Below are 54,356 nucleotides of genomic sequence, written 5' to 3'. Positions count from 1 at the left end.
CGCCCTCAAGATCGATGTGGGATCGACTGGCCGGGGCGGCCACCGGAATGGCCGCCCCCTCACCCGTGGGATGGGCTTTTCCGCGCCCTACCCGGCCTGTTTCACCCGCATGTACCACTCGACCAGCCGGCGGACCTGCCGCTCGGTGTAGCCGCGGGCCACCATCCGGTCGACGAACTCGCCGTGCTTCTTCTCGGTCTCGCCGTCCTTCTTCGAGCCGAAGGAGATCACCGGCAGGAGTTCCTCGACCTGGGAGAACATCCGCCGCTCGATGACCTCGCGCAACTTCTCGTAACTCGTCCACGATGGATTTCGTCCACCGTGCTGCGCCCTGGAGCGCAGGGCGAACTTCACCACCTCATTCCGAAAATCCTTCGGGTTGGCGATGCCCGCCGGCTTCTCGATCTTGGTGAGTTCCTGGTTCAGCAATTCGCGATTGAGGAGCTGGCCGGTCTCGGAATCCTTGAAGTCCTGGTCCTCGATCCAGGCGTCGGCGTAGTCGATGTAGCGGTCGAACAGGTTCTGGCCGTAATCGTGGTAGGATTCGAGGTAGGCTTTCTGGATCTCATGGCCGATGAACTCCGCGTAGCGCGGGGCCAGTTCCGTCTTGATGAACTCCAGGTAGCGCTTCTCGGTCTCGGGCGGCAGCTGTTCGCGCCGCAGGGCCTGCTCCAGCACGTACATGAGGTGGACCGGATCGGCCGAAACCTCCGTGGTGTCGTGGTTGAAGGTCGCCGCCATCACCTTGAAGGCGAAGCGGGTGGAGATCCCATCCATGCCCTCGTCGACGCCGGCGGCGTCCTTGTATTCCTGCATCGAGCGGGCGCGGGGATCGACCTCGCGCAAGGATTCGCCGTCGTAGACGCGCATCTTCGAAAAGGCGTTGGAATTGGCGTGCTCGCGCAGGCGCGAGAGCACCGAGAAGCGGGCCAGCATCTCCAGCGTGCCGGGCGCGCAGGACGCGTCGGACAGTTCGGAGCCCGAGACCAGCTTCTCGTAGATGCGCTGTTCTTCGGTCACCCGCAGGCAGTACGGCACCTTGATCACGTAGATGCGGTCGATGAAGGCTTCGTTGTTCTTGTTGGTCTTGAAGGTCTGCCACTCGGACTCGTTCGAGTGGGCCAGGATCACGCCCGTGAAGGGAATCGCGCCGATGTTCTCGGTGCCGACGTAGTTGCCCTCCTGCGTCGCGGTGAGCAGGGGGTGCAGCATTTTGATCGGCGCCTTGAACATCTCGACGAATTCGAGGACGCCCTGGTTCGCCCGGTTGAGGCCGCCCGAGTAGGAATAGGCGTCGGGGTCCGCCTGCGAGAGGGTTTCCAGGCGCCGGATGTCGACCTTGCCGACGAGGCTGGAGATGTCCTGGTTGTTCTCGTCGCCCGGCTCGGTCTTGGCGATGGCGATCTGGCGCAGGCGCGAGGGCCGGACCTTGATCACCTTGAACTTCGAGATGTCGCCGTTGAACTCGTCGAGGCGCTTCAGGGCCCAGGGGCTCATCAGCCCCGTGAGGCGCCGCCGTGGGATGCCGTAGCGCTCCTGAATCTCGGTCCCCATCGTCTCGGGGTCGAACAGTCCGAGGGGGCTCTCGAAGACCGGCGAGACCTCGTTGCCGGCCTTGAGCACGTAGATGGGGTGTGTCTCCATCAGGGCCTTGAGGCGCTCGGCCAGGGAGGACTTGCCGCCGCCGACCGGGCCGAGCAGGTAGAGGATCTGTTTGCGCTCCTCCAGCCCCTGCGCCGCGTGGCGGAAGAACGAGACGATGCGCTCGATCGTCTCCTCCATGCCGTAGAATTCGGCGAAGGCGGGGTAGATCCGGATGGTACGGTTCATGAACACGCGCCCCAGGCGCGGGTCCTTCGCGGTGTCCACGAATTCGGGTTTGCCGATCGCCTCGAGGATGCGCTCTGCGGCGGAGGCGTACATCAACGGTTCGTCGCGGCAGGCCTCGAGATATTCGGAGAGGCTCATCTCCGTATCGCGACGCGCCTCGTAGCCACGGGCGAAGCTCTGGAACAGGTCGTTCGTCGACGGCATAGGCTTTCCGATCCCCTCACGACAGCGACAGCTTCATCCTGTCTCGGCTTGGATGCAACTGACAGGCCCAGTTTTGTCGCAGCGCGATGCGGACGAAATTTGGGCGTGTGATGCGTGCCACAGTGCAACACCCGGCGCCGGCAGCCCTCCCCGTGCAGCCCTCCCCTTGCCGCCCCTTCCGCCGCCGGTCCGGTTCGCGACCTCGGGGCGGAAGGGGCTCGGCGTCCGGGCCTCAGAGGTCGGTGGCGCCGGACTTCGCCGCATCCGGCTTGGCGTCCGGCTTGCCCGCGCCGACCGTGATCTTGATGGTCTGGGTCTGGACGTTGCCGTCGGAATCCTTGACGTCCACCGTCACCTCGTCGCTGCCGGTGAAGCCGTCCTTGCTCTGGTAGAACACCGCCTGCACTGCCGCGTCCTTGTTGGGGCAGCGGAACTTGGCCGGGGTCTTGAGCTTGCCGACCTTGGTGATGAGCGAGCCGTTCTTCGGGGCGCCGTTCACCCGGATTTCGGGCATCGGGCCCGTCGAGCAGTCCTTCTTCAGGTTCGGCACGATGACGAGGCGCACGCTCTTGCCGCTGGCGGCGGTCTCGCTGCGCGTGACCGTGGTCTGGGCCAGGGCCGGCCCCGTGAGGAGGAGGCCGGCGGCGAGGAGGGTGGCGGAACGGGCGAGCAACATGCGGGACGAACTCCGATGACATCGGGCGGCCCGCACCGGAGGGGGCGGACGTGGCCCGTGTCCGGCGGATGTGGGGATGGGGCATGCGCCCGTCGAGTGGTCAGGCCCCGCCGAAGCGCGGTCCGGTGGCGCTCAGCCTTCGGCGGCCGGCTCCGGCGGCACCCGCAGGCGCGCGATGGCGGCCGCGCAGGCCCGCAGGTCGTCGAGGGCGTCCTCCAGCACGACCCGCGATTCCGCCGAGAGGCTCGGTGCGTCCCCCTCGGGCCGGGCTTCGGTCACGCTCTCCGCATCCTGTGCGCAGGGGGCGGCCACCTCGACCTCGCCGCGCCCCACCGACTGCACGAAGCGCAGGCCGCGCTCGCGCAGCACGCGCTGGGCGCCCTTGATCGTGTAGCCCTGCCCGTGCAGCAGGCGCCGGATGCCCTTCAGAAGGTCGACGTCCTCGGGTCGGTAATAGCGGCGCCCGCCGGCGCGCTTGACGGGGCGGATCTGGCTGAAGCGCGTCTCCCAGAAGCGCAGGACGTGCTGGGGCACGTCGAGTTCGTCGGCGGCTTCCTTGATGGTGCGAAAGGCACCCGCGCTCTTTTCCGGCACGTCCCGCGCCGGCGCCGCCCCTGGGCCCGGGTCGGGCGTCACCGCGTCGGTCCGGATCGCGAGGGACATCGGGCGCCTCAATCGTCGTCGTGTTCGGCGGCGCCGTTCAGGCCGTTGATCCGCGCCTTCAGCACGTTCGAGGGCTTGAAGACCATGACCTGGCGCGGTTCGATCGCGACCTCGACGCCGGTCTTCGGATTGCGCCCGACCCGGCGGCCCTTGCTGCGCACCACGAAGGACCCGAACGAGGACAGCTTCACCGTCTCGCCGCTGGCGAGACAGGCGCAGATCTCGGAGAGCACGGTCTCGACGAGGGCGGAGGACTCGGTCCGCGACAGGCCGACCTGCTGGTAGACGGCCTCGCTCAAATCGGCGCGTGTGACCGTCTTTCCCGTCATGCGACATTCCCCAAGGCGATTCGAGTTTTCTTAGTATCTCTATGATCGCGCACGCTAATCGGCGTTCAGGTCGGGGTCAACACTGCGTAGGCATTACCGAGGGGATCACCCCCGTCGATCGGCCTCCCCAAGCCGGCAGGGTCTACCAGCGGATCAGTGCCGCGCCCCAGGTGAATCCCCCGCCGATCGCCTCGATCATGACGAGGTCGCCGGCCCGGATGCGCCCGTCCTTGCAGGCGACGTCGAGGGCGAGGGGAATCGAGGCCGCCGAGGTATTGCCGTGCCGGTCCACGGTGAGCACCACCTTCTCGCGGGCGATGCCGAGCTTGTCGGCCGACGCCTCGATGATCCGGCGGTTGGCCTGGTGTGGTACGAACCAGGCGAGGTCGTCGGCCGTGGTGCCGGAGGCCCGGAAAGTCTCGTCGATCACGTCGGTCACGGAGCCGACCGCGAAGCGGAACACCTCCTTGCCGGTCATGCGCAGGTGGCCCGTGGTCCCGGTCGAGCCTGGACCGCCGTCGACGTAGAGCTTGTCGCGGTGGCGCCCGTCAGAGCGCAGGCTCGCGGTGAGCACGCCGCGGTCGGCGCTCGTGCCCGCCCCGTCCTGCGCCTCCAGCACGATGGCGCCGGCGCCGTCGCCGAACAGCACGCAGGTGGTGCGGTCCTCCCAATCGAGGATCCGCGAGAAAGTCTCGGCACCGATGACGAGGGCGCGTTTCGCGCTCCCCGTGCTCAGGAATTTGTCGGCGGTGGTAACGGCGTAGACGAAGCCGGCGCAGACCGCCTGCACGTCGAAGGCGAAGCCCCCGCGCATGCCGAGTGCCGCCTGGATCTCGGTGGCGGTGGAGGGAAAGGTGTGGTCCGGCGTCGAGGTCGCGCAGATGATCAGGTCGATGTCGTCGGCGGTGAGGCCCGCCGCGTCGAGGGCGGCCCGGGCGGCGCGGGTGCCCAGCACTGAGGTGGTCTCGCTGGCGTCGGCGAGGTAGCGCTGGCGGATGCCGGTGCGCTGCACGATCCAGTCGTCGGAGGTGTCGACGGTGCGGCTGAGCTCATCGTTCGTCACGCAGCGGGCCGGCAGGGCCGAGCCGCAGCCGACCACCACCGAGCGCAGCACCGGATGGGAGAGGACCGTCATCTGGAAAAGACCGTCATGGGGCCGTCCTTCTTTCGTCCCGCCCCACTCACGACGAGGCGGTCGCCGGCGTCAGGTCGAGCATGTCGCGGATGGTCCGCATGAGGTCGTGACGGGCCATGTCGTGGGCGAGGTCGACGGCCGCCGCGAAACCGTGCGCGTCCTCCGAGCCGTGGCTCTTGATCACGATACCCTCGAGGCCGAGGAACACCCCCCCGTTGGCCCGGCTCGGGTTCATCTTCTCCCGCAGCGCCTTGAAGGCGTGACGGGCGAAGAAGTAGCCGATCTTGGCCGAGAGCGTCCGGCTCATGGCGGCGCGCAGGTAGCTGCCGATCTGCTTGGCCGTCCCCTCCGCGGTCTTCAGGGCGATGTTGCCGGTGAACCCTTCCGTGACCACGACGTCCACCGTGCCCTTGCCGAGGTCGTTGCCCTCGACGAACCCGTGATAGGCGAGGTTCGGCAGGTCGGTCTCCCGCAGGGTCCGGGCGGCTTCCTTCACCGCCTCGTTGCCCTTCATCTCCTCGGTGCCGACGTTGAGGAGGCCCACGGTCGGCCGGTCGAGGTCGAACACGATCCGCGCCATGGCTGCGCCCATCACCGCCATCTCGACGAGGTGCTCGGCATCGGTGCCAATGGTGGCGCCGACGTCCAGCACCACGCTCTCCCCCCGCACGGTGGGCCAGAGGCACGCGATGGCTGGGCGCTCGATGCCCGCCAGGGTCTTGAGGCAGATCTTCGACATCGCCATCAGGGCGCCGGTGTTGCCCGCCGAGACCGCCGCGTCCGCCTCGCCGTCCTTCACCGCCTGGATGGCGCGCCACATTGAGGACTTGCCGCGCCCGGAGCGCACCGCCTGGCTCGGCTTGTCGTCCATGGCGATCGCCACCGTGGTGTGGCGGATCTCGACGGCGCCCTTCAGGCGCGGCTCCGCCGCCACCAGGGGCGCCAAGATGGCCTCGTCCCCGAACATCAGGAACGTCATCTCGGGATGGCGCTCGCGGGCGATGGCGGCGCCCGGCACCACCGTCGTGGGGCCGTGGTCGCCGCCCATGGCGTCGAGCGAGATGCACACTCTCTGGGACATGTCGGGTGGCCGGTGGCCTCTGGTCGCGGGTGGGGACGGCCCTCCCTGAAAGGGCCGAAGATGGGCGGGGGCGCGAGGAACCGCCGGCCCCGTGCCCGGCGCGGCGGAAAATAACGATTGAGGCCGGTCGGGCAAACGAAATCTGAGCCCGTCCGCGAAAGCCTGCGCCGGCCCGGTCCCGACGGCGTCAGTCGTTGGCCGGCTTCAGGGCGCCGAGGGCGGCGAGCGGCGGCTCGTCTGTGTCCTCCACGTGCGGCGCGAAGGTGACCCCCGGTTTGCGCGGATAGGGATCGAGGCCCAGCGCCAGGAATTCGGCCGTGATGGAGCCGAAGTCGATCTTGCCGCCGATGATCGGATCGGGGACGTCGGCATCCTCCGCATCTGTGCCCTGGAGCCGGTCGGTATCCGTGAACAGCAGGTCCACGGGCTCGGAGACCGGCCCGTCGAAGGGGTCGAGGCTCACCGTGCAGACCTGCGTCACCGTCGCCGTCACGGTGCCGCGTACCCGGAAGGCCGAGGGCGGGCCGCTGGTCTCGTAGGTGCCCACGAGATCGCGGATGGCCGGAATCGCGAAGTCTCGCGCGAGTGCTGCGCATTCCTCGGGGCTCGCGGTCACGGTCAGGTGTCCGTCGCTGCGCCGGAGCCGGTCGACGCTGACGATCCGCGAGAGGGGACCGGTCTCATCCAGGCGGGTCATGGTGTCGTCCGTGTCGGTGTTGCGCCGGGCTCGTCGAGCGGTGCGAAGAAGGCTTTGGATTCGGGGAGGAAGGCTTCGGGGTCCGGAAAGCGCGGGCCTTCCCCGATGAGGTCGTCGAGGTCGGCCCGCGCCAGCGCATCGGCGGCCGCCAGGACGTAGTCGGTCAGATGCGCGGCGGCCTCGGGTGCTGCGAGCCCGAGGACGTTGCGGGCGAGCGCCGCCCGGAGCGCCGTCGCATCTCCGGCATCGAGGGCCGCGTCGTAGCCCTCGGCGCGGCCGTAGAACGCGGCCCCAAGCTTCTTCATGCGTTTGGGCACGCCGAAATCGCCGATGCCGGATTCGCGCAAGGACGAATCGAGCTGCAGGAACACCGAATTCACGAGGTCCTGCGCCACGTCCGCCGCCGGCTCCGGCAGACCGTTCAGGCGCCGCAGCACCAGGATGACGTGCAGGATCAGGCATTCGAAGCGCCCCTCCAGCGTGTCGGGCACCCCGAGCCCGGTATAGAGGCCGGGCCGGCGCGCGGCCGAGTTGACGCGCAGGTGCAGCGTCTCGATCAGCCGTTCGCGGGGGCCGAGTCGGCCCCAGGCGCGCAGGCGTGCCACGAGATCGCCGATCACGCGCCGCCTCCCCGCGTCGCGGTGGAGGGAGGGATGTCGGTCGGCGGCTGTGGCCGGGCTTGCCTTGTCAAAACCATAACCCCGCGTTACGGCAGCGAACGGTCAAGGTGCAACCTCCATCGGGATTCTTCGAAGGCCTCGGTGCCGGGGTGGGGATCGGGGCCATGCACGCGTTCAGTTCCTCGCAAGCTCAAGGGTGGCCGATGTCGCGCCGTCTCGTCTCGTCGCTCGCTCGCCTCGCCGTCCTCGGCGTGATCGGAGCCGGTGTGTCCGGCTGCATCGGCGAGGACATCCGCCACGGCTACCAGATCGACCAGGCGGCGCTGGCCACGGTGAAGCCCGGCATGAGCGCCGAGCAGGTGCTGCAGATCTTGGGCACGCCCTCCACCGTCTCCACGGTCGGCAACAAGTCCTGGTACTACATCAGCCAGAACACGCGCCGCACGGTCCTGTTCCTCGGCGAGCAGGTCGAGGACCAGAAGGTCACCGCCGTCTACTTCACCTCCGCCTTCAAGGTCGAGCGGGTCGCGCTCTACGGCCTCCAGGACGGCAAGGTGTTCGACTTCATCGAGCGCACCACCCCGACCAGCGGCGCCGACCGCGCCTTCCTCAGCCAGCTCTTCCGCGGCCTGACCAAGTACGAGCCGTTCGGCAGCGGGTCCGGCACCAGCATCGTTCCGGGCGCCAATCGCGGCCTGTAAGCCGGCGGACCCGTCCGGGTCGCCCGGCGCACAGGGCCCCCTTTCATGAAGCGCGCGGCGGGCCGGGGATGCCGCTGCGCGACGCGGCGCGAGCCCCGTCGCTCAAGTCTGTGCAGGATGCTCGTCGATGCCGTCGCGCGATGGATTCCTGATCGAGGGCGGTGAGACCGGAGCGCTCCTGCGCGCCTTCGACTGGTCCGCCTCGCCCCTCGGCCAGCCGGCGGACTGGCCCCAGGCCCTGAAGACCCTGGTCGGCGTCATGCTCGGCTCGCAGCAGCCGATGCTGATCGTCTGGGGGCCCGACTACGTCACCCTCTACAACGACGGTTATGCCGCCATGTGCGGGGCGCGCCACCCCGCCGCCCTCGGCGGTTCCTTCCGCCACCTCTGGCACGACATCTGGGACCAGGTGGAGCCGATCCTGGCCCGGGCCTATGCGGGCGAGGCGACGCATATGGACGGCATCGCCTTCATCATGCACCGCAACGGCTACCCGGAGGAGACGTACTTCTCCTTCGGCTACACGCCGGTCCGCGACGATGGCGGCCGGGTCGCCGGCATGTTCTGCGCCTGCGCCGAGACCACGGGGCGGCTCCAGGCCGAGCGCGAGGCCAGTGCCGAGCGCCGCCGCCTGGAGCAGCTCTTCGCCCAGGCCCCGAGCTTCATGGCGGTCCTGCGCGGGCCGCAGCATCGCTTCGAACTCGCCAACCCGGCCTACATGCGCCTCGTCGGCGACCGGCCGGTGATCGGCCGGACGGTGGCCGAGGCCCTGCCGGACGCAGTCGCGCAAGGATATCTCGACCTCCTCGACACCGTCTATCGCAGCGGCGAGGCCTTCACAGCCACGGCCTCGCCGCTCACTCTTCAGGTGGAGGCTGGCCGCCCGGAGAGCCAGCGCTATCTCGACTTCGTCTACCAGCCGATCTTCGGCGACGACGGCACCGTCACGGGCATCTTCGTGGAGGGGGTCGACGTCACCGACCGGGCGCTGGCCGAGATCGCGCTGCGCCGGAACGAGGCGGAGCTGCGCTTCCTCAACGCCGACCTCGAACGCCAGGTCATCCTGCGCTCGCACGAGCGCGGTCTGACCTGGCAGGTCAGCCCCGACCTCCTCGGCGTGTTCCACCCGGACGGCTACTTCGAGCGCCTGAACCCGGCCTGGGAGATCGTTCTCGGCTGGACGGAATCGGAGATCGCGGGCCGTTCCGTGCTCGAACTGATCCATCCCGACGATGCGGGCCGGAGCCGTCAGGCCATCGACGCGCTGCGCGCGAACATGCCGGTGTTCCGTTTCGAGAACCGCTACCGCACCCGCGACGGCCGTTATCGCTGGATCTCCTGGACGGCCGTGCCGGAGGGCGGGCGCGCCTATTGCAGCGGGCGCGACATCACCGAGGACAAGGCGCGGGAGGCCGCCCTCGACCAGGCTCAGGAGGCGCTGCGGCAGGCGCAGAAGATGGAGGCCGTGGGCCAGCTCACCGGCGGCGTCGCGCACGACTTCAACAACTTGCTCACCGTGATCAAGTCCTCAACCGATCTCCTGAAGCGGCCGGGCCTGCCCGAGGAACGGCGCGCGCGCTACGTCGACGCGATCGCCGACACCGTGGCACGCGCAGCCAAGCTCACGGGCCAACTTCTCGCCTTTGCCCGCCGCCAGGCCCTCAAGCCCGAGACCTTCAACGCCATCACCAGCGTCACGGCGATCAGCGAGATGGTGGGGACTCTCACGGGCGCCCGCATTGAGATCGTGCTGGAGGTTCCCGACGCCCCCGCCTACGTCCACGCCGACCCGAGCCAGTTCGACACGGCCCTCGTCAACATGGCGGTGAACGCGCGCGACGCCATGGATGGCCACGGGCGGCTGACGATCCGTGTCCGGACGGTAGAGGGCATTCCGCCCCTCGGCATCGGCATGGGCGCCTTCGTGGCGGTGTCGCTCACCGATACGGGCGGCGGCATCGCGCCGGATGCGCTGCACCGGATCTTCGAGCCGTTCTACACCACCAAGGGCGTCGGCCAGGGCACGGGCCTCGGCCTCAGCCAGGTTTTCGGGTTCGCCAAGCAATCGGGCGGGGAGGTCCTTGCGGAGAGCGTGCCGGGCCGGGGCGCCACTTTTACTCTCTACCTGCCGCGCATCGCGGACGCGGTTCCGGCCGAGGCGGCGCCGGAGGAGGCCGAGCCGCTCACGGACGGGCACGGCACCTGCGTGCTGGTGGTGGAGGACAACCCGGAGGTCGGCGGCTTCGCCACCCAAACCCTGGCGGAGCTCGGCTACCACACGGTCTGGGCCACCAATGCGGCCGATGCCCTGCTCCAGATCGAGAAGATTCCCTACCGGTTCGAGGTGGTGTTCTCGGACGTGGTCATGCCGGGCATGAACGGGATCGAGCTCGCCAAGGAGATCGCCAAGCGCCGCCCCGACCTGCCGGTGGTTCTGGCCTCCGGCTACAGCCATGTGTTGGCCGAGGAGGGCAGCCACGGCTTCGAATTGCTGCACAAGCCCTATTCGGTGGAGCAGCTCTCGCGGGTCCTGCGCCGGGCGGTGGCCCGGAGCCGCCGCGAGCGCCTGCGTTCCTGAGGGCCTAGCGGGCCCCGGCGCTGCTGCGGTCCAGGCGGGCGAGCAGGCTCGCGAAGTGCTCCGTCACCGCCTCCTCGGGCTGGGCCGCGTAGGTCGCCTGGAGACCGCCCGCGAGGCTCGCCACCAGCGGATGGGACCGCACGACGCGCAGCGACCGGCGTGCGGCCACGCCACGGTCCGGTAAGCCTACGGCGCTGGCGGCGCTCGACGAAAGCAACTTGTCCATGGCAGGGACCCCTCGAACCCGGCTCGGCCGACGTCGGAGGTCAACGTGCCGCCGGCGGGGCCGATCCGGCAAGACGTCACGGGGTGTCCGCGCGCGGTTCCTCGCGGGCTGTGGCACCATCGCCACGGGGCGCCAGGGTCTTCGCGATCTCCCCGGGTGCCCGGAACAGCCAAGCGGGTCGGCCTGCCGCCAGGGCGTCCGCGCGCGTGTAACCCCAGGCCACGGCAGCGAAATCGCAGCCCGCCTCTGTCGCCGCCGCGTGGTCACGGAGTTCGTCTCCGACATAGAGCACCTCGGACGGCGCGAGTCCGGCCCCCCGGATCAAAGCGCGCAGGCGCTTGCCCTTGGCGAACAGCGAAGCCCCGCAGGCATAGGTGTCGAAGCGTCCGGCCGACACCGGACCGAGGGCTTGGCGGATGTTGGCTTCGCGGTTCGAACTCAGGATCGCGAGCCGCAGGCCAGCGGCGTCGAGATCCGCCAGCATCGCGGGGATGCCGGGAAAGGGCGGGATCCCGGCGATATCCCGCGTCGCCAGCCGGTGCATGTGCCGGGTGATGAAGGGCAGCTTCCAGGCCGGGATGCCGAGGTGGCGGACGATCCCGCGGGCATCCATCCCGCGCAGGGCGTGCGTCTCGTGCGCGGCGATGCGGCGGAAGCGGTAGCGGTCCGCCACGTCGTTGATGACGGAAGTGAACCAGGGAAAACTGTCGGCCAGGGTGCCGTCGAAGTCGAAGGCGACGAGCCGATACCGGGGGTGGATCAAGAGCCGAGGTTGTCCACGGGCACGACGAGGCGCATCACCAAGCCGTCCGGCGCCCAGTCCTGCTCCAGGGCGCCGTCGAGCTGGCCGGCCACGCTGCGCTGGGCCAGCACCGTGCCGAAGCCCTGCCGGGTCGGCGGTCCGGTGACGGTCGGGCCGCCGCGCTCGGCCCAGGTCAGGGTGTAGGTCGACCCTTCCCGGCGACCGGTCAGCAGCACGCTGCCGGCCTCCGTGGAGAGGCCGCCATACTTCATCGCGTTGGTGGCTTGTTCATGCATGATCAGGGCGAGGGCCGTCGCGGTGCGCTCGCCCACGGCGACGTCGTCACCATCGATCACGATGCGCTCGCGGCCATCCTGGGTGTAGGCGGCCATGATCAGCCGCATCAGGCCGAACAGCGTCTGGCCCTTCACCGCCGGCGCGCTCGCGGGCGAATGCGGCCGCACGTATTCGTGGGCCTGCGCCAGGGCCCCGAGGCGCTCGCGGAAGGCGGTGACGAAGGGGCGGGCCGCCGGGTCGGTGCGTGCCGAAAGCCCGGCGATGCCGCCCACCACCGCGAAGATGTTCTTGATGCGGTGGGACAGCTCCTTGATCAGGAGATCGCGTGCCTCCTCCGCGCGTTTGCGCTCGCGCAGGTCGCGGGTCACCGTGGCGTAGCCCACGAAGGCGCCATCCGCGTCGCGCACCGGGAAGATGTTGTAAAGGACCGCGATCCCCTCACCCGTCGCGAAGTGGCGGAAGGCGAGTTCCCCCTCCCACCAGCCCTGCCGCTCCACCGCCGGCAGCACCGTGCCGGTGACCACCGCCTGGCTCTCGGGCATGAAGTAATCGGTGACGTGGGTGCCGGCGACCGCCGCGATGTCGGGTAGCCCGACGAGGCGGCGCCCGGCCTCGTTGATGTGCTGGACGAAGCCTGCCCGGTCGGCCATGCCGATGAAGTCCTGGGATTGCTCGACGATGGCGGCAAGCTTGCGCGCCTCGCCCTCGGCGCGCTTCAAATCCTCGATATCCGTGCAGGTGCCGAACCAGCGCTCGATCCGCCCGTCCGCATCGTAGAGCGGCATCGCGCGGCCCAGCGTCCAGCGATAGGTGCCGGAATGGTGGCGCAGGCGGTACTCCACCTCGTAGGGCTCGCCGGTGGCGAGGCTGTGCCGCCAGCGCGTCCAGGCCCGCTCCTGATCCTCGGGATGGAACATGCCGTTCCAGCCCTCGCCGTCCGTCGAGCCGTACGGGACCCCGGTGAACGCGTACCAGCGGTCGTTGTAGAAATCGTGGTAGCCGTCCGGCAGCGTGGTCCAGACCATCTGGGGCATGGCCGCTGTCATCACGCGGAAGCGCCGCTCGCTCGCCGCCAGATCCGCCTCGCGCGCATCGACCTCGCCTCGGGTCCGGGTCAACTCGATCAGCGTCGAGACCTGACGGGCGAGCGCCTCCAGGGTCTCGGTCTGAACGGCGGTCAGCCCGTCGGGGCGCGCGTCCCGGTCGAGGACACAGAGGGTCCCGAGGGGCATCCCGGAGGGGGCGCGGACGATGGCCCCGGCGTAGAAGCGCAGGCGCCGATCGCCGGTCACGAGAGGGTTGTCGCGCGTGCGCGGATCTTGGATCAGGTCCGGGATGACGAGGAGCTCTCCGGCCTCGATCGCGTGCGCGCAGATCGACATCCGGCGAGGGGTCTCGGGCAATTCGAACCCGACGCGGGCCCGGAACCATTGACGGTCTCGCTCGACCAGACTCACCAGGGCGATCGGAGCCCCGCAGACCAGGGCGGCAATGCGCGTCAGGTCGTCGTAGCGGGTCTCGTTCCCGTCCGACTCAAGGTCGAGGCTGCCGAGCTCCGCCAACCGCTCCGCCTCGGTCCATCCAGTAGTCGAGACTGAGCAGGTGAAGGTCGAAGGCAAACGTCGTCATCCTCGTCGGTCGTTACACATAGGTGCTCTCCGGCGCCTGGGGTAGCGCTCGAACGCGCAATCGTGACCTATGATGAATACCGCCGCCGCATCCGTGTGCATGGGGCCGCCCTCCGATGCCGGTGCACCGGAGGGCGGCCGGTCTTCAGGCCGTCCTCAGGCCGCCTTGGCCGTGTCGAGGGTGGGATAATCGACGTAGCCCTCGGGGCCCTGGCTGTACCAAGTCTTCGCCTCGTCCTTGTTCAGGGGGGCGTGCTTGGCGAGGCGCTCGGGCAGGTCCGGGTTGGCGATGAACGGGCGTCCGAACGCGATGGCGTCGGCCTGACCCGCGTCCAAGGCCGCCTGAGCCCGGGGACCGTCGTAATCCGAGTTGAGGATCAGGGGACCGTCGAACGCGGCCTTCATCGTCGGAGCGACCGGCGGATGGTTGGCGGTGCCGAAGGTGCCGTTCGGGCCCGGTTCGCGCAGCTCGAGGAAGGCGATGCCGATCTTCGAGAGGGCGGCCGCCGCGGCACCGAACAGGGCGTCGGGGTTCGAATCGTCGACGCCCTGGATGGCCCCGTTCGGCGACAGGCGCACGCCCGTGCGGTCCCGGCCGACGGCGTCGGCGACCGTCCGGGTCACCTCCGCGAGCAGGCGGATGCGGTTCTCGATGGAGCCGCCATAGGCGTCGGTCCGGAAATTCGAGCCGTCGCGCAGGAACTGGTCGATGAGGTAGCCGTTCGCCGCGTGAATCTGCACGCCGTCGAACCCGGCCGCGATGGCGTTGCGGGCGGCGCGATCATAATCGGCCAGCAGGCGTGGGATCTCGTCGACGGAGAGTGCCCGGGCTTCCGCGTAGGGCTTCTTGCCCGCGTAGGTGTGGGCGGCGTCCGGCGCCGTGGTGGCCGAGGCCGAGACCGGCTTCTCGCCGCCGAGGAAGTCGGGGTGGACGATGCGGCCCATGTGCCAGAGCTGGCAGACGATCTTGCCGCCTGCCTCGTGCACGGCCTGGACGATCGGCTTCCAGGCCTCGACCTGCTCGTCCGACCAGATGCCAGGCGCGAAGGGCCATCCCAGGCCCTCCTGCGAAATGCCGGTGGCCTCCGTCAGGATGAGGCCGGCGCCGGCACGCTGGCGGTAATACTCCACCATGATCGGGGTCGGCACGTGCTGGGCGGTGGCGCGGCCCCGGGTGAGCGGCGCCATGAAGACGCGGTTCTTGGCGTCGATCGCGCCGATGCGGATCGGGTCGGACAGGCTGGGCATGCGGGAGACTCGCGTTGTTTCAAGGACAAACGGACGGCGCAGGGCACTTGGGCCGGCCCGTCAACGCTGTCATTTGGGGACGTCGCGAATCGAGGCCAGACGGCAGGGCGGCCCGCCCACGCAAGCTTGTGCGAGGGCGCACGTATCGATTCCCGATGCCGGAACCCTCGCCGCCGTCAGCGGCTCGCCGAACTCGATGCGGGCGTTGTCTCGACGCGCGCCCGGGTCGGTCGCGAACGGATCGGGCCGGAATGCCGTCTCCGGGCTCCGTGCCGTCAGGCGCCGGCCGAGAGCTGCGCCTCGAAATCGGACAGGACGGACGATCGCGCGAGCTTGTGGTAATAGTCGAACGACCATCCGGTCTCGACATCGACGCCTCGACCGTCTCGCAACCCGGAGATGAACGCGTTGAAGCGCGTACGTTCCTCGGCCACCAGCTTCATCGTGGTGGCCCTGACGTAGTCCGGTGGAATGTTGCGGCTCTTCATGGCCGCCACCCCGTCCCGCACGGCGCGGGGATCGTCGTCCACGATCAGCGTCGTCTCGGGATGGAAGAACGTATCGCGTCCCCCGCGGCTGCGGGTGGAGACGACCGGCAGGCCGGCCAGGAGATACTCGATGCTCGCATACATCGCGCCTTCGAGCTTCGAGAGGCAGAGGCCCACATGCGCCGAGGCCATGGCCTCGTTGACCGCGACGTGGCTCATCAGAACGATGCCATCATCGACGACGTCGTTCAGAATGGCGTGTCCGCGCGGCATCGTACGGACGAAGTTCTGGAGTTGCTGATGCTTGAGCTGTGCGGGCCAGTGGCTGAACATCTTCGTCACGTAGGCGCAGCTTGGCACGAGCCGGGCCAGATCATGCCGTTTGAAGGGCGCGAGCTGCGCGTTGTAGATCGCATCGAACCTTCGTTCGTGACCCGGCAGCGGGTGATACATGGTCTCGTTGACGAACATGTTCTGTGGCGCGAATTGCACCGCGACCCCGAGACGACGGAGAATCTGTTCCTCGTCCCGGGTATTCGCCATCATGATCATGCGCGCATGCGGATACTGCTTTTGAAATCGGCGATGCTGCACGGCGAGGGACAGGGCAAAGATCCGGCGCTCGAGACTCATGGTGATCGGAACCAGGAACACCAGGGGTTTGTCGGCGAACCGGCGCGCGAAGTAATGGGCTGCGCCGAATGGCCAAGGCTGCGGCTGACAGCAGAAGATGATCGGATCGCGACTGAGCACATGTCCCATGACCGGCGTGCCGGGCTGCCAGTTCTGGTAGGGCCGCGTGAACAGGCCGCGCAGCCCGGCCAAGTCCTTCATGACGGGCACGCCGAACAGAAACGGGTACCTCAGAAACTGCAGGTTCAACATCGTGGGGCAGCTCGTTGCACCGTCAAAGGGCGTCGGGTTGATGCCGCAGCATAGAATTCGCGGATGTAGACGGTCGTCGAATTTCCGTCCAGCGGAACGTGATCGCGCCGTCTTCCTGAGATAATATTGGAATCGCCGGCTATTTCCGCCAGTATTGAATTCCGCTGCACGCTACTTTCTATGGTGCCATGGATAGAAAGCGACCATGATGATGGCGATCAGCGCCGTCAGCATCAGAACGTTGCCCTGCACCAGCGCATAGGTGAAAAGGCCCACCGAAACGACGGTGATCCCTACCATCAGCGCGAGCACGAACATGTTCATCGGCTCAGGGGTTCCTTGCCCGTTGAAGACGAGACGGTCGCGGTGTGACGGTTGAACGAGACTGCATAGGGCAAAACCGCGCCCGCCGCTCCATGCTGGCTTTCCGTCTGGCCTTCCACGGCATCGGCCTTTCCGGAGGATCGATCCGCCACATCGAATCTCCGGTGATCGGACATCTCGGGAGTCCGGGAGGCTGTCTATCACGCAGGCGTCGGGCCGCGCCATGCCACGGTGAAGCGCGAGCAGCCCTGTCCGACTTATGCTGGGCCGAGATCCAGACCGCACGCGCGGTCGTCTGACGGACCGCAGAGTGATCGCGCCGAGCCACTCCGAACGAGATCGGCGGCATCCTCGAAAAATCTGATAAAACGATGTTCCGCGCGCCTCCAGGGCGGCGATGATCGAAGCCCCGATGGGGCAGGCTTCGAATGGTCGGAGCGAGAGGATTCGAACCTCCGACCCCTAGTCCCCCAGACTAGTGCGCTAACCGGGCTGCGCTACGCTCCGACGCCCCTAAAGGCAGGCGGGTCTTAGCTTTTGGCCCCCGGCGACGCAACCCCCTCGGCAGGCTCGCCGCCAAAAATCGGCAGGGGTCTCGGCGGCGGCGTGGCGGCCCGGGTCGTCGGACGACCGCGCGTCCGCCTGTATTCGGGTAGGACTTGCCTGGTATCGGTGCGGTCGCCGATCACTCGTGCGCGACGGGGTGGACCGGTATCCGCCCCGCGCTGCGGAGGAGGACGCGGCGTCGGCAAGCGCGCGTGCGGGGCGGATCTCGGGCCCCCGTGGTCCGGGACTCGCATTCCAGAGCCGCATACGAGCCGTGCGCAATCCGACCTCGGATTTGGCCATCGTGTCGGAGGATGAAAGACCCCGGTCGCGCGTTGCCCTGTCTGAGCACCGGAGACAACCCTGAGAGGAACGAACATGGATGTCAGCCTCGTCGCGATGAACAATGAGGCCAACCGCATCGCCTCGGAGCGCCTGCTCGAGCAGCTGCGCGACGAGGGTCTGCACTATCGGCTGTGGGTCACCGGAACGCCCGCGGGCGACACCCTGCACATGCGGGTCGACCGGCTCTGTCCCCGGATGCGCGAACGGATCGGAAAGGTGATGCGTGGGCGCGGGCTGAGGCTCGACATCACCGGGGCGTGACGCGCCGCTGCGTCCTCGATCGTCCGGCGGTGCACTCGTGAGGCAGGCCGAGGGGTCGCACGCATTCCCTAGGCGCGTTTTTCGAAACGATGTGTTTCCATCGTTTCCATTTTCGCGGGACGCCGGAGATCGCATCTTCCTGACATCGCGGCACGGTCGAGACGACGCGGAGCCGCCGGCCAGGAGAGCGTCCCATGTCCCAGAACGGCATCCATCACGTCACCGCCTTTTCCGGTGCCGCCGCCCGCAACCTCGACTTCTATACGGATACCCTCGGGCTTCGGCTCGTGAAGAAGACCGTGAACTTCGACGATCCGGGCACCTATCACCTCTATTACGGTGACGAGACCGGGCGTCCCGGCACGATCCTGACGTTCTTCCCGATCACGCACGCGGCCCCCGGCCGGGTCGGAATCGGCGAGACGCAGGAGACGGCCTTCCGCGTGCCGCGTTCGTCCATCGGCTGGTGGACGCATCGATTCGTCGAGAAGGGCATCACCCACGAGGCCCCGGCGCGCGCCTTCGGTGAGCCGATTCTGCGCTTCCGGGACCCGGACGGCTTGATGCTCGCGCTCATCGGGGTCGAGGCTCCCGGGGACGATCTCGCCTGGACGGGGGGCGCGATTCCGGCCGAGCATGCGATCCGGGGTTTCCACGGCGTCACCCTGCTGGTGCGCGAGGCCGGCCCAACGGCCGCGATCCTCACGGACGTGTTCGGCTTCGCCGAGGCCGGGCGCGAGGGCGTCGCGACCCGCTATGCCAGCGGTGCCGAGGCCGGTGGCTTCGTCACCCTGCGGGCCGTCGGCGAATTCCTGCCCGGCCGGCAGGGGGCCGGCTCGGTCCATCACATCGCCTTCCGGGCGGCGGACGATGCCGCGCAGAGTGCGATGGTGGCCAAGCTCACGGGCACGCACGGGCTCGGCGTCACCGAGCAGCGCGACCGCCAGTACTTCCGCTCGGTCTACTTCCGTGAGCCCGGCGGCGTGCTGTTCGAGATCGCCACCGATGTCCCGGGCTTCGGCGTGGACGAGCCGGTAGATGCCCTCGGCCGCGCGTTGAAGCTGCCGGCCTTCCTCGAACCGCACCGGGCGCAGATCGAGGCGCGCCTGCCCCAGGTCGCATAATCCTGACGCCGTCCGAAAAATCTGGGGCCCACGCCGAACGGCATGGGCCCCGCCTTCGCCTTCACGAGACCGCCGTGACCGACACAGCCATGACCGACACCGCCCTCGGCTTCATCCATCGCTTCGTGCCAGCCACCGCGGCCGCGGCGCCGCCCCTGCTGCTGCTCCACGGTACCGGCGGCGACGAGAACGATCTCCTCTCCCTCGGGCGGACGCTGGCGCCCGGCACTGCCCTCCTCGCCCCGCGCGGCCCCGTGCTGGAGAACGGCATGCCGCGCTTCTTCCGCCGCCTCGCCGAGGGCGTGTTCGACGAGGCCGACATTCGGCGGCGCGCGGCCGACCTCGCCGACTTCGTCGCGCGGGCACGGGCGGCTTACGGCCTCGTCGCACCGGTGGCGGTCGGGTTCTCGAACGGCGCCAACATCGCCGCGGCCCTGCTGCTGCTGCACCCGGACGTCCTCGCCGGCGCCGTGCTGCTGCGGCCGATGCTGCCCTTGACCGAGTCCGCGCCCGTCGATCTCGCGGGCCGGAAGGTCCTCATGCTGTCGGGTGCCGCCGACCCGATCGTGCCGGCCGCCAACGCCGCCGCCCTGGCGCAGCGTCTGCGTGACGGCGGCGCCCGGGTCAGCCACGAGACCCTGCCCACGGGCCACGGCCTGTCGCAGGCAGACGTGGCGCGGGCGAGTGCCTGGCTCGCCGCCTGAGGCTCTTCGCCGGGGATCGCGCCGGGCCTTCGGGCGGAGATTCGGGGCCCTGCGACGTTTTGTGACGATGACCGCTCTCGCGTCGTGGTCACGGCCGCCGTTCCTATGGTCGGTCCGTCGCCTCCGCGCTGCCGATGGCCGACGCCCTCGCCCACGGTCCGGAGGACGCGCGGATCATCCAGGTCTATGGCGGCTACGCTCCCTACGCCCATCGCTGCTGGCCGAACTGAGCCGCGTTCCCGCGCGCGACTACCGTGCCGCGCGCCGCCTCGCCCGGCGCGCGTCCGCCAGCGTGTAGACGAGCGCGCCCGCGACCATCAGGGCGAGGACGTACCAGGTGATCGCGTAGACGAGGTGGTTGTCGGGAAACGCCACGATGGTCAGGCCGCCCACCGGCCAGCCGCCGGGATTGGGCGTCGCGTCGGCATCGATGAAGTAGGGGGCCGCGCGGGTGAGGCCGCGCGCCTCGGCGATGGCGGCGACGTCGCGCGAGTACCAGCGCCCGCCGGCCGGATCGTTCTTGCGCAGGAAGCCGCCGCCGGGTTCGCTCAGGCGCAGGAGGCCCGTGACCGTGGTCGGCCCCGTGCCGCCGGGCTCCGGGCGGCTCGTCGGATCGCGCCGGTCCGCCGGCACGAAGCCGCGATTGATCAGCAGGGCGGTGCCGTCCGCGCGTTCCAGGGGCGTCATCACCCAGAAGCCGCCGCCGAGGTCGGTCACGGCCTGGACCAGGGTCTCGCGATCGTGGCGCAGGCGCCCCGTGGCCCGGACCCGCCGGTAGGCATCGGCCCCCGGGGTCAGGCCGGCCCATTCGGCCGGTCCCGGTGCCTCGGCCGGATCGGCGTGGATGCGGGCCTCCACCTGCGCGATCAGCGCGTGCTTCCAGGCCCGGCGCTGCACCTGCCACGTTCCGAGGGCGGTGAGGCCGGCCACCAGGGCCAGCCCGACGATGCCCAGGATGACGAGTCCGGCGCCCGAGGGGCGCCGGGCCGTTCCGCCCGCGCGCATCAGCGCGTGTGCATGTGCATCGGCATCATGTTGGTGTTGAGGTGGTACATGACCCAGAGCGAGCCCGTCAGGGTGATGATCACCAGGGTCAGGGTGAAGATCAGGGCCAGGATGGTCCAGCCACCCTCCGACTTCGTGTTCATGTGCAGGAAGTAGATCATGTGGACCACGATCTGCACCACCGCGAAGCCCATGATCACGAGGCCGGTCAGGCGGTCGTTGCCCAGGACGTCGCCCATCACCAGGATGAACGGGATCGCCGTCAGGATCACCGACAGGACGAAGCCCGTCATGTAGCCCTTGAACGAGCCGTGGGACTCGCCGTGGTCGCCATGCGCCGCGTCGTGCGCGTGCGCATCGTGTCCGGACGCGGGCCCTGCGTTCGACGCGGCGCTCATTGCAGGACTCCCATCAGGTACACGAAGGTGAAGACGCCGATCCAGATCACGTCGAGGAAGTGCCAGAACATGCTGAGGCAGAGGAGCCGGCGCTTGTTCTCGGGCACCAGCCCGCGCCGGTGCACCTGCACCATCAGGGTCACCAGCCAGACGATGCCGAGGGTGACGTGCAGGCCGTGGGTGCCGACCAGAGTGAAGAAGGCGGAGAGGAAGGCACTGCGCTGGGGCGTCGCCCCCTCGTGGATGAGGTGCTGGAACTCGTAGAGTTCCAGGCCCACGAAGGCGATGCCGAACAGGCCGGTGACGGCGAGCCAGAGCTGGCAGCGGGCGAGGTAGCCCCGCTCCATCTCCAGCATCGCGAAGCCGTAGGTGATGGAGGAGAAGAGCAGCATCGAGGTGTTCAACGCCACCAGCGGCAGGTCGAACAGGTCCTTAGGCGACGGCCCGGCCGCGTAGTTGCGCCCCACCACCGCGTAGGTGGCGAACAGGGCCGCGAAGATGAGGCAGTCGCTCATCAGGTAGAGCCAGAAGCCGAGCATCGTGCTCCCTTCCGGGTGATGCTCGCCCTTGGCGTCGTAGAAGGCCGTGGAGTCGACCGGGTTCTTCCCGGCCGCTCCGACGGCGTTCATGGCGATGGAGTGGGATGCCATGGTCTCAGACGCGCTCCGCCATCAGGGCTGTCCGCTGGCCTTCCGTCCGGATGACCTCGTCGGCCGGGATGTAGAAGTCGCGGTTGTAGTTGAAGGTGTGGCCGATGGAGACCACCGCAATCGCGAGGAAGCTGAAGGCGGCGAGCCACCAGATGTACCAGATCATCGCGAACGAGAAGATGATGCTCAGGATCCCGAGGATCAGGCCCGTGGCGGTGTTCTTCGGCATGTGGATCGCCTTGAACCCGGTCAGCGGACGGCTGTAGCCGCGCTTCTTCATGTCCCACCACGCGTCGTGGTCGTGGATCACGGGCGTGAAGGCGAAGTTGTAGTCCGGCGGGGGCGACGAGGTCGCCCATTCCAGCGTCCGGCCGCCCCAGGGGTCGCCAGTGGTGTCGCGCAGCTGGTCGCGCCGGATGAAGCTGATCACGAGGGTCATCGCGAACGAGGCGATGCCGCACAGGATCAGCAGGGCGCCGAAGGCCGCGATCACGAACCAGATCTGGAGCGACGGGTCGTCGAAGTGCTGGACGCGGCGGGTCACGCCCATCAGGCCGAGCACGTAGAGCGGTGCGAAGGCGAACCAGAAGCCGAAGAGCCAGAACCAGAACGAGACCTTGCCCCAGAACTCGTCGAGCTTGAAGCCGAAGGCCTTGGGGAACCAGTAGGTGATGCCGGCGAGCATGCCGAACAGCACGCCGCCGATGATCACGTTGTGGAAGTGGGCGATCAGGAAGAGCGAGTTGTGCAGCACGAAATCGGCCGGGGGCACGGCGAGGAGCACGCCGGTCATGCCGCCGATGGTGAAGGTCACCATGAAGCCGACCGTCCAGAGCATCGGCACCTCGAAGCGGATGCGGCCCTTGTACATGGTGAACAGCCAGTTGAAGATCTTGGCGCCCGTGGGGATCGAGATGATCATCGTCGTGATGCCGAAGAACGAGTTCACGGATGCGCCCGAGCCCATCGTGAAGAAGTGGTGCAGCCAGACGAGGTAGGACAGGATCGTGATCACGACGGTGGCGTAGACCATTGAGGCGTAGCCGAAGAGGCGCTTGCTGGAGAAGGTCGAGACGATCTCGGAGAACACGCCGAAGGCCGGCAGGATCAGGATGTAGACCTCCGGGTGACCCCAGATCCAGATGAGGTTCACGTACATCATCGGGTTGCCGCCGAGGTCGTTCGAGAAGAAGTGCGTGCCGACGTAGCGGTCGAGGGACAGCAGCGCGAGAACGGCCGTGAGGATGGGGAAGGCGGCGACGATGAGGATGTTGGTGCAGAGCGCGGTCCAGGTGAAGACCGGCATCTTCATCATGGTCATGCCCGGGGCCCGCATCTTCACGATGGTGGCGATGAGATTGATGCCCGAGAGCAGGGTCCCGATGCCGGCGATCTGCAGGGCCCAGATGTAGTAGTCGACGCCGACGCCTGGGCTCATGGCGGGTCCCGAAAGCGGCGGATAGGCGAGCCAGCCGGTGCGGGCGAACTCGCCCACGAACAGCGAGGCCATCACCGTCACGGCGCCCGAAACCGTCATCCAGAAGCTGAAGTTGTTGAGGAACGGGAAGGCCACGTCGCGGGCCCCGATCTGGAGCGGCACGACGAAGTTCATCAGGCCCGTGACCAGCGGCATCGCCACGAAGAAGATCATGATCACGCCATGCGCCGTGAAGATCTGATCGTAGTGGTGCGGCGGCAGGTAGCCCTCGACGTCGCCGAAGGCCATGGCCTGCTGGGCGCGCATCATCAGCGCGTCGGCAAAGCCCCGCAGCAGCATGACCAGCGCCAGAACGATGTACATGATGCCGATCTTCTTGTGATCGACGGAGGTGAACCAGTCACGCCAGAGGGTGCCCCAGAGGCGGAAATAGGTGAGCGCGCCGAGCACCGCGACGCCGCCGAGACCGACCATCGCGAAGGTGACGAGGAGGATCGGCTCATGAAGCGGCACGGCATCGAGCGTCAGGCGCCCGAACAGGAGCTTCTGGAGATCCGGATTGGAGAACATGGGGCCTGCTCTTGAGAGGAGTTTGCTCGTGAGAGGAGTCTGTGACGCGGGCGGCGTGAGCGTCCGCGTTATCTGTTCAGCTGGCCGGGCGCGATCGAATCGGAGCCCTTGGAGTCCTTGCCGTCGCCGGCCGGACCACCATGGCCCTGGTGACCGCCATGGTCGTGGCCCGAATGCTCCGGGGCCGAGCCCGGCTTCACTGCGGGGGTATTGGCTTTCGGCTTCATGCCCTCGGGCTGCTCGGGGCTGCGCGATTCGCGGCCCGAGCCGCCGACCGTGGCGGCCGGCGCCTCCACGCCTTCCTCGGCGTAGCGGTTGTCGTATTCGAGGCGCTGGCGGTTGCCGTGGCTCTCCTTGCCGGCGCCGCCCATGGCGTCGATGTGCATCATCTCGTTCATGCACATCTTGCCGGGGATGACGCACATGTTGAGAACGGCGCCGTAGAGGCCGTCCTCCACCGAGGAGAAGTACCGCACCGGCTCGCGCTCGCTCGGCTTCTCGAGCTCGATGTACGATTGCCGGCTGAGGGGCTTACCCTCGGCCTTCACCTTGGCGACCCAACTGTCGAAGCCGGCCTGGTCGAGGCCGTGGAATTTGAAGTTCATCCGCGAGAAGCCGGAGCCGCTGTAATTGGCCGAGAGGCCCTCGTAGATACCGGCTTTGTTGATCACGGCGTGCAGCTTCGTCTCCATGCCGGCCATGGCGTAGATCTGCCCGGCCAGCGCGGGGATGAAGAACGAGTTCATGACGGTGGCGGAGGTGATCTTGAACGAGATCGGAACGTCGACCGGCGCCGCCAATTCGTTGACCGTGGCGATGCCCTGATCTGGGTAGAAGAACAGCCATTTCCAATCGAGTGCGACGACCTCGACCGTCAGGGGCTTCACGCCCGCGGCCAAGGGACGCTCGGCGTCGAGGCGACTCAGGGGGCGGTAGGGATCTAGGGTGTGGGTGCTGATCCAGGTCAGCGCGCCGAGCGCGATGACGATCACCAGCGGGGCCGACCAGATCAGCACTTCGAGCTGCGTCGAGTGGTGCCAGTCCGGGTCGTATTCGGCCTCCTTGTTGGCGGCGCGGTAGCGCCAGGCGAACAGGAGCGTGAAGGCGATGACCGGGATGATGATGAGGAGCATCAGGCCCGTGGAGGCCAGGATCAGGTCGCGCTGCCGGGCGGCGATGTCGCCGGAGGGCTGCATCAGGACCATGTTGCAGCCCGAGAGCAGGCCGAACAGCGGAAGGAGCACGAGGTTACGAAGGAATTTGACGGGCATGGACTCGTCTGGCGCGATCTCGGTGGGGTCGCCTCCCCTCCCGGTCCCATCGGTCCCGGGTGGGAGACGCCGCGTCTCACTGCGCTGCATCGCATCAAAATGACAAGCGAAATGCGTCGCGTCTGAACAGCGCTGTGATCATAGCGCGTCGGGATTGCATTTCGGGAAGGGTCCCATTTCGCTATAGGCTAGGGCCGCCGCATTCTGTTAGGTGGTTCGTCTGGGACCCGGTCGCGCTGCGCTTTGCCGCAGACGAATCGCGCGCCATAGGCGTTCCTCACGATCTAATGGGGCATTGCGCGGAGGTTGCCGCGCCTGATTCGGCCCCGAACGGATGCAGCGAGCACGGTTCCTTCGATGAGCGCAGAATACGCAGTGCCTTCCTCGTCGTCGCTGGAGCGCGACGCCCACGAGGTCTCCAGCGACCACCGCGTCGCCCCGGGCGAGATCGCGATCGGCGTGGTGATCGGGCGGGCGGCCGAGTACTTCGACTTCTTCGTCTACGGGATCGCCTCGGTCCTGATCTTCCCCGGCGTGTTCTTCCCGTTCGCCGATTCCCTGACCGGAACGCTCTACGCCTTCGCGATCTTCGCGCTGGCCTTCGTCGCCCGGCCGATCGGCTCCGTCCTGTTCATGGAGATCGACCGGCGGCACGGACGCGGCGTCAAGCTGACGATCGCGCTGTTCCTGCTCGGTGGCTCGACCATGGCGATCAGCTTCCTGCCGAACTACAACCACCTCGGCGCCGCCGCGATCTGGCTGCTCGCGGCCTTCCGCATCGGTCAGGGTGTCGCGCTCGGCGGCGCCTGGGACGGCCTCGCATCGCTCCTGGCCCTCAACGCGCCCGAGAAGCAGCGTGGCTGGTACGCGATGATCCCGCAGCTCGGCGCCCCCGTCGGCTTCATCCTCGCCAGCGCCCTGTTCGCGTTCTTCCTCGCCAACCTCTCCACCGAGGACTTCCTCGACTGGGGCTGGCGCTACCCGTTCTTCGTGGCCTTCGCGATCAACGTGGTCGCCCTGTTCGCCCGCCTGCGCCTCGTGGCCACCGAGGAGTTCTCCCGCATGCTGGAGATGCAGGAACTCGAGCCGACCCCGGTCCTCGAAGTGCTGCGCTCGCATGGCCGCTTCGTGCTGATCGGCGCGGTGGTGCCCCTGGCGAGCTTCGCTCTGTTCCACCTCGTCACCGTCTTCCCGATCAGCTGGATTCACCTGTTCACGAAGCGCAGCGCGGGTGAGTTCCTGCTGGTGCAATGCGCGGGCGCGTTCCTGGCGGCGGGCACCATCGTGGTCTCCGGCCTGATGGCCGACCGAATCGGCCGGCGCACCCAGGTCGGCGTCGCGGCGGCCCTGATCCTGCTGTTCGCGGTGGCCAGCATCATCGCCCCGATCGTGTTCGGCGACAGCGAACTCGGACAGACGATCTACGTCCTGGGCGGTTTCGCCCTTCTGGGACTCTCATACGGGCAGACCTCCGGCGCCGTTACCGCCAATCTCGGTTCGCGCTACCGCTACACCGGTGCGGCGCTGACCTCGGATCTGGCCTGGCTCATCGGTGCTGGCTTCGCGCCACTGGTGGCGCTCAGCGTGTCGAGCCGGTTCGGCTTGTCCTGGGTCGGCGTATACCTGCTGTCCGGCGCCGTCGCGACCCTGTGCGCCCTGGGTTTCAACCGCCGCGAGACGGCACGCCTGTAACGAACCCTTTGAGCCGGCGAGCGATGCTCCCGGCCTGAGCGCGATCCCATCGGCCCGAAAGGCCGGCGGCGTTCGGCCGAACGCTGGACCGACAGCAGCTACGAAAAACCCGCCTCGGCCGAAGCCGGGCGGGTGAAGGTGTGCGTCACTGTTCCTGGGAAGGAACGAACGTATTCTTTCACGTGGTATGCCAGGATTGAAAGCCCCGATACCCCTCCCGAGCGACAGGTCGGCCGGATCGAAACAAAAACCCGCCGCGGCCGAAGCCGGGCGGGACAAGGATCGCTTTGGGAGGAAAGCGTAGTTCGGTTCTACGCCAGCGTCCGGGCGACGCCAGCCACAGCTTTGCAGTTCTGGTATGCCAAGAATGCGGAGCACGATCGGAGGCATGGTTTCGATCGAATGCGGTGGCTCGTTCGGCATGGAGCGACGTAACGAGCCTTTGCGTCGGTTGGCCCCACCACCGTCTTCGCATCAGGCCGCGTCGAGAACGAGCCTGGGCTGGAGATTCAGCGCCGCCGCCGCCGGCATCGGCCGGCCGAGGTGATAGCCCTGCAGGAACGGGCATCCCATCTCCGTGAGGGTCCGCAGGTCGGCCTCGCTCTCGATGCCCTCTGCGACCACCTCGAGGTCGAGGGCGCGGCCCAGGCTGAGGACGGCCTGGATCATGCCGCGCTGATCCTCGGATTCGCTCAGGCCCGTCACCAGGCTGCGGTCGATCTTGACGCGCCGTGTCCCCAGGCGGCGCAGGGACGCGAGCGAGGAGTAGCCGGTCCCGAAATCGTCGAGGGCGATGCGGATGCCCGCTTCCGTGAGTGCGGCGAGCTTGCTCTGGACGGCCTTGATGTCGAGGGCCGTCTCCTCGGTGATCTCGATCTCGAGCCGAGGCGGTGGAAGGCCGAGAGCCTGGAGGCGCTGGAGGACGATCTCGTCGACCGGGATCTGCGCCATTTCGCGCGGCGACACGTTCAGCGCCACGCTCACGTCGTCCCGGCCCTCCCGGGCCAGGGCGACCATCAGGTCGCAGGCCCGTTCGAGGATGAAGCGCAACAGGGATTCCGTCAGGCCCGACAGCGCAGCGGCCGTCAGGATCTCGGGCGGCGCGATCCAGCCGTGGGCGGGGTGGCGCCAGCGCAGGAGTGCCTCGAAGCACGCGACCCGCTGGTCGCTCCGCCGGTAGATCGGCTGGAACCACACCTCCAGGTTCCCGTCCGTGAGAGCCTGGGGCAGGTCGCGCTTGCTGTCGCGGCGGATCGTGGCGCGCGCGCGCAGCGCCTCGTCGAAGGTGTGGTAGCGGTTGCGACCGGACGCCTTGGCGACGTAGAGGGCCTCGTCGGCGCAGCTCAGCATCTGGGTCAGGGTGGTGCTCGTCAGGGAGCAGACGCCGATGCTCAGGCCGAGCCGTCCGGCATCGAACGTCTCGAAGCGATCCGCCACGGCCTGGATCAGGCGATGGGCCAGATCCGCGGGCGCGACCGCTCCGCCCGTCAGGGGATAGAGAATCGCGAATTCGTCCCCGCCGAAACGCGCCGTCAGGCAGTTTGGGGGCAGCACATCCTCGATGCGCCGCGCCACCTCGATCAAGACCCCGTCGCCGCGCTTGTGTCCGTAGAGGTCGTTGACCGACTTGAATCCATCGAGGTCCAGGAGCAGCAGGCAGCATTCGGTGTCGCCGCCGACGATCGCCTCCGCCTTCCGTTCGAAGCCGGCTCGGTTGAGCAATCCCGTGAGACCATCGTGCATGGCCCGGTGGCTCATCTGGTCGGCCAGTTCCTGGGCGCCGGCATGGGCCCGCTCGCTCGCCAGGGCCAGGGCGCGGGCCTCGTGCTTCAGTCCGCTCGATTCGCGAAAACTGCGCTCCGTCTTCGCCGCACTTCGAACGAGGGCGAATAGGTAAAGCAGGACCGTCGCAGCCAGGCACAGGCTCTCGAACTCGCCCTGAGCGACGAGGCAGCCCGCCACGGACAACAGCGGGGGCACGATGAAGCAGGTTGGGATACGGGCGTAGGCGATCCCATGCGTCACCGCCCCCGCGGTGATGCCACAGGTCACCGTCAGGTAGAACATCGCATGGGTCGAGCGATAGCCGTCGCAGAGGACGGGCAGGCAGGCCCAGACCAAGCCGGACAGGAAGGCGATGATGCAGGCGAGACGCAGGTGCTCGTCGATCGACCGTTCCGCCGCCTGCGCCATCTCCGGTGGCATCCCCTCGGACAGGGACAGCCCGAGGCAGGGGGCGCGGCAAAGGGCGATGCGAAGGAAGTTGACGCTCGTCGAGGCCGCGAACCAGGTCGCCCCGAGCATGCCCATACCGGTATGGACAGCGACCAGGGTCGCCGTGAGGCCGAGAAGCATATTGATGGGGATTGCGTTCAGGACGCTGGATCGAACGGCTTCCAGCTGATCCCGGCGAATTTGCTTGCCGAGACCGCGATCCGCGCCGTCGAGCACGCTCGCTGCGTGATGAAGCTTCGGCATGGCCATACCTTTCACTGGCGGGTCATAGCCGGGAAGATCGTAACGGTTCGTTGACGTAGATGATCGCGGCCAGCCGCGAGCCCTCGAGCGCGTGCGGTTCCCCTCCTACTCGACCACGAAGGCCACGCCGATCTCGCTCGGGCTCCGCCAGGCGACGCGGGCCCGCAACTGCTCGGCTCCCACGCACAGGACGAACGTCTCTGGAATGCCGAGCACGCTGAGGACCTTCAGGCGGGCGCCCCCCTCGGAACGGTCCACCAGGGTGCAACTGACCGGACTCCCGAACTCCGTCCGGATCAGCGCCGCACTCGAGGCCGGGTAGCGCGGGCTGGAGCGTTTTTCCGCGAATCCGGCGCCGGTTCGGGAGGCTGCCGAGATCTCGGCGTGGCAGCGCTCCGACCAGGTCCCGGCGGCGAGGGAGGAGGCGCCCTCCGCCGCATCCTCAGCCATTCCGTGCTCCGGCGGGCGGCTCGCATCCCGAATCGGTGACGTCGCAGTTGAACCAGGCCGTGATCACCTCGTCGTTGCGCGAAACGGCCTTGCACGGCAGCGCCTTCTCGAAGGAGAACGAGTACAGGATGAAGTCGCCGGGAACCGCATCGGCATCGATCATCACGAGACGCGCTCCGAGATCCGTCGCCTCCTGGATGACGCACCCCTTGTGGGTGTGTTCGTCGATCGCGATGAAACCGAACAGATTCTGCGGGTCGGGCTCGATGTGGTTCCAGGCTCGCGCGGTCATGCTTCCATCTCCGGATCAGGGACGAACGAGACATATCGATCTGCACATTCGCTCCGAAATTGTTTCAAGCGTGCGAATTTAGCAACTCAAATACGAATTATTCGGAGATTTCGCTCCCGCGGAGTCGGTTCGACAGGCGCGGGGCCTTGCCCGCGGCGCGCCGCGTTCCGCTCCCCATCACCGAACAGTGACGCGCGGGGACAATGGGATCGTTCGAGACGCCGTAGGTCGATGGCGCGCGCGCCCGCATACCGAGCCGTATCGAACGACGCCGACAGTGAAGGCGCAATCCGCCGGAACGATTTCGGAGCGGTGATCATCGCGTTCGTCGTGCGAGAGCCGATCCGAACAGCCGAGAGCACCGAACTCCGGCTGTTCTCGGGATCGCAGTGGATCTCAGGTCTGCGCGGCCGACTTCTCCCAACCCTTACGGCCTTCGACCATCCCGTTCTGGAGGAAATGCAGGAGCGGGTTGACCCGGATCGCCGCGACATCCGGATTGGCATCCAGGTAGCCCCGCGTGCTGAAGTCCGGACCCGGATCGTTCCGGTCCTTCCAGCCGATCAGGAGATAATGTTCCACCGGGCTGAGTTCGTGGTCGGCAACGTGCGGGTACTCCCTCAGGTAGTATCCCTCGTCGAAGAACCGCAGGACGGGCTTGCGGCGTGACAACCCGCCAATTTTCCGAACGAAGTTGAGTGCCATGAACGGTATGACCTTCGCCTGTGACGTCCCGCAGCCCTTGGTCCCGGCACATCGTGACGTCGAATCGTCACGGATACGGTAGCGTCCCTCTGTTTGCGGTGCACGCACTTTTGCTGTCGTGCGAAAACCTCCGGTTTCCGGTAATGGGTGCGCCGGCCCTTTCGCGATCACTTGCGCCGGGCGAACACGCGAAGGTGGTCGGCGAACAGGTCTGACCTGCCCCGAAGCACCGGATCGGGCGTTTGGCGCGTCAGCCGAAGAGGATCAGCGCCTTGGTCAGCGTGGTCCAGATGCCCCAGGCGATGGGGATCCCCACGGCGAGCCAGGCGAGCAATGCGCCCGTGCTCAGGCCGCCGCGGCCGATCCCGAAATCTCCGCCCCGTCCCGGACCCGCGGCGACACCGCCCTTCGCGACGCTCGCGAGTTCGGCGTCGCTCATGAACCAGCGCTTGGCCAGGGGACGCACCAGGAGATTGGCCACGAAGCCGGCCGCCAGGAAGGCCGCCAGGATGTACATCGTCCGTGTGTAGAGTTCGGCGCCCTGGATGCCGGCATCCACCTGCGCCTGACGGATCGCCGTGACCACGAAGGGGCCGACCACGCCCGCCGTCGACCAGGCGGTGAGCAGTCGGCCGTGGATCGCTCCGACGAACTGGGTGCCGAAGACGTCGGCGAGGTAGGCCGGGATCGTGGCGAATCCGCCGCCATACATCGACAGGATCACGCAGAAGACGATCACGAAGAGAGCCTTCGATCCGATCCCGGCCGCCCAGGGCGCCGCCGCGTAGAGAACGCAGCCGAGGGCGAAGAAGGTGGCGTAGGTGAGCTTGCGCCCGATCCTGTCCGACATGGAGGCCCAGAAGAAGCGGCCCAGGATGTTGAACAGCGAGAGCAGGCCGACGAATCCGGCAGCGACGGCGGCGATCTGCGTCTTCTGGCCGGCATCGAGCTGCGCGAAACCGAGGCCCGGTTGCCCGATCAGCGCGCCGCCGAAGATCTCCTGCAGCATCGGCGAGGCGAGCGCGAGGACGCCGATGCCCGCCGAGACGTTCAGGCAGAGCACCGCCCAGAGGAGCCAGAATTGCGGGGTCCGGTGGGCCTTGTCGAGGTGGACGTGGCCGGATGTGATCATGGCGCTTTTCGAGACCGGGGCGGTCCAGCCCGGGGGCTGCCAGCCGGCGGGCGGCACCCGGTAGCCGAAGGCGCCGCAGAGCATCGCCAGGATGTAGAGGCCCCCCATCACCGCCAGCGTCTCCCAGACGCCGGCCGAGGACGGCGTCCTGAACGTGTTGATGAGCAGGGTCGCGAGGGGTGAGCCGATCATGGCGCCACCGCCGAAGCCCATGATGGCCATGCCGGTGGCCATGCCGCGCCGGTCGGGAAACCACTTCACCAGGGTCGAGACCGGCGAGATGTAGCCGAGCCCGAGGCCGATACCGCCGATCAGCCCCATGCCGAGCCAGATGAGCCAGAGCTGGTGCAGGTAGACGCCCAGGGCACCGACGAGGAAGCCGCCGCCCCAGCAGAGGGCCGCCGCGAGCCCTGCCTTGCGCGGGCCGGCCCGCTCCAGCCAGCCGCCGAACACCGCCGCCGACAGGCCGAGCATGACGATGCCGATGGAGAAGACGATGACGAGGTCGCTGACGCGCCAGTCGCAGGTCGTCGTGAACAGGGCCGTCGCGACGCTCATTTCGGGACAGGCCGCGGCGGCCGGCTGACCACGCTCAGGGCCCGGGACAGGGGCAGCCAGAAGACGGACAATCCGTAGGACATCCCGATGCAGAGGTGGATCGCCAGGGCCGCCGGCGGCACGAGCCAGCGGTTGAAGCCGGCCCGCGCGACGATCCGCTCACGCGAGAGCCATGGGGGCAGACCCACATCCCCGGAAGAGGTGACATCGACGCGAACGTTCATTCTGGCTTCTCCCGCGCGATCATCATTCAGACCACGCCGTCCGGATTAATGCACGTTCGAAAACGTAACAAACTGGAATAAGGCTTCTTATTGATGACCTGAAAATGGATCTGTACATCCATTGCGGCGGCGCGCAGGGGCGCCGCGCGTCTGGTTCGGATCTTTGATCGACAAGCTGGATCTTCTCCTCGCCCTGTCGCGCGAGCGGCACTTCGGGCGCGCGGCCGAGGCATGCCACGTGACGCAGCAGACGCTGTCGGCGAGCGTGAAGAGTCTCGAGGGCCAGCTCGGCACGCGGCTCGTCCAGCGCGGTTCCCGCTTCCAGGGCTTCACGCCGGAGGGCGAGCGCGTCCTGGCCTGGGCCCGTCGGATCGTCGCCGACACGCGCGCGATGCGCGAGGATGTCGCGACCCTGCGACGGGGGCCCGCGGGCCACCTGCGGATCGCCGCGATTCCGACCGTCCTACCGATGATCTCGGTGCTCACCGCGCCCTATCACCTGCGCTATCCGGACGTGCGCATCAGCGTCCTGTCGGCGACATCCGCCGATATCCTCGACCGCATCGAGAACCTCGAGGCCGATGCGGGCCTCACCTACCTCGACAACGAGCCGCTGGGCCGGGTTACGGCGATCCCGCTGTTCGAGGAGCGATACCAACTGCTGACGGCCGTCGGCGGCCGGCACGACGGCATGGACCAGATCACCTGGGCGGAGGTCGGTCGGACCCCGCTCTGCCTGCCGACACCCGACCTGCAGAACCGGCGCATCATCGACCAGCAGATCAGGGCGAGCGGAAGCGAGCCGGCGCCGACGCTCGAGTCGAACTCGATGATCGTCCTGATGAGCCATGTTCGGACCCTGCGCTGGGCCAGCATCATGCCGGCCGTGCTGGCCGAGGCCCTCGGGCCCCTCCCGGGTCTGCGGGCCATTCCCATCGTGGAGCCGGACATCCGGCACATGGTCGGGATCGTCGTACCGGAACGGGAACCCGCGACGCCGATGGTCGCCGCCCTCGTCGGCCTCTGTCGACAGGTCGCCCGAACGATGAGCGAAGGCGCGCCTTCGGCGCAGGAGCTCCAGTCGTGTTCCGCCCAGTGACCACCGACTTTCGACCGAACGGGATTTGACATGGTTCGATCCGGGCTCGTCGCGCGCATTGCCGATCGCTATCCGCACCTGAGCGAGGCGGAGATCGACGCGGTCGTGGGCGCGATCCTCCAGAGGATCGGCGATGCGCTCACGGCGGGAGACCGCGTCGAGCTTCGCGGATTCGGGGTCTTCTCACCCTTCTCACGCAGGTCGCATCCGGGTTTGAACCCCCACACGAAACGCCCGATCCTGATCGGCGACAGGCGCCTGATCTCGTTCAAGCCGGCAAAATCCATCAGACGTCACGTCAGAGACGCCGCCGCCCGGAACATCATGATTCGCAGGATCGCCGCGGTCAGGCTGCGTCTCGATGGGTACGCGTCGACCGACGCATCGCCCTCTCATGCGAAAGCCGGCTGACGTCGCAGACGACCGAGACCGCAGGTCCGGCTCAGCGTGGATTCACCGGCCGATACCCGGGCGTCACCCTGGCGCGCTCGGCGAGGGCCGCGGCGAGGGCGTCGAAGGCCGCCTCCGGGAGCGAGAGCGCCGTGGCGAGGTAGTACCGCTCCCAGCCGACGGGGAGGAAGTCGAGGCCGAAGCGGTCCGCGGCCGCGCGGGCCCCCAGGCCGGCATCGGCTGCGCCGTAGGCGATCACGGCCGCCACGGCCTGATGCGTGAACTCCTCCGTGGTGTAGCCCGGGATGCGATCGGCCTCGATCCCGTGCTGTGCCAGCAGCCGGTCGAACCACGCCCGGGTTCCCGACCCTCTCTGTCGATTGACGTAGCGGATACCCCGTTCCGCGAGGTCGGTGACGCCACGAATGCCGTGGGGGTTGCCGGCCGCCAGCATCAGACCCTGCTCGCGCTCGAAGAGAGGGCGGACCCGAAAGCTCGGAGGATCGGCGCGTTCCGGAAAGGCCGCGCCCGCACCGCCATTGTCGAGGGAACCGCAGTGAAACCCCGCCGCATCGGTGCGCGCGTCGGTGAGGCGAGCGAGGGCTTCCTCGCTGCCCGCGACGGTGAGAACGAGGTCCGGCCAGTTCGCCGCGACGTCCATGATGAGCAGATCATGGCTTGCGACCAACGTGAGGGGGCGCCGCTGACGGCTCAGGATGGGATCCAGGCGGGTTCGGATCGCGCGCGCTTCACGCGCCATCGGAGCGGCGAGACTGGCCTGAGCCGTCGCGAGGGCCTCGCGCAACAGCACGCCCGTCGGTGTCAGCGTACTGCCGTGTCCGCGCGTCTTCTGCACGAGTTGATGGCCGAGCGAGGTCTCGAGGGCCCGCAACCGCTCCCAGGCCGCTCGGTAGGAAAGGCCGAGTTCCGTGGCAACGCCCTGGACGGACCCGGATTCCGCGATGGCTTCGAGAATCGACACGATCTCGGAAATCGCGATGCGGTGCGCTCCGACCGTGATCGTGCCTCCGAGGCCGAGTTCCACGGACAGCACGCCCTCACCGGGTTTGGATGTCATGATGTGCGTGCCGATGCCTGTTCTCGAGAAATGACCCTGCACGAGCGCAGCCCATGCATCCACGGTTAGCATGAACGGCCGGCGCGACCCCATGAGATGGCGACACGATCACCCGGGTGTTGCGCAGGGCGACACGTGCCGAGCCGTGCGCGACGTCTCCTAGACGCGGGCGTGTTCTCGCTTGATGATGAGGCTGGCGAGGCTCACTGGTCGGTAGCTCGACGACATCTTGGCGCGGTCGACCGCGTGGGTGATCCCGGGCGCTGCGGTGATGCTGGTCACGCCCGGGACTTCTGCATGCGGGACGGTCCTGAAGCTTGTGATCACCGCCGTACCGGAAATCCTGACCTTGCGCGTCGGGCTGTTGCCGATATCGAACGTGGCGGCCGAGGCCAAGTGGGCGGCACGGCGATCGGGTCAGCGGTAGCGAACGGTCGCTACGAAGGGGAGGCCCGCGAAGCTGGCGCCGCCGCCCGCGAGGGCAATGTTGCTGTTCTCCCAGCCCAGATCTCTGGTCTGCGGATAGGCTCTGCGAAACCCATTCGGGTCCGTGCCGAACGCCGTGACGCCGACGATGCGATCGACAGATTGTGACGAGCCAGATGCCGGCAGGCCGTGGGGGAATACGGCGTTCCCGGACGCGTCGAAGGTACCGGTGAATCGCTTGACGTACTCCCGGCCGACCGCAATCCCCGACACATAGGGATTTGCGGGCACGGAGTTGTCGCCGTAGGTGCCCGATGTCGCGATTGCCGGAAGGGACAATCCCCAGTTCGACATGACGTTTTCGGTCACGATATTCCCCGGCGCGTCCGTCCCGATCTCGAACAAGGGTCCACCACCGCCGTTGGCTTTGAGCGTCGCGGTATTGCCGGTCGCGACCAGGATGCCCGCGCCCGTCTGCTTGACGAATGCTTGAGTCCGTGCAGGGCCCTCCGAGCCCACCAGAGGCTGTAAGGAGGCGCTGGTCAGCACCAGCCGCCCGCCGGATACCTCTGCTGCGGGTCGGTCGGCCCGCTGCTCCAGCGTTCCACCGTTGATCGCGAAGACGCCACCGGTCACACGGAGGTAGCTGCCGTTATTGGCCCCCCAAAACCGGATGGACGCAACGTTGACGTTGCCAGCAGACGACGCGACGGCAGGGACGTGCTTTTCGCCGGACTTGGTCGTGGACAGCAGGCCGATCTGCCAGTCCCCCGCCACGGTCTCGAATGTGCTGTTGTCACCGTCGAGCTGCATGAGAGCTATCTGACGAGCCGCTCCATCGTTGCCATTGGCATTGCCTACTATCTTGTTACTGAACGTGTTGAGGGATTTGATATCGAGGCCATCAACGCGCCCAAACTCGAAGCCGACAGTCGTGCCGTCCGTGTAGGCGGCCATCAATTCAGCGCGGCCGGCAATATCCCAAGGCCAAGAGTGCCCGGAGTTCATGTGGACGAAATCCAGAGGTCCGTCGAAGATTGCGCCAGTGTGGAAGGCACCGATCTCTAAGTGGCCACCATCGAAGCCCCCGCAGTTGCCTACGCACCTGATCCCATTCCAGGCGGCCCCGATTCGAATGCGGCCGATCTTGAACCGGGTCGCCGAACTGATGTCCATGGCCCATGGGTAGCGCCGCAGCGTCGCCCGGTTGGTGGCGCCGGACTGGTCAAAGCGGATGCCGAGGCCGTCCCAGCCCGAGCTATCCCCCGTCGCGACAGGCACCACCGCGCTTGCGCTCATGTTGAAGCAGGAACTCACCCACAGGTAGGTGGACACGACGCCATCGCCGACGACCTCCTGCCCGGAGGCAAGCGGAACGCTGTCACAAACAGGGTAACGGCCCGCCGGAAAGCGGACCCGCTTGCCCGTCGCGAAGGCCTTGCGGAGGTAGGGCGTAAGATCCGTTGTCGCGGAGTAATCCCTAATCGCGGTTCGACGCGAAGGCGGAATGAACGCCATCACGTTCACCTCGTCGCGCATCCGTTCAGCAAGGCCATAGGCTTGGCCACCATCCGCTTCCGGCTTCACACTAAGCTGCGAGGCATCGCCGTTCGATCCGGAGCCCTGGATCTCGATCCGCTCGGGCTGTGGGACGAGCTTGCCGCCCACATTACGGCCGAGGACCATGCCGTTGCGGAACTTCAGGTAACCGTTGGCATCGAGGTCGGGCAGGAGGCCGCCGACCCGGTTGCCCGCCTCGTCGCGATAAAAGAACCGGCCGTCCGCCCGGTTGATGGCGGTCTCGCCCGGCGCTGTGAGCGGGGGGAGCGCCCCCGGCCGCGCGTCGGACTTGATCTCGAGGGCAACAGCCGGCGCGACGAGGGCCAGCAGCATCGCGAGGGGTGCGAGGAGACGGTTCTTCATCACGGCACGGTCCATTGGGCGTTGTCGGGGCTGAGTGTGCTCAGGCGGGCTGTCAGCGTGTGGATTACGCCCTGCATGGCGTCCGTTGTCGCTTTCCTCGCGGCGTTCGCAAGGGCGCCGGCCTTCGGAACCTCGGTCTCGAAGACGTTGTCAGAGCCGAAGGTATAACCTCCTGTGAAAGCACATACGTGTTGCAGCCCATGCAACACTGTCCGGCAAGACGTTGCGCACGAAAAAGCCCGCGATGTCATCGACAAAGCGGGCTGAAATAGTGGTGAGCGCGTTGGGGCTCGAACCCAAGACCTACAGATTAAAAGTCCGTTGCTCTACCAACTGAGCTACGCGCTCGCATCCGACGATCGGGGCCGCGGCGCCTGTGGGGCCGGGCCGTGTCGGACAGCGTGGCCCGCAATAGGGGCTCGGCGGTATGGGGTCAACCGGGATTGCGGTCGCCTGTCCGCGATCCCGCCTCACGGGGCGGCGCGCTCGGCTTCCGCGCGGGCCCAGGCGGCGCGGGTCTTCTCGCTGAAGTCGGCGAGGCGCCGTTCGGCGATGGCGCAGCGCATCCCTGCCATCAGGTCCTGATAATAGGACAGGTTGTTCCAGGTCAGCAGCATCATGCCCAGGATCTCGTCGCTGCGCACGAGGTGGTGCAGGTAGGCGCGGGAATAGTCGCGGGCCGCCGGGCAGGCGGAGGCCTCGTCGAGGGGGCGCGTGTCCTCGGCGTGGCGGGCGTTGCGCAGGTTGATCCGGCCGTGGCGGGTGTAGGCGAGGCCGTGGCGGCCGGCGCGGGTCGGCATCACGCAGTCGAACATGTCGATGCCGCGCGCCACCGAGCACAGGAGGTCGTCGGGCGTGCCGACCCCCATGAGGTAGCGCGGCTTCTGAGCCGGCAGGTAGGGTTCCACCGTCTCGATCATGGCGAGCATCACGGCCTGCGGCTCGCCCACCGCGAGGCCGCCGATGGCGTAGCCCTTGAGGTCGAGGTCGGTCAGCGCCCGGGCGCTGTCAACCCGCAGGGCTGGCACGTCGCCGCCCTGGACGATGCCGAACATCGCCTTGCCGGGCTGCTCACCGAAGGCCACCCGGCAGCGCTCGGCCCAGCGCAGGGACAGATGCATGGCGCGCTCGATGGTGGCGTGGTCGGCCGGCAGGCGCACGCATTCGTCGAGCTGCATCTGGATATCCGAGCCGAGCAGCCCCTGGATCTCGATGGAGCGCTCCGGGCTCATGTGGTGGGTCGAGCCGTCCACGTGGGAGCGGAAGGTGACGCCCTGCTCGTCGAGTTTCCGCAGGGCGGAGAGCGACATCACCTGGAAGCCCCCGGAATCCGTGAGGATCGGATGCGGCCAATTCATGAAGTGGTGCAGGCCGCCGAGCCGCGCCATGCGCTCGGGGCCGGGGCGCAGCATCAGGTGGTAGGTGTTGCCCAGCACCACGTCGGCGCCGAGATCCCGCACCTGCCCCGGATACATCGCCTTCACGGTGGCGGCCGTACCCACCGGCATGAAGGCCGGGGTTCGGATGGTGCCCCGTGGCATCTTAATCGCGCCGGTGCGCGCCGCCCCGTCGGTGGCGTCGAGGCGGAAGGTGAAGTCTTTCGGGAGGGCGGCGGTGTCGGACATGGGCGCCCTCTTAGCACCGGTTCACGGGCCGGGCACGCCCGCCCGCCTCAGGACGCGGCGGGGAACAGCAGACTGGAATCCCCGTAGGAATAGAACCGGTAGCCGGACGCGATGGCGTGGGCGTAGGCGGCGCGCATCGTCTCCAGGCCCGAGAAGGCCGAGACCAGCATGAACAGGGTCGAGCGCGGCAGGTGGAAATTGGTCATCAGCGCGTCGACGGCGCGGATGCGCGTGCCCGGCGTGATGAAGATCTCGGTGGGCCCCGAGAACGGGTGCAGCGTCCCGTCGGCGTCGGCCGCACTCTCCAGGAGGCGCAGGGCGGTGGTGCCCACCGCGACGACGCGGCCGCCCGCCGCGCGCGCGGCGTTCAGGGCCGTGGCCGTATCGGCGTCGAGGATGCCGATCTCGGCATGCATGCGATGGTCGTCGGTGTCCGCTGCCTTCACCGGCAGGAAGGTGCCGGCCCCCACGTGCAGGGTGACGGTGTGGCGGGTGATGCCCGCCGCGTCGAGGTCCGCCAGCAGGGCTTCCGAGAAGTGCAGGCCGGCGGTGGGCGCGGCCACCGCGCCCGGCGCGCTCGCGTAGACCGTCTGGTAGTCGGTCGCGTCCTGGGCATCGGTCGGGCGTTTGCCCGCGATGTAAGGGGGCAGCGGCAGGTCCCCGATCCGCGCGATGGCCGCATCGAGGGCGGGGCCGGCCAGGGCGAAGCGCAGCACGATCTCGCCGCCCTCCCCCTTCGCATCGATGACGGCCTCCAGCGTCCCGTGGTCGCCGGGCGGCCCGGGTGCGTGGGGGGCGAACGCGACGCGATCGCCGAGGGCGAGGCGCTTACCCGGCCGGGCGAAGGCCCGCCACGCATCCGGCGCCTCGCGCAGGTGAAGCATCGCCTCCATGCGCAGGCCCGGCGAGCCGGCCCGGTGCCGGATGCCCGACAGGCGCGCCGGGATCACGCGGGTGTCGTTGAAGACCAGCGCGTCGCCGGCCCGCAGCAGGCCCGGCAGGTCGCGCACGCTGCGGTCGGCCAGGGCCTCGCCGGGGCGCACCACGAGGAGGCGGCCGGCATCGCGGGGCACCGGCGGGCGCAGGGCGATGCTCGCTTCCGGCAACTCGAAATCGAAGAGGTCGACGCGCATGGAGCGCCAACTGCACCGATCGGTGGCCCGGATCAATGGGGCGGAACCGGTTCAGGCCCGGTCTGTTCTCGGGAAGGGCGGCTGCGGCCCCGACACCGTCTCGGCGACGGAGGCGAGGGCCGGGCGGCGTCGAGGGAGCGAGAGCGGATGGCTTGGTTTGCGGTGAGTCCCCGAGACCCTGCCGATCCGCGCTGGCCCCTGCCGGACCGCGCTTGCGTGCGTCTGAAGGCCGAGGACGTTCCCGACGCCCGGGCGAAGTTCCTGCAGGCCTACCCGAGCCGGCCGTTCGGAACGCCGGCCTCCCCGGTGCCGGATGCCGGCACGTCCGGCTTCGCCGAGGATCCGCAGGCCCTCGACATCGTTCAGACCGAAGCGCCATCCTCTCCGTAGCGGCCCGCCCGGCGTGACGATCCCGTCCGCGCGGAGCGGACCCATCCTCGTATAAGGAACGCATCCGGTGGGGGAGACGGCATGAGCGACGGGAGCAGGGTCCGGGCGGCGCGGCGGCGCGTGACCCTCGACGGGCAACTCGTGACCTACTGGGAGCGCGAGGCGCTTCGGTTGGAGGCCCTCGCCGCGGCGAGCCGCTGGGGCTGGCTGGCGCGCGGCCACCGGCGCAAGGCGGACCGCGCCCGCCAGCAGGCGGCCCGGTTCGAGGCCCGCGAACACGCGCGGACGCCGGACGCGTCCCCTCCCGAGGCCGAGCCGTCATAGCCGGGGCTCAATCCTTCAGCGACGGGTTCAACCTTTGCCGTGGCCTTGGCGCGGCCACTGCCGCTATGGGCTCGCGGGCCGGGCGGTGACGTGACCCTCCGGGATAACTCGGACGCCGTCATGGATCGTACCCAGAAAGCCGCCCTCGTCAGCGCCGGAATCGGCGTGCTGGTGATGGGCCTGAAATTCGCGGCCTACTGGCTGACGGGCAGTCTCGCGCTGTACTCCGACGCCCTCGAGAGCATCATCAACGTCGTGGCGGCGGTGTTTGCCCTCGTCGCCCTGCGGGTCGCCGCGCGCCCGGCCGACGACGACCACCCTTACGGACATCATAAGGCGGAGTACTTCTCCGCCGTGATCGAGGGTGCGCTGATCATCGTCGCGGCGATCCTGATCCTCCGGGAATCCTTCCACGGCCTGCTCGCCCCCAAGCCCCTCGACGCGCCGCTCCTCGGGCTCGCGGTCAACGGCATCGCCACCGCGATCAACGGGGCCTGGGCCACCGCCCTGCTGGCGCGGGGCCGAGCCTGGCGCTCGCCCGCGCTGGTCGCGGATGCGCGTCACGTCATGGCCGACGTCGTCACCTCCGGCGGCGTCCTCGCTGGCGTGGCCCTGGTGACGGCGACGGGCCTCGCCATCCTGGATCCGCTCATCGCCGGCCTCGTCGCCCTCAACATCCTCTGGTCGGGCTGGGGGATGGTGCGCGAATCGGTGAGCGGCCTCATGGACCGGGCGGCCCCACCCGAGATGGTGGCCAAGATCCGCGAACTCATCTCGCTGCACAGCGTCGGTGCCCTGGAGGCCCACGACGTCCGCACGCGCCACGCGGGCCAGGCGACCTTCATCGACTTCCACCTCGTCGTGCCGGGCAGCATGACGGTGCAGGATTCGCACGCGATCTGCGACCGTCTCGAGGCGGCCATCGAGGGTGCCATCGAGGGGTCTGTCGTCGTCATCCACGTGGAGCCCGCCGAGCACGCCAAGGGGCGGGGCGTACCGGTCGTCTAGGCCAGGTCCCCAACTGCCGCCGCGCGATCCTCGACCAGAACCGTTTCGCCGAAAATGGCCTCGAAGGCCGCGCGCAACGCCATGTCGGCCTCCGGCAGCGTCACGAGCTGGCCGAGGTCGACGAGGCTGGTGACGCCGTGGCCGGAAATCCCGCAGGGGACGATGCCGCTGAAATGCGACAGGTCCGGCTCCACGTTGAGGCTGATGCCGTGGAAGCTCACCCAGCGGCGCACGCGGATGCCGATCGCCGCGATCTTGTCCTCGACGCCCTCCCCCTTCTCCGGGCGCCGGACCCAGACGCCGACCCGGTCCTCGCGCCGCTCGCCTCGTACGTTGAAGGCCTCCAGGGTGGCGATGATCCAGGCCTCCAGGGCCGCCACGTAGGCCCGCAGGTCGCGCCGGCGCCGGTCGAGGTCGAGCATCACGTAGGCCACCCGCTGCCCGGGGCCGTGATAGGTGTACTGCCCGCCTCGCCCGGTGCGATGCACGGGAAAGCGGTCGGGCGCGACGAGGTCCGCCTCCCGCGCCGAGGTGCCCGCCGTGTAGAGCGCCGGATGCTCCAGCAGCCAGACGCATTCCGAAGCCGTGCCCGTCGCGATGGCCTCGGCCCGCGCCTCCATCCACGCCACCGCCGCCGCGTAGGGCACGGGCGCGTCGCTGATGCGCCACTCCACCGGCGTGGAACCCGGCCCGGCGCGGAAATAGCCCGTCGGCAGGGCAAGACGGGGGGCGGTTATCGTTTCGTTTACCAAGACTTCACCATCGCGCATGGACAGTCGGCAAGGGACGGGCGCCGCTTCGCGCCGGGCGTCCCAAGGAAGGAACGGGTCGCGTGGCGGTTCTCGAAGACCTCAAGGTCGATCTAACGGTGGTGCTCGGGCGCAGTCACATGCCCCTGCACATGCTGCTGCGCATGGGCCGCGGTGCGGTGATCGAACTCGAATCCACCGAGACCGATATGGTCGAGATTCTCGCCAACGACCACCCGATCGCCCGCGGCCAGATCGTGGTCACGGGCAACCGGATCTCCGTCGAGATCACGGAACTGATCCGCAAGGCCGAGGTCGTGCGGTTGCCCGGCGTGACCATCGGGGACGGCGCGGTGCCGATCCTGGAGGGCGCCGGCGATTTCCGCTGATCCCGCCGCCGCAGCGCTTGTCGGACGAAATTTCGTCTGCTACTAGCTGCGCCGCGCCACGAGAGATCGTTCGCTTCACCCCACGGGGCGGCGGACGCAGCGAACGCGGTGAGACAATGCGGCCATGGCGGAATTGGTAGACGCGCTAGCTTGAGGTGCTAGTCCTGCAAGGGGTGGAGGTTCGAGTCCTCTTGGCCGCACCAACTTGGTTTTGTTGGTGTTTCCCCTTCGATCTTCGTGAGGCTGCTACCGAGCCTCCGGCGTTTTCACAAAGTCCGTTGCACGCTCTGTCCGCTCGACGTTCCTTCGGTGGGCGTCGCGCCTGACGATCGCGCTTCGACCCAGGGCTCGGGTTCGATCTGCTGCGAGGCGTCGCGCCTCGGCGGCTTCCTGGTTGCGAGCACCGATCCCGCGCGTGTCGTCGACGGTTGCGAGCCGCAGCACGGCCCTGTCGGCTGAGCCGCTGCGCCAGCGCTGGAATCCTGCGTGACGGGTCCACCGGCCTCCTCGAACGACGCGACTTTCCGACCTGCGCAATGTCGTCGTGGTCGTCGTGCGCCACGTCGCGCATGGCCCGCCTGCGCCCTCCGTCGTCGGCATCATGACCGACGGTTGAACCCCTGGGCGTCGAACCGGTTGGTCCCGTGCTTTGGAACTGGAACCGACGATGAGCCGCTTTTCCCGCGCAGCCCTGTTGATGCTCACCCTGCCGATGATGTCGGCGCTTCCGGCGGCGGCTCAGAGCCCGTCCAAAGATTTCCTGTTTCAGGAGCAGCGCTTCAGCCGGGCGTGCCGCCCGCCGTTGAAGTACGCCGCCGGAGCCTGCGTGCGACGCTGTCCGGCCGGATTCGAAGATATGGGCCGGACCTGTCGACAGCGCAGCATGCGTGGCGGAGGCGGCGGACGCTGACGTCGCCGTTGCGCCTGGGTGAGCGGGGTTTCCCGCTCGCGAAGCCGATCGCCTACTCGGCGGGCTCGAGGACGGGCTGGAGTTCGGTGACCGGCGCGCTGAGGGCGACGCCGACCTCGAAGAGGAGGAGATCGATGAGCCGCCGCATCACCGGTGTCCCGACCGCGTCGATCATGGTGCGCGCCGCGATGCAGTGATTCGCGAGCAGATCCAGCGTCGCCTCGTCGAAGGCGCGTGTGGTCTGGGACATGGGAGTTCTCCGAAAGGGGCGTGTGTCAGGCCGCGAGATGGGGGTAGGACGGTGCGAGAACCGGACGAGGGTCGCCGCGCAGGCTGCGCAGGCGCGCGAGGGTGCGCTCGTCGAACTCCGCGGTCGCGGCGATGATCTCCTCGCCACTGATCGATTGTGGCAGCCCGAGGGGCCGTGCTCGGAAATGCAACTGCACCACGTGCAGGAGGTAGAGGGTCGGCATCTGCAGCACGAGACGGCGCACGCCGTTGGCCATGCCCCATTCCAGGATGCCGGAGAGCAGCGCCAGGGAGACCGGGTTGACGGCCTTGCCGCGCGCCCGGTGCGAGCGGGCCACGGCTTGGCGCGTCCATTCCCAGGTGTCGTGACCGCGGGGCAGTTCCCCTTCGCAGAGCTGGGGCAGCACGTCCGAGAGCAGGTGCGGTCGCGTGGTGGGCAGAAGACGGCTGTAGCCGATCACCCGTCCCTCCTCGATCGCCAGGATATGGATCGCCTCCGACGTATCGAACTGGTCGATCTCACGGCCATCAGGTCGCGCAAGGTCGGACCAACCCTTCTCCTCCACGAAGACTGTATGACGCAGGCGCCAGGCCTGTTCCATTTCTTCGCAATACTGATACTGATTTGCGGCTGTGACGAGATGGATCATGTCGAAACCTCCGTGTGTGGAGCGTTTCTGACAGTTTCGAGAGTGTCACAAACCTACGGAAAGCCGTAGGGTATCGCGCCAGCGCAAGCGGGATTGGGGCGCGACCGTGCACAGGCGCGGCGCTGGATCGCGCCGTCCAGCCTTTGCGCTTCGTGTCAGCGATATGGTTATCTGTCGCCCGCGCCGGTCAGGGGCGTGGGCTCAGTGGATCAGCCCGCGCCGGAGCGCCACGGCCACGGCCTGCGTGCGGTTGGTGGTGCCGAGCTTGGTCCGGGCGGACCTGAGGTGAAAATCCACCCCATGGGTCGAGATGCCCATCACCTCGCCGATCTCCCAGTCGGTCTTGCCCTCGGCCGCCCATTGCAGAGCCTCCCGCTCACGTGGCGCCAGCTTGATCGCTGCAACGGGCGCATTCCGACCGCGCAGGCGCAGGAGGTGGCCGAAGGCGTAGGTGGCCATGAGGTGGAGCATCGGCCGGTCGGCCGGGTCGAGGGCGAGGCGCTCCCCCGAGAGGCTGAAACCGGCGACATTCCCGTCGAGGGTCATCAGCGGCACGGTGATGCCGTCCCGCAGGGCGAACTCGCCTGCCTCGTTCATTACCCGCAGGGCCGCGGCATCGCCGGCGAGGCGAGGCCCGAGGTCGCTCCAGGCGAACGGCGTGGTGCTGAACCCGAGTTGGCGTACGGTGGGGTCGTGGAAGGCGTAGCCGCGCGCGAGGTAGCGCTGGCCCCACTCGCTGGGGAAGGTGTTCACGAGGACATGGCCGCGCTGCTGGCGCGTGGGCGTTCCGCGCTGCGGCACGGTCCCCGCCATGGCGTGCGCGATCCCGAAATCGGCGAGTTCCGTCATCAGGAGCCGCGACACCTCGTCGACATTCGCGGTGCGATCGAGGGATCGAAGAAAATCGAGGGTCTCGTCCAGCGCTCTTCGGGTCATCGGGCATCCCGCCTGCTCGCGGCTGTGAGAGAAAATTGCGATAACTCTAGATTGTCAAGGCTTTCGGCGGTCGCTTGACGTGTAATAGATGCCGGTGGAGACCGAATTCAACCTGAGCGCGAATGTCGTTCCGCCGCTCCCGGCTCGCCCTCATCCGAACAGGTCGACCGTGCGGAAACCGCGTGCTTCCATCCGCTCCGCCAGCACGCGCCGGTGACAGAGTTCCGGCTCGCGCTCGAAGCAGAGCAGGCAGGTCGGCGCGCGCGCGGCGAGCGCGCAGAGTTCATCCAGGGCGAGGCCGCCGTCGGCGGTGTCGAGGACCTCCTCGCAGTAGATCCGCCGCATCAGGCCGGCATCGTGGGCGCGGGCGGCCAGACGCCCCGCCTTCGGGGTCCCGAGGGCGCGCACGTGCGCATAGCTCAGTTCCGCCGCCTCGAGGCCGAGGCGCAGGGCCGTCTTGGAGAATCCGCGCTTGCGCGAATTCGCCACCGCCCGGACGTCCGCCAGGGTCGCAACACCCGCATCCTTGAGGGCGACGTGGAGACGCTCGGGGTCGAGGCCTTCGTACCCGATGGTGAACAAGGTCTTCACGGTTCCCTCCGGATCACGAAAGCTTGAGCCCTGGCCGACACTTAGGCCGGATCACACGGGAAACGCCAGCGTGGATGCCCGCGACCGATGTGACTGCGCGGACACGGCTTCCGGAAATCCGCCGCAATGCCGTCAAAGGTCTGTTAACCGCGCCCGGGCATGCCTTAGCCATTGGTGTAGCGCGTAAAATGATGATGGATCGGGCATCGATGTCGCTAAGGAACGGGTCCGTCTCGACATACGAGGGTCAGTCCGCCTGCCAGGGGGCACCGCTCGTTCCGCATCGCCGTACTGTCCGGTCGACGGTTTCGGGTGTGCTCCGGCGCGGTGTAGCGGTCGCCGTGCTCGCGACGCTCGCGGCCTGCTCGGGCACCACGGATTTCTATCCTACCAAGGGTGACGCCAAGCCCCATCCGGGCGTGGCACGGGCCAAGCAGCACCCGATCCAGGGCATCGACATCTCGAAATGGCAGGGGCCGATCGACTGGATGTCGGTGCGCGCCGCCGGCACGCAATTCGCCTTCATCAAGGCGACAGAGGGCGGCGATCACGTCGACGAGCGCTTCCGCGCCAATTGGGACGGGGCCGCCCAGGCCGGTGTTCCGCGCGGAGCCTACCACTTCGTGTTCTGGTGCCGCTCGGCGCAGGACCAGATGGCCTGGTTCAAGAAGAACGTGCCGAACGATCCCACCGCCCTCCCCCCCGTCCTCGACGTGGAGTGGAACGGCCATTCGCAGCTCTGCCCCAAGAAGCTGCCCAAGGCCCAGGCCCTGGCGATGATCCGCTACATGCTCGACGAGATGGAGAGCTACACGGGCAAGCGCCCGATCATCTACACCGACATCACCTTCCACAAGGACGTGCTCGAGGACGAGCTGCCGGATTACCCGCACTGGGTCCGTTCGACCGCTGCCGAGCCCGAGCAGCGCTATGCCAAGCGCAAGTGGATGCTGTGGCAGTTCACCTCCACCGGCCGGGTGCCCGGCGTGCGCGGCGATGTCGATCGAAACGCCTTCTACGGCACCACCGCCGAATGGGCCTCGTTCCTCTCCACGGATTGCGACCCGCGCGAACACCGCAGCTTGGCCGACCGGGGTCTCTGCTCGGGCAAGTAGGGTCGAGCCGGGCGCGGTCGTGCGGCCGCTGCTCTGAACGTGAAAATCCGGCCGCTGGGAGCGGCCGGATTTTTCGTGTGTGTCTTCAGATCCCGGCGCTCATCACCGTGCTGAGCACGGCGCCGAAATGGCAGGCGGTCGCCGCGAGGACGAAGGCGTGCCAGATCGCGTTCTGGTAAGGCAGGCTGCGCCAGACGTGGAAGATCACGCCGACCGAGTAGAGCAGGCCGCCGAAGGCGAGGAGCCAGAGGGCATCCGGGCCGAGCCGGCCGATGACCGCGTCGTAGGCGACGACCCCGCTCCAGCCGAGAGTGAGGTAGAGACCGATGGCGGCGCGATCGTAGCGGCCCGGCAGCGCCAGCTTCAGGGCCATGCCGATGGCGGCCACGATCCAGACCGTGCCGAGAAGGCCCCAGGCCGGTGTTCCGTCACCCACGATGGCGACGAGGGGCGTATAGGTCCCGGCGATCATGAGGTAGATCAGGGCATGGTCGGCACGGCGCAGGAGCCATTTGCGCCGGGACACCGGCCACATGTTGTAGGTGGCCGAGACGCCCAGCATCGAGACGAGGCCGGCCGCGTAGATGGCAACGCCGGTCCGCTCGACCCAATCGAGTGGTGAGAGCGCCGCGATCACCACGATGCCGATGGCACCGGCGACGCCGAAGGCGACGCCGATGACGTGGATGGCGCCGTCCGCCAGCATCTCGCGGCGCGTGTAGTTCCAGGTTACTCCCGTTGGGCGTCCGTCGTCCGCTAATAGCATCGCCGACCTCCGGTTTATCTCCGAAGGCTACGCTTCAATCGGTTGCAGCGTTCCCTGCGGCAAATACCGACTCGTGTTCATCAACACCTATCTTTTCGACGTAGCGGCGCGCCGTGTCCCTAGCCCGGAAGGATGTTCGGGTAGCGGCTGACGATGGCTATCGCCCAGACGGCACCGAGCAGACCGGTGAGGCCGAGGATGAGCGGCCAGGGATGCGGCTTGCGGGGCTCGGGGCCTGGGACTTCCGGTGGACGGGTCGTGGCGGTTGCGGGCTGGCCGGGGGCTGAGGACGGGGCGTTCGTGGGGCGTTCGATGTCGGCGTCCTGCATCCAGGTCTGATCCTCTCGTGTTCAGGTCGGGTCACCGCGACGACGCAGGTCGTGGTCCCGACAGGGGCGTTGAACGCCCGAGGGGTCAGAGTGGTTCGCTGCACTGCAAACGCGATGTGGCGATCCACACATCGCGGGCGGATCAGGCGGCCCGGCCCGCCAGAGTCTCGAAGCCGAAGGGCGTGGTCGGGCTCTCGAGGTTCGGCGTCGTCGCGGCCACGGATCGGGTGGCACGGGCATGGACGGTCGCCATCGTCAGCACCGCCATCGCAAAGACCTGATGCGACAGGGCGGCCCAGAGGGGGACGGCGAGCAGCAGGGTGAGGATGCCGAGGCAGGCCTGGGCCACGACGAGGCCCGCGATCCCCGTGGCACGCCGGGCGAGGCCCGAGCCCGGCCACGTACGCCGCGCGTCGAGGGCGTGCGCGAGCGCCAGCGCCAGCAGCAGGTAGGCCGTCAGACGGTGGTTGAACTGAACCAGGGTGAGGTTGTCGACGAAGTTTTCGATCCAGGGCGAGACCGCGAAGAGTTCGCTCGCGGGCGGCACCAGCATGCCGTTCATGCTCGGCCAGGTGTTGTAGACGAGGCCGGCCTTCGAGCCGGCCACGAGCCCGCCGAGGAAGATCTGTGCGAGCACGAGGCCCATGATCGCCACCGCCGTCACGCGCAGGCGCGCGGGTTCGGGCGGCGCGACGCGCGGGCGCAGGCCGGCGGCGAGCCAGACCAGGCCCGCCAGGATCAGGCTCGCCGTGGTGAGGTGCAGGGCGAGCTTGAGAGGCGCCACCGCCGTCATGCCGGGCTGAAGGCCCGAGGCCACCATGATCCAGCCGATCGCGCCCTGCAGGCCGCCGAGGAGGCCGAGACCGAGGAGGCCGAGGCCGAGGCGGCGGGTCAGCGCTCCGCGCCACCAGAACCAGAGCAGCGGCAGGAAGAAGACGAGGCCGACGACGCGCCCGAGGAGGCGGTGACCCCATTCCCAGGCATAGAGCACCTTGAAGTCGGACAGCCCCATGCCCTGGTTCAGGATGCGGTACTGCGGCGTGTCCTTGTACTTGTCGAATTCCGCCGCCCAGGCCTCGGCCGAGAGGGGCGGAACCGCCCCGGTGACGGGGCGCCACTCGGTGATGGAAAGCCCGGACCCGGTCAGCCGCGTCGCGCCGCCGACGGCCACCATCCCGACGACGAGGGCCGCCAGAAGGTAGAGCCATACCTTCACGGCGCGCTGTCCCGCGGGCGGTCGGGCGGCCGTCTCACCCACTGGCGCCACGTCCGCTTTCGTCACGTCCCCTTGCGCCACGTCGCATCCCCTATCCGGTCGGCAGGCTGTCCGGCCTGTCCGAAGATGGGAAGCGAGTTAGGCGAGGTAGGCGCTGTGGGCAACGCTCTGCGACGACGCACCGTCCGGAGCGGCGGACCGCGCGGCGCGCTCGACCGCCAAGTCACGCTCACGGTTGACTGAAAGAAGCGCCAGGGTGGCAACCACGAGCCAGGGCCCGGCAATTCCGATGAAGAACGTCATCCGCCCGCCTCTACAGCGCTTCGCTTGGCTCCGGATGATAGGCGAGCCGTGCCGCTTCGCAAGCAGCTTTGCTGCGATCAGGTCAGCGCCCGAGCGAAATTCCAGGCGAGGCCCGACAGGACAGCCGCCCCGAGGCAGCGCCGCCAGGGATTCACGCCACGGATGATCTCGTCCAACGCCCAGTAGGCCAGGGCCAGGGTGCCGAGTCCGCGCAGCAGGATACCGGCGCGGCCCTCCGGCGCGATCAGCCAGTCTGTCAGCGCGCAGGCCGCGAAGACGAGGAGCGGCGCGTTCGGCGCCTGCGCGATCGTGATCGCCCCGGTCGTCCGGTCACGGAAGAACCAGTCTCCGGCGCGGCGGATCGCGCTCAGGTCGGCACGCCCGTATTGGCCCGGCGCATGGGGGCGCAGATCTCGGGCGAGACCTTGTCGAGGTGCTCGCAGGCATTGCGCAGATACCAGGCCCGGAGTTCGGGCTGGCCGGGGGCCACGTACATGCCCACGAGCACGAACGCGATGGCGCCGACGATGACGAGGGTGAGCAGGCTACGCATGGGCGACTCCGGAGGACGGCTCCGCGTCCACCCGCGCGACAAAGAAACAGCCCGCCCACCGGAGAGCGGTGTGCAGGCTGGATGAGCTTGGGAGGATCGAGAGGCTGTTGAGACCTGTCCGAACAACGACGCGCTGCGGCGATGGTTCCCGGTCTTCGAGCCGGAACCGTACTCAGGCGGCCTCGAACAGGGGCACGATGCGCATGCCCGGCACCAGGACGAGACCCTTGTCGGTGATGCGGATCTCCGGGATCACCGAGAGCGGGATCAGGTTGAAGCCCATGTAGGGGATGGTGCAGCCGGCCCGGTCCCAGGCTTCCTTGAGGACCCGCACCTCCTCGGCCACGGCGGTGACGCGCTTGTCCGATAGGAGCCCCGCCACCGGCAGCGGCACCAGGGCGACGACGCGCCCGTCCTCGACCACGCAGACGCCGCCCTGGATCCCGCTGAGCGCATCGAGGGCGACGCGCATGTCGGCCTCGTTGAGGCCGGCGACGATGACGTTGTGCGAATCGTGGCCAACACTGCTCGCCACCGCGCCGCGCTTCAGCCCGAAGGCGCGCAGCAGGCCGTGGGCGAGATTTCCGGCGCGGCCGTGGCGCTCGATCACGGTGACGAAGCAGAGGTCGTTTTCCGCCAGCGTCGCGGCCCAGTCGATGCCGGGCACGAGATCGACGACCTCGTGGGTGAGCTCGATGCCGGGCAGCGTGGTGCGGATCGCGTTGATCCGGCACGGCTCCGTCGGCAGTTCGGGGATCAGCGCGGGAAGCGGGTCGGGCAGGTGCATGGTGGCGTAGGCCGGCGCCGGGTAGCGATAGGGGCGCGACAGGGCGGCCTCGAGGATCGGCGTGATCCGGCGGTTCTCGATGACCAGTTCGCCCCCATACCAGGTGGATTGGGGCACGAGATCGTCGTCGAGGAGCACGAGGTCGGCCCGGCGACCGCCGCCGAAGCCGCCGATCTCGCCGTCGAGGCCGTAGCGGGTGGCCGGGTGCAGCGAGCCCATCGACCACGCCTGCACCTTTGGGATGCCCATGCGGACCGCCTCGCGCACGACCCAGTCGAGGCCGAAGGCGAGGAGGTCCTGCGCGTCGCGGTCGTCCGTGCAGACGCAGATCCGCTTGGCGGCGGCACCGTAATCCAGCATCGTGCCGATGGCCTTGGGCAGGCTGTGCCAGGGCGTGGTCGGTGGACCGCCGCGCAGGTAGATCCAGAGGCCCGCCTCCAAGAGGTCGTCTGCGATGTCGCGGTCGATGGCCTCGTGCGTGTCGGTGACGCCGCTGGCGGCGTAGGCGGCCACGAACTCGCGCCCGTAGATGTGGCCCGAGACCGGGCGGCCTCGCTCCAGGGAGGCCCGGATGATGGCGTGAGCGCGGGCATCGCCCTCACAGACCGCGACGAAGTCCATCTTCTCGCCGAGGCCGATCGCCTCCGGCCAGGCATCGAACAGGGCCGCGATCTTGGCCGCGTCGAGATCGCCGCCGGCCGTCTCCAGGTCGGGCGACGTCGCCGGCACGGTGCTCGGCACCGTGAGGTAGATGTTGAGGGGCGCCGCGCGGGCATCCTCCAGCATCCAGGCGATGCCGTCGCTGTCGAGGACATTGCCGATCTCGTGGCTGTCGCAGACGATGGTGGTGGTGCCGTTGAGGAGCGCGGCCTCAGCATAGGCGCAGGCCGTGACCATGCTGCTCTCGATGTGCAGGTGCGGATCCACGAGCCCCGGCGCGAGCAGGCCGCCGCCGAGGTCGTGGCGCGGCGCTCCGCCCCGGTAGGTGCCCGCCGGCTTGACGGCGGCGATCCGGCCGCCGGCGATCCAAACCTCACGATCGGGCAGGATGCGCTCGGAATAGGTCGAGAGCAGGCGTGCGCCGGTGAGGACGCGGTCGGGCTCGGCCCGGCCTGAAGCGACCGCCGCGAGGTGACGCGTCATGCGGCTCAAGGGTTCGACGGAAAAGCGCGTCAGCGTTCGCGTGTCGGTCATGCGATCTCCGAAGGCGGGCCTATGCCGCCGCGCATGCATCGTGCCAGAGGCGCCCCGCGCGCGACAGCGGCCGGGTGTGGCTTGTCAAAGGCGCCGTCCGGCACCATCTAGGCGACATGCCGGTCGCGACTCGCGTCGCTCGATCGGAGACGGCCACGATGCAGGGCCAGGGTGACGCCGGATGTACGCGCACCCGCCACGCCCGCATCCGTGGCCGTTGGCTTTTCCCCCGTCCGCCGTCCAAGTTCGAGCGTGTTTCCCCATGGCCAAGCGTACCAAGTCGAAACCGCAGGAGCGCGGCTCCGTCCTGTTCGACGTCCTCTACGAAGACGAGTCCCGCGCCTCGAACCGGCGCGTTCCGATGGAGATCCTCGGCGGCCTCGACGGGGACGCCCCGGCCCGCGAGCTCATCGAAGAGCAGGACCGGGCGATTTCGGAGAAGTCGGGCCGACCGCTCCGCGCAATCCGCAGTCTCACTCGCTCGCCGCCCCGTCCCATGAACATCGGCGACGAGTAGGTCCCGCCCTTCGGCTCAGGCTTTCTTGAGGAAGGCGGTCTTCAGAACCAGGCCCTTCACCTTCTCGGCGTTGCATTCGATCTCCCCCGGATCGTCGGTGAGGCGGATGTTCTTGACCAGGGTGCCGCGTTTCAGGGTGGTGGAGGTGCCCTTCACCTTCAGGTCCTTGATCAGCGTCACCAAATCGCCGTCGGCGAGCTTGGTGCCGTTCGAATCCCGTGTCTCGTCCATGTCGGTGCCGGCTTCAGTGCCCGGCCGGGACGTAGGGGCGGCCGGCATCGACCAGGGCCCGGTCGACGGCCTCGATGGCGAGCAGGATGCGGGTCAGATCCTCGGCGGCCGAGGGAGCGGCGACCTCGCTGGCCCCGATGCGGCGGGCGAGCGCCCCGCGCTGGCGGGCGAGGCTGGCCCGGGCCAGGTTCATGGTTTCGATCTCGTCCGACGTCATGCTGCCCTCGTCCCTGCGGCCGCCCCGGAGGGCTTGCCGTGACCGATGCGGTCTTTATGCGTCCGATGCAACTGCGTCGCGTGCGCGGGCCCGCATCGGCCCGGGGACCGGGCGCCCCCGCTTTCGGAGCGCCCGGCATCATCGAGGAGTCGGTCAGTCGTTCTTCACCGTGCCGTCCGGTCCGACCTTGATCTTCTGCTCACGGTCCGTGAGCGCGACCTTGATCTCGTACTCGACGGCCTTGCCCTCGCGCTCCACCTCGGCCTCGTAGGCCTTGCTGCCCGGGGCCTTCTGCTCGGCCAACGCGATCGCGTCCTTGAGCGAGACCTTGGCGTTCTGGAAGTCCGCGGGCTTCAGGCGGGTGAAGTAGCGCTCGATCGGCTGGTTCTCGGTCTTGTAGAGTTCGCCCGTGTCGGCGTTGATGCCGTACTCGACGAGCTTGCCGCTCGGGTAGACGACCTTGATCGCGTAGTGCGCGGGGTTCTTGCTGTCGGCCTTTTCGAAGTCGGCGTCGATGGCGCGGCCACCCTTCTCCTCGCCCTTGGCCTCCGCCGTGGCGATCGCCGACGCCAGGCTGGTCTTGGCGGATTTGGCGACCTGCCACTCCTTCAGGCTGTCGTTCTTCTGGGTCGCTTCGGTGGCGGTCGCGGCCCGGCCAGTGTTCTCGGGGTTCTTGGTCAGGTCAGGGTTCTGGGCCGATGCGGCGCCGGCCGTGAGGGCGAGAAGGCTGGCGGCCGCGGCGATGCGGAGCGGGTTCAGGATAGACATGGCGGGTCTCCCGTTTTCGGGTTGGTGTTGCCTGTCCTGAACGACCAGAGGGCGGTTTCGTTGCGCTGCGAGAGACCGTGTCGACCGCCATTTTCGTGCACGGGGGCATCGTCGTCAGAAGAGCGCGCCCTGCGCGTCTTCGTCGCTGGAGCGCGGCGCCGTCGCGGCGGGCGCGTCCGTCTTCGGCGGGCCGGGACGCGGCGCGGCCAGGGGTTCGATCAGGTCGGGCGCATCGGTGCGCGCATCGTTCACCCGTGGGCTGACGGGATCGAGGGTCAACCATTCGTCCGGGCAG

59 protein-coding genes, 3 tRNA genes and 1 pseudogene (1 of these 63 running past the window's edge) are annotated in these 54,356 nt (G+C 68.3%); 16 read left to right on the top strand and 47 right to left on the bottom strand.

The window, feature by feature from the left end; translation table 11 throughout:
• Positions 1-87: 87 nt before the first annotated feature.
• The 8 genes from MKK58_RS21910 to MKK58_RS21875 all read right to left on the bottom strand — a co-directional run bounded on the left by MKK58_RS21910 (position 88) and on the right by MKK58_RS21875 (position 7,235).
• A complete protein-coding gene (locus MKK58_RS21910) occupies positions 88-2,034 on the bottom strand; it encodes a PrkA family serine protein kinase (RefSeq protein ID WP_243914758.1) in 1,947 nt (648 codons plus the stop codon).
• A gap of 232 nt (positions 2,035-2,266) precedes the next feature.
• Positions 2,267-2,710, bottom strand: a complete 444-nt coding sequence (locus MKK58_RS21905; protein WP_243914757.1) for a 4-aminobutyrate aminotransferase — start codon at positions 2,708-2,710, stop codon at positions 2,267-2,269.
• A 132-nt stretch (positions 2,711-2,842) separates the two neighbouring features.
• A complete protein-coding gene (locus MKK58_RS21900; RefSeq protein WP_243914756.1) occupies positions 2,843-3,373 on the bottom strand; it encodes a MerR family transcriptional regulator in 531 nt (176 codons plus the stop codon).
• Positions 3,374-3,381: 8 nt separating this feature from the next.
• Entirely contained in the window at positions 3,382-3,702 is a 321-nt protein-coding gene (locus MKK58_RS21895) for an integration host factor subunit alpha (RefSeq protein ID WP_238278323.1), read from the bottom strand.
• A gap of 142 nt (positions 3,703-3,844) precedes the next feature.
• Positions 3,845-4,837 carry a beta-ketoacyl-ACP synthase III gene (locus tag MKK58_RS21890; RefSeq protein ID WP_243914755.1) on the bottom strand — a complete coding sequence of 331 codons (993 nt, stop codon included), beginning with the start codon at positions 4,835-4,837 and terminating at the stop codon, positions 3,845-3,847.
• 46 nt (positions 4,838-4,883) lie between these two features.
• A complete protein-coding gene (plsX, locus tag MKK58_RS21885) occupies positions 4,884-5,918 on the bottom strand; it encodes a phosphate acyltransferase PlsX (RefSeq protein ID WP_243914753.1) in 1,035 nt (344 codons plus the stop codon).
• A gap of 187 nt (positions 5,919-6,105) precedes the next feature.
• The gene (locus MKK58_RS21880; protein ID WP_243914751.1) at positions 6,106-6,615 is read right to left on the bottom strand and encodes a YceD family protein; all 510 of its coding nucleotides are present in this window, start codon (positions 6,613-6,615) and stop codon (positions 6,106-6,108) included.
• The gene (locus MKK58_RS21875) at positions 6,612-7,235 is read right to left on the bottom strand and encodes a ubiquinol-cytochrome C chaperone family protein (RefSeq protein ID WP_243914749.1); all 624 of its coding nucleotides are present in this window, start codon (positions 7,233-7,235) and stop codon (positions 6,612-6,614) included. Before MKK58_RS21875 ends, MKK58_RS21880 begins: the two co-directional genes overlap by 4 nt.
• Before the next feature lie 203 nt (positions 7,236-7,438).
• On the opposite strand from MKK58_RS21875, the gene MKK58_RS21870 reads away from it, so the two are divergent.
• Together MKK58_RS21870 and MKK58_RS21865 are read left to right on the top strand one after the other, a co-directional pair.
• Complete coding sequence (locus MKK58_RS21870; RefSeq protein ID WP_243914843.1) at positions 7,439-7,936, top strand: outer membrane protein assembly factor BamE; 498 nt, start codon at positions 7,439-7,441, stop codon at positions 7,934-7,936.
• Positions 7,937-8,063: 127 nt separating this feature from the next.
• Entirely contained in the window at positions 8,064-10,514 is a 2,451-nt protein-coding gene (locus MKK58_RS21865) for a PAS domain-containing protein (protein ID WP_243914747.1), read from the top strand.
• Between the two features lie 4 nt (positions 10,515-10,518).
• Here MKK58_RS21865 and MKK58_RS21860 read toward each other — a convergent pair whose 3' ends face one another.
• From MKK58_RS21860 to MKK58_RS21830, 7 genes are all read right to left on the bottom strand, one after another.
• Entirely contained in the window at positions 10,519-10,683 is a 165-nt protein-coding gene (locus MKK58_RS21860) for a hypothetical protein (protein WP_243914745.1), read from the bottom strand.
• A gap of 133 nt (positions 10,684-10,816) precedes the next feature.
• Positions 10,817-11,503: an HAD hydrolase-like protein gene (locus MKK58_RS21855; protein WP_279578493.1), complete on the bottom strand. Its 687-nt coding sequence runs from the start codon at positions 11,501-11,503 to the stop codon at positions 10,817-10,819.
• On the bottom strand, positions 11,500-13,341 hold the full coding sequence (locus MKK58_RS21850; RefSeq protein ID WP_243914743.1) for a PAS domain S-box protein: 1,842 nt from the start codon (positions 13,339-13,341) through the stop codon (positions 11,500-11,502). Before MKK58_RS21850 ends, MKK58_RS21855 begins: the two co-directional genes overlap by 4 nt.
• A gap of 222 nt (positions 13,342-13,563) precedes the next feature.
• Positions 13,564-14,655, bottom strand: a complete 1,092-nt coding sequence (locus MKK58_RS21845; RefSeq protein WP_243914741.1) for an alkene reductase — start codon at positions 14,653-14,655, stop codon at positions 13,564-13,566.
• Between the two features lie 275 nt (positions 14,656-14,930).
• Entirely contained in the window at positions 14,931-16,028 is a 1,098-nt protein-coding gene (locus tag MKK58_RS21840; RefSeq protein ID WP_243914739.1) for a glycosyltransferase, read from the bottom strand.
• A 171-nt stretch (positions 16,029-16,199) separates the two neighbouring features.
• Positions 16,200-16,352 (bottom strand): hypothetical protein, encoded by a 153-nt coding sequence (locus MKK58_RS21835; RefSeq protein ID WP_243914737.1) that lies wholly within the window; start codon positions 16,350-16,352, stop codon positions 16,200-16,202.
• A 429-nt stretch (positions 16,353-16,781) separates the two neighbouring features.
• A tRNA-Pro gene (locus MKK58_RS21830) sits at positions 16,782-16,859 on the bottom strand.
• A 417-nt stretch (positions 16,860-17,276) separates the two neighbouring features.
• Here MKK58_RS21830 and MKK58_RS21825 point away from each other — a divergent pair.
• The 3 genes from MKK58_RS21825 to MKK58_RS21815 all read left to right on the top strand — a co-directional run bounded on the left by MKK58_RS21825 (position 17,277) and on the right by MKK58_RS21815 (position 19,332).
• On the top strand, positions 17,277-17,504 hold the full coding sequence (locus MKK58_RS21825) for a hypothetical protein (RefSeq protein WP_243914735.1): 228 nt from the start codon (positions 17,277-17,279) through the stop codon (positions 17,502-17,504).
• A 194-nt stretch (positions 17,505-17,698) separates the two neighbouring features.
• Positions 17,699-18,628 carry a ring-cleaving dioxygenase gene (locus tag MKK58_RS21820; RefSeq protein WP_243914733.1) on the top strand — a complete coding sequence of 310 codons (930 nt, stop codon included), beginning with the start codon at positions 17,699-17,701 and terminating at the stop codon, positions 18,626-18,628.
• Positions 18,629-18,717: 89 nt separating this feature from the next.
• Complete coding sequence (locus MKK58_RS21815) at positions 18,718-19,332, top strand: alpha/beta hydrolase (RefSeq protein ID WP_243914838.1); 615 nt, start codon at positions 18,718-18,720, stop codon at positions 19,330-19,332.
• Positions 19,333-19,581: 249 nt separating this feature from the next.
• On the opposite strand, the gene MKK58_RS21810 is transcribed toward MKK58_RS21815, so the two are convergent.
• The 5 genes from MKK58_RS21810 to cyoA all read right to left on the bottom strand — a co-directional run bounded on the left by MKK58_RS21810 (position 19,582) and on the right by cyoA (position 24,664).
• Positions 19,582-20,337, bottom strand: a complete 756-nt coding sequence (locus MKK58_RS21810) for an SURF1 family protein (protein ID WP_243914731.1) — start codon at positions 20,335-20,337, stop codon at positions 19,582-19,584.
• Entirely contained in the window at positions 20,337-20,735 is a 399-nt protein-coding gene (gene cyoD, locus MKK58_RS21805; protein ID WP_243914730.1) for a cytochrome o ubiquinol oxidase subunit IV, read from the bottom strand. The genes MKK58_RS21810 and cyoD overlap by 1 nt, the downstream gene beginning before the upstream one ends.
• Positions 20,732-21,364 carry a cytochrome o ubiquinol oxidase subunit III gene (gene cyoC / locus MKK58_RS21800; protein WP_243914836.1) on the bottom strand — a complete coding sequence of 211 codons (633 nt, stop codon included), beginning with the start codon at positions 21,362-21,364 and terminating at the stop codon, positions 20,732-20,734. Before cyoC ends, cyoD begins: the two co-directional genes overlap by 4 nt.
• A gap of 25 nt (positions 21,365-21,389) precedes the next feature.
• Positions 21,390-23,393: a cytochrome o ubiquinol oxidase subunit I gene (gene cyoB / locus MKK58_RS21795; protein WP_243914729.1), complete on the bottom strand. Its 2,004-nt coding sequence runs from the start codon at positions 23,391-23,393 to the stop codon at positions 21,390-21,392.
• 68 nt (positions 23,394-23,461) lie between these two features.
• Entirely contained in the window at positions 23,462-24,664 is a 1,203-nt protein-coding gene (cyoA, locus tag MKK58_RS21790) for a ubiquinol oxidase subunit II (protein WP_243914728.1), read from the bottom strand.
• A gap of 357 nt (positions 24,665-25,021) precedes the next feature.
• On the opposite strand from cyoA, the gene MKK58_RS21785 reads away from it, so the two are divergent.
• Positions 25,022-26,356 (top strand): MFS transporter, encoded by a 1,335-nt coding sequence (locus MKK58_RS21785; RefSeq protein ID WP_243914723.1) that lies wholly within the window; start codon positions 25,022-25,024, stop codon positions 26,354-26,356.
• Positions 26,357-26,830: 474 nt separating this feature from the next.
• Here MKK58_RS21785 and MKK58_RS21780 read toward each other — a convergent pair whose 3' ends face one another.
• The 5 genes and pseudogenes from MKK58_RS21780 to MKK58_RS21760 all read right to left on the bottom strand — a co-directional run bounded on the left by MKK58_RS21780 (position 26,831) and on the right by MKK58_RS21760 (position 32,195).
• Complete coding sequence (locus tag MKK58_RS21780; protein ID WP_243914722.1) at positions 26,831-28,834, bottom strand: putative bifunctional diguanylate cyclase/phosphodiesterase; 2,004 nt, start codon at positions 28,832-28,834, stop codon at positions 26,831-26,833.
• 105 nt (positions 28,835-28,939) lie between these two features.
• Positions 28,940-29,284 carry a PilZ domain-containing protein gene (locus MKK58_RS21775; RefSeq protein WP_243914720.1) on the bottom strand — a complete coding sequence of 115 codons (345 nt, stop codon included), beginning with the start codon at positions 29,282-29,284 and terminating at the stop codon, positions 28,940-28,942.
• Positions 29,277-29,576 (bottom strand): hypothetical protein, encoded by a 300-nt coding sequence (locus MKK58_RS21770; RefSeq protein WP_243914719.1) that lies wholly within the window; start codon positions 29,574-29,576, stop codon positions 29,277-29,279. The genes MKK58_RS21775 and MKK58_RS21770 overlap by 8 nt, the downstream gene beginning before the upstream one ends.
• Before the next feature lie 396 nt (positions 29,577-29,972).
• Positions 29,973-30,281 (bottom strand): hypothetical protein, encoded by a 309-nt coding sequence (locus MKK58_RS21765; RefSeq protein ID WP_243914718.1) that lies wholly within the window; start codon positions 30,279-30,281, stop codon positions 29,973-29,975.
• 250 nt (positions 30,282-30,531) lie between these two features.
• Positions 30,532-32,195: pseudogene (locus MKK58_RS21760) on the bottom strand (OFA family MFS transporter).
• 163 nt (positions 32,196-32,358) lie between these two features.
• Between MKK58_RS21760 and MKK58_RS21755 the strand changes: the two are divergent.
• On the top strand, positions 32,359-33,294 hold the full coding sequence (locus MKK58_RS21755; protein ID WP_243914717.1) for a LysR family transcriptional regulator: 936 nt from the start codon (positions 32,359-32,361) through the stop codon (positions 33,292-33,294).
• Positions 33,295-33,324: 30 nt separating this feature from the next.
• Positions 33,325-33,705 carry an HU family DNA-binding protein gene (locus tag MKK58_RS21750; RefSeq protein WP_243914716.1) on the top strand — a complete coding sequence of 127 codons (381 nt, stop codon included), beginning with the start codon at positions 33,325-33,327 and terminating at the stop codon, positions 33,703-33,705.
• Between the two features lie 31 nt (positions 33,706-33,736).
• Here the strand turns inward: MKK58_RS21750 and MKK58_RS21745 are convergent, their stop codons facing one another.
• From MKK58_RS21745 to queA, 6 genes are all read right to left on the bottom strand, one after another.
• A complete protein-coding gene (locus MKK58_RS21745) occupies positions 33,737-34,762 on the bottom strand; it encodes a helix-turn-helix transcriptional regulator (RefSeq protein ID WP_243914715.1) in 1,026 nt (341 codons plus the stop codon).
• A 159-nt stretch (positions 34,763-34,921) separates the two neighbouring features.
• Positions 34,922-35,044 (bottom strand): hypothetical protein, encoded by a 123-nt coding sequence (locus MKK58_RS26900; protein WP_279578492.1) that lies wholly within the window; start codon positions 35,042-35,044, stop codon positions 34,922-34,924.
• 135 nt (positions 35,045-35,179) lie between these two features.
• On the bottom strand, positions 35,180-37,111 hold the full coding sequence (locus tag MKK58_RS21740) for a hypothetical protein (protein WP_243914714.1): 1,932 nt from the start codon (positions 37,109-37,111) through the stop codon (positions 35,180-35,182).
• A gap of 272 nt (positions 37,112-37,383) precedes the next feature.
• Positions 37,384-37,459: transfer RNA gene (locus tag MKK58_RS21735), tRNA-Lys, on the bottom strand.
• 122 nt (positions 37,460-37,581) lie between these two features.
• The gene (tgt, locus tag MKK58_RS21730) at positions 37,582-38,736 is read right to left on the bottom strand and encodes a tRNA guanosine(34) transglycosylase Tgt (protein ID WP_243914712.1); all 1,155 of its coding nucleotides are present in this window, start codon (positions 38,734-38,736) and stop codon (positions 37,582-37,584) included.
• 47 nt (positions 38,737-38,783) lie between these two features.
• Complete coding sequence (queA, locus tag MKK58_RS21725; protein ID WP_243914698.1) at positions 38,784-39,869, bottom strand: tRNA preQ1(34) S-adenosylmethionine ribosyltransferase-isomerase QueA; 1,086 nt, start codon at positions 39,867-39,869, stop codon at positions 38,784-38,786.
• Between the two features lie 216 nt (positions 39,870-40,085).
• On the opposite strand from queA, the gene MKK58_RS21720 reads away from it, so the two are divergent.
• From MKK58_RS21720 to MKK58_RS21710, 3 genes are all read left to right on the top strand, one after another.
• The gene (locus MKK58_RS21720; protein ID WP_243914696.1) at positions 40,086-40,259 is read left to right on the top strand and encodes a hypothetical protein; all 174 of its coding nucleotides are present in this window, start codon (positions 40,086-40,088) and stop codon (positions 40,257-40,259) included.
• Positions 40,260-40,340: 81 nt separating this feature from the next.
• Positions 40,341-40,583, top strand: coding sequence for a hypothetical protein (locus MKK58_RS21715; protein WP_243914694.1), 243 nt, complete (start codon positions 40,341-40,343; stop codon positions 40,581-40,583).
• 120 nt (positions 40,584-40,703) lie between these two features.
• Complete coding sequence (locus MKK58_RS21710; RefSeq protein ID WP_243914692.1) at positions 40,704-41,591, top strand: cation diffusion facilitator family transporter; 888 nt, start codon at positions 40,704-40,706, stop codon at positions 41,589-41,591.
• On the opposite strand, the gene lipB is transcribed toward MKK58_RS21710, so the two are convergent.
• On the bottom strand, positions 41,588-42,343 hold the full coding sequence (gene lipB / locus MKK58_RS21705) for a lipoyl(octanoyl) transferase LipB (protein WP_243914691.1): 756 nt from the start codon (positions 42,341-42,343) through the stop codon (positions 41,588-41,590). The two genes, MKK58_RS21710 and lipB, sit on opposite strands and share 4 nt — an antisense overlap.
• A gap of 80 nt (positions 42,344-42,423) precedes the next feature.
• On the opposite strand from lipB, the gene MKK58_RS21700 reads away from it, so the two are divergent.
• From MKK58_RS21700 to MKK58_RS21690, 3 genes are all read left to right on the top strand, one after another.
• Positions 42,424-42,729 carry a FliM/FliN family flagellar motor switch protein gene (locus MKK58_RS21700; RefSeq protein ID WP_243914690.1) on the top strand — a complete coding sequence of 102 codons (306 nt, stop codon included), beginning with the start codon at positions 42,424-42,426 and terminating at the stop codon, positions 42,727-42,729.
• Positions 42,730-42,847: 118 nt separating this feature from the next.
• A tRNA-Leu gene (locus MKK58_RS21695) sits at positions 42,848-42,932 on the top strand.
• A gap of 464 nt (positions 42,933-43,396) precedes the next feature.
• Complete coding sequence (locus tag MKK58_RS21690; RefSeq protein WP_243914689.1) at positions 43,397-43,639, top strand: hypothetical protein; 243 nt, start codon at positions 43,397-43,399, stop codon at positions 43,637-43,639.
• Positions 43,640-43,691: 52 nt separating this feature from the next.
• On the opposite strand, the gene MKK58_RS21685 is transcribed toward MKK58_RS21690, so the two are convergent.
• From MKK58_RS21685 to MKK58_RS21670, 4 genes are all read right to left on the bottom strand, one after another.
• On the bottom strand, positions 43,692-43,889 hold the full coding sequence (locus MKK58_RS21685) for a hypothetical protein (RefSeq protein ID WP_243914688.1): 198 nt from the start codon (positions 43,887-43,889) through the stop codon (positions 43,692-43,694).
• 25 nt (positions 43,890-43,914) lie between these two features.
• The gene (locus tag MKK58_RS21680; RefSeq protein WP_243914687.1) at positions 43,915-44,538 is read right to left on the bottom strand and encodes an acyl-homoserine-lactone synthase; all 624 of its coding nucleotides are present in this window, start codon (positions 44,536-44,538) and stop codon (positions 43,915-43,917) included.
• Positions 44,539-44,739: 201 nt separating this feature from the next.
• Complete coding sequence (locus MKK58_RS21675) at positions 44,740-45,474, bottom strand: helix-turn-helix transcriptional regulator (protein ID WP_243914682.1); 735 nt, start codon at positions 45,472-45,474, stop codon at positions 44,740-44,742.
• Between the two features lie 150 nt (positions 45,475-45,624).
• Entirely contained in the window at positions 45,625-46,056 is a 432-nt protein-coding gene (locus MKK58_RS21670; RefSeq protein WP_243914830.1) for a DUF488 family protein, read from the bottom strand.
• A 323-nt stretch (positions 46,057-46,379) separates the two neighbouring features.
• Between MKK58_RS21670 and MKK58_RS21665 the strand changes: the two genes are divergently transcribed.
• Complete coding sequence (locus tag MKK58_RS21665) at positions 46,380-47,180, top strand: glycoside hydrolase family 25 protein (protein ID WP_243914679.1); 801 nt, start codon at positions 46,380-46,382, stop codon at positions 47,178-47,180.
• Positions 47,181-47,265: 85 nt separating this feature from the next.
• Here the strand turns inward: MKK58_RS21665 and trhA are convergent, their stop codons facing one another.
• The 7 genes from trhA to MKK58_RS21630 form a co-directional block, all read right to left on the bottom strand.
• Entirely contained in the window at positions 47,266-47,946 is a 681-nt protein-coding gene (gene trhA, locus MKK58_RS21660) for a PAQR family membrane homeostasis protein TrhA (protein ID WP_243914677.1), read from the bottom strand.
• Positions 47,947-48,065: 119 nt separating this feature from the next.
• Positions 48,066-48,275 (bottom strand): hypothetical protein, encoded by a 210-nt coding sequence (locus tag MKK58_RS21655; RefSeq protein WP_243914675.1) that lies wholly within the window; start codon positions 48,273-48,275, stop codon positions 48,066-48,068.
• A gap of 142 nt (positions 48,276-48,417) precedes the next feature.
• A complete protein-coding gene (locus MKK58_RS21650; RefSeq protein WP_409565287.1) occupies positions 48,418-49,557 on the bottom strand; it encodes a COX15/CtaA family protein in 1,140 nt (379 codons plus the stop codon).
• Positions 49,558-49,629: 72 nt separating this feature from the next.
• The gene (locus MKK58_RS21645; protein WP_243914673.1) at positions 49,630-49,794 is read right to left on the bottom strand and encodes a hypothetical protein; all 165 of its coding nucleotides are present in this window, start codon (positions 49,792-49,794) and stop codon (positions 49,630-49,632) included.
• A 77-nt stretch (positions 49,795-49,871) separates the two neighbouring features.
• The gene (locus MKK58_RS27170) at positions 49,872-50,156 is read right to left on the bottom strand and encodes a hypothetical protein (protein WP_243914828.1); all 285 of its coding nucleotides are present in this window, start codon (positions 50,154-50,156) and stop codon (positions 49,872-49,874) included.
• A 5-nt stretch (positions 50,157-50,161) separates the two neighbouring features.
• Positions 50,162-50,347, bottom strand: a complete 186-nt coding sequence (locus MKK58_RS21635) for a hypothetical protein (protein ID WP_243914671.1) — start codon at positions 50,345-50,347, stop codon at positions 50,162-50,164.
• Between the two features lie 172 nt (positions 50,348-50,519).
• Positions 50,520-52,328: an adenine deaminase C-terminal domain-containing protein gene (locus tag MKK58_RS21630; protein ID WP_243914669.1), complete on the bottom strand. Its 1,809-nt coding sequence runs from the start codon at positions 52,326-52,328 to the stop codon at positions 50,520-50,522.
• 262 nt (positions 52,329-52,590) lie between these two features.
• Between MKK58_RS21630 and MKK58_RS21625 the strand changes: the two genes are divergently transcribed.
• Complete coding sequence (locus MKK58_RS21625) at positions 52,591-52,845, top strand: hypothetical protein (RefSeq protein WP_243914668.1); 255 nt, start codon at positions 52,591-52,593, stop codon at positions 52,843-52,845.
• A gap of 15 nt (positions 52,846-52,860) precedes the next feature.
• On the opposite strand, the gene MKK58_RS21620 is transcribed toward MKK58_RS21625, so the two are convergent.
• The 4 genes from MKK58_RS21620 to MKK58_RS21605 form a co-directional block, all read right to left on the bottom strand.
• Positions 52,861-53,076 (bottom strand): alkylphosphonate utilization protein, encoded by a 216-nt coding sequence (locus tag MKK58_RS21620; RefSeq protein WP_243914667.1) that lies wholly within the window; start codon positions 53,074-53,076, stop codon positions 52,861-52,863.
• A 13-nt stretch (positions 53,077-53,089) separates the two neighbouring features.
• The gene (locus tag MKK58_RS21615; RefSeq protein WP_243914666.1) at positions 53,090-53,293 is read right to left on the bottom strand and encodes a hypothetical protein; all 204 of its coding nucleotides are present in this window, start codon (positions 53,291-53,293) and stop codon (positions 53,090-53,092) included.
• Positions 53,294-53,446: 153 nt separating this feature from the next.
• Positions 53,447-54,061: a PepSY domain-containing protein gene (locus tag MKK58_RS21610; protein WP_243914665.1), complete on the bottom strand. Its 615-nt coding sequence runs from the start codon at positions 54,059-54,061 to the stop codon at positions 53,447-53,449.
• 114 nt (positions 54,062-54,175) lie between these two features.
• Positions 54,176-54,356, bottom strand: the 3' end of a protein-coding gene (locus tag MKK58_RS21605; RefSeq protein ID WP_243914664.1) for an SOS response-associated peptidase. 584 nt of this gene lie beyond the right edge of the window; the window shows 181 of its 765 coding nt (coding positions 585-765); its start codon lies off the right edge, out of view; its stop codon occupies positions 54,176-54,178.

Origin of the sequence: Methylobacterium sp. J-078, from assembly GCF_022829285.1 — a bacterium.
In the GTDB taxonomy this organism is placed as follows: domain Bacteria; phylum Pseudomonadota; class Alphaproteobacteria; order Rhizobiales; family Beijerinckiaceae; genus Methylobacterium.
Note: the sequence above shows the minus strand (reverse complement) of the source record. Positions and strands in the feature narration are given on the sequence as shown.

Bases quoted from the DNA above. Each gene is read 5' to 3' on its own strand.
- MKK58_RS21880 (WP_243914751.1), bottom strand. From the start codon at position 6,615: ATGACCCGCCTGGATGAGACCGGTCCCCTCTCGCGGATCGTCAGCGTC.
- MKK58_RS21770 (WP_243914719.1), bottom strand. From the start codon at position 29,576: ATGACCGCGCGAGCCTGGAACCACATCGAGCCCGACCCGCAGAATCTG.
- MKK58_RS21870 (WP_243914843.1), top strand. From the start codon at position 7,439: ATGTCGCGCCGTCTCGTCTCGTCGCTCGCTCGCCTCGCCGTCCTCGGC.
- MKK58_RS21910 (WP_243914758.1), bottom strand. From the start codon at position 2,034: ATGCCGTCGACGAACGACCTGTTCCAGAGCTTCGCCCGTGGCTACGAG.
- MKK58_RS21655 (WP_243914675.1), bottom strand. From the start codon at position 48,275: ATGCAGGACGCCGACATCGAACGCCCCACGAACGCCCCGTCCTCAGCC.
- MKK58_RS21680 (WP_243914687.1), bottom strand. From the start codon at position 44,538: ATGATCCATCTCGTCACAGCCGCAAATCAGTATCAGTATTGCGAAGAA.
- MKK58_RS21635 (WP_243914671.1), bottom strand. From the start codon at position 50,347: ATGCGTAGCCTGCTCACCCTCGTCATCGTCGGCGCCATCGCGTTCGTG.
- MKK58_RS21710 (WP_243914692.1), top strand. From the start codon at position 40,704: ATGGATCGTACCCAGAAAGCCGCCCTCGTCAGCGCCGGAATCGGCGTG.
- MKK58_RS21745 (WP_243914715.1), bottom strand. From the start codon at position 34,762: ATGACATCCAAACCCGGTGAGGGCGTGCTGTCCGTGGAACTCGGCCTC.
- cyoD (WP_243914730.1), bottom strand. From the start codon at position 20,735: ATGAGCGCCGCGTCGAACGCAGGGCCCGCGTCCGGACACGATGCGCAC.
- MKK58_RS21775 (WP_243914720.1), bottom strand. From the start codon at position 29,284: ATGGCTGAGGATGCGGCGGAGGGCGCCTCCTCCCTCGCCGCCGGGACC.
- MKK58_RS21840 (WP_243914739.1), bottom strand. From the start codon at position 16,028: ATGTTGAACCTGCAGTTTCTGAGGTACCCGTTTCTGTTCGGCGTGCCC.
- MKK58_RS21610 (WP_243914665.1), bottom strand. From the start codon at position 54,061: ATGTCTATCCTGAACCCGCTCCGCATCGCCGCGGCCGCCAGCCTTCTC.
- MKK58_RS21890 (WP_243914755.1), bottom strand. From the start codon at position 4,837: ATGACGGTCCTCTCCCATCCGGTGCTGCGCTCGGTGGTGGTCGGCTGC.
- MKK58_RS21645 (WP_243914673.1), bottom strand. From the start codon at position 49,794: ATGACGTTCTTCATCGGAATTGCCGGGCCCTGGCTCGTGGTTGCCACC.
- MKK58_RS21780 (WP_243914722.1), bottom strand. From the start codon at position 28,834: ATGCCGAAGCTTCATCACGCAGCGAGCGTGCTCGACGGCGCGGATCGC.
- MKK58_RS21625 (WP_243914668.1), top strand. From the start codon at position 52,591: ATGGCCAAGCGTACCAAGTCGAAACCGCAGGAGCGCGGCTCCGTCCTG.
- MKK58_RS21815 (WP_243914838.1), top strand. From the start codon at position 18,718: ATGACCGACACCGCCCTCGGCTTCATCCATCGCTTCGTGCCAGCCACC.
- MKK58_RS21825 (WP_243914735.1), top strand. From the start codon at position 17,277: ATGGATGTCAGCCTCGTCGCGATGAACAATGAGGCCAACCGCATCGCC.
- MKK58_RS21820 (WP_243914733.1), top strand. From the start codon at position 17,699: ATGTCCCAGAACGGCATCCATCACGTCACCGCCTTTTCCGGTGCCGCC.
- MKK58_RS21810 (WP_243914731.1), bottom strand. From the start codon at position 20,337: ATGCGCGCGGGCGGAACGGCCCGGCGCCCCTCGGGCGCCGGACTCGTC.
- MKK58_RS21905 (WP_243914757.1), bottom strand. From the start codon at position 2,710: ATGTTGCTCGCCCGTTCCGCCACCCTCCTCGCCGCCGGCCTCCTCCTC.
- MKK58_RS21845 (WP_243914741.1), bottom strand. From the start codon at position 14,655: ATGCCCAGCCTGTCCGACCCGATCCGCATCGGCGCGATCGACGCCAAG.
- MKK58_RS21750 (WP_243914716.1), top strand. From the start codon at position 33,325: ATGGTTCGATCCGGGCTCGTCGCGCGCATTGCCGATCGCTATCCGCAC.
- MKK58_RS21630 (WP_243914669.1), bottom strand. From the start codon at position 52,328: ATGACCGACACGCGAACGCTGACGCGCTTTTCCGTCGAACCCTTGAGC.
- MKK58_RS21895 (WP_238278323.1), bottom strand. From the start codon at position 3,702: ATGACGGGAAAGACGGTCACACGCGCCGATTTGAGCGAGGCCGTCTAC.
- MKK58_RS21785 (WP_243914723.1), top strand. From the start codon at position 25,022: ATGAGCGCAGAATACGCAGTGCCTTCCTCGTCGTCGCTGGAGCGCGAC.
- cyoC (WP_243914836.1), bottom strand. From the start codon at position 21,364: ATGAACGCCGTCGGAGCGGCCGGGAAGAACCCGGTCGACTCCACGGCC.
- trhA (WP_243914677.1), bottom strand. From the start codon at position 47,946: ATGCTATTAGCGGACGACGGACGCCCAACGGGAGTAACCTGGAACTAC.
- MKK58_RS21715 (WP_243914694.1), top strand. From the start codon at position 40,341: ATGAGCGACGGGAGCAGGGTCCGGGCGGCGCGGCGGCGCGTGACCCTC.
- MKK58_RS21690 (WP_243914689.1), top strand. From the start codon at position 43,397: ATGAGCCGCTTTTCCCGCGCAGCCCTGTTGATGCTCACCCTGCCGATG.
- tgt (WP_243914712.1), bottom strand. From the start codon at position 38,736: ATGTCCGACACCGCCGCCCTCCCGAAAGACTTCACCTTCCGCCTCGAC.
- MKK58_RS21685 (WP_243914688.1), bottom strand. From the start codon at position 43,889: ATGTCCCAGACCACACGCGCCTTCGACGAGGCGACGCTGGATCTGCTC.
- MKK58_RS21615 (WP_243914666.1), bottom strand. From the start codon at position 53,293: ATGACGTCGGACGAGATCGAAACCATGAACCTGGCCCGGGCCAGCCTC.
- MKK58_RS21740 (WP_243914714.1), bottom strand. From the start codon at position 37,111: ATGAAGAACCGTCTCCTCGCACCCCTCGCGATGCTGCTGGCCCTCGTC.
- MKK58_RS21835 (WP_243914737.1), bottom strand. From the start codon at position 16,352: ATGAACATGTTCGTGCTCGCGCTGATGGTAGGGATCACCGTCGTTTCG.
- MKK58_RS21675 (WP_243914682.1), bottom strand. From the start codon at position 45,474: ATGACCCGAAGAGCGCTGGACGAGACCCTCGATTTTCTTCGATCCCTC.
- plsX (WP_243914753.1), bottom strand. From the start codon at position 5,918: ATGTCCCAGAGAGTGTGCATCTCGCTCGACGCCATGGGCGGCGACCAC.
- MKK58_RS21865 (WP_243914747.1), top strand. From the start codon at position 8,064: ATGCCGTCGCGCGATGGATTCCTGATCGAGGGCGGTGAGACCGGAGCG.
- MKK58_RS21620 (WP_243914667.1), bottom strand. From the start codon at position 53,076: ATGGACGAGACACGGGATTCGAACGGCACCAAGCTCGCCGACGGCGAT.
- MKK58_RS21900 (WP_243914756.1), bottom strand. From the start codon at position 3,373: ATGTCCCTCGCGATCCGGACCGACGCGGTGACGCCCGACCCGGGCCCA.
- cyoA (WP_243914728.1), bottom strand. From the start codon at position 24,664: ATGCCCGTCAAATTCCTTCGTAACCTCGTGCTCCTTCCGCTGTTCGGC.
- MKK58_RS21765 (WP_243914718.1), bottom strand. From the start codon at position 30,281: ATGGCACTCAACTTCGTTCGGAAAATTGGCGGGTTGTCACGCCGCAAG.
- cyoB (WP_243914729.1), bottom strand. From the start codon at position 23,393: ATGTTCTCCAATCCGGATCTCCAGAAGCTCCTGTTCGGGCGCCTGACG.
- queA (WP_243914698.1), bottom strand. From the start codon at position 39,869: ATGCGCGTCGACCTCTTCGATTTCGAGTTGCCGGAAGCGAGCATCGCC.